Origin of the sequence: Clostridium aciditolerans, from assembly GCF_016316925.1 — a bacterium.
Lineage (GTDB): Bacteria > Bacillota > Clostridia > Clostridiales > Clostridiaceae > Clostridium_AM > Clostridium_AM aciditolerans.
This window is the reverse complement of record NZ_JAEEGB010000009.1, coordinates 1-57,671: the sequence shown is the minus strand read 5'-3', so window position 1 is coordinate 57,671 and position 57,671 is coordinate 1. Positions and strand designations below refer to the sequence as shown.

Sequence of the window (57,671 nt, the reverse complement as noted above, 5' to 3'; positions counted from 1 at the left end):
CCATTTCTGTTATAGGATGTTCTACTTGTATACGGGTATTCATTTCCATAAAGTAATAATTTCCGTTTTTATCCAATAAAAACTCTATGGTACCTGCATTATTATAATTTACTGCCTTAGCTGCTCTTACCGCAGTTTCTCCCATAGATTTTCTAAGCTCTTCTGTCATAATAGGGCTTGGTGCTTCTTCTAAAACTTTTTGATTTCTTCTTTGCATGGAGCAATCTCGCTCTCCTAAATATACGATATTACCAAAGCTATCTCCTAAAACCTGAATTTCAACATGTCTTGGTTTCTCTATAAACTTTTCCATATATATTGTTTCGTCTCCAAAGGCTGCTTTTGCTTCCGCTCTAGCATTTTCGTAAGCCTTTATAAGTTCACTTTGTTCGTAGACTACTCTTATACCTCTTCCGCCGCCACCTGCAGATGCCTTAATCATAACAGGGTATCCAATTTCTTCTGCAAGTCTTAATAGCTCATCTTCGCCCTCAACAGCACCATTAGATCCAGGAACTACAGGTACTCCTGATTTAGTCATGATATCTCTTGCATTAGACTTGTTACCCATATTTTCAATACATTCTGGATCAGGCCCTATAAAGGTAATGTTACATTCCTTACACATCCTAGCAAATTTACTATTCTCAGATAAAAATCCAAATCCCGGATGAATAGCCTGCGCTCCTGATAACACAGTAGCACTTATTATATTTTGTATATTTAAATAGCTGTCTTTTGCAGCAGCTGGGCCGATACAGATAGCTTCGTCTGCCATTTGAGTATGCAGAGCATCTTTATCAGCTTCTGAATAAACAGCTACTGTCTCAATTCCCATCTCTCTGCATGCTCTTATTACTCTGACAGCTATTTCTCCTCTATTTGCAATTAATATTTTATTAAACACTTTTAAAAATCCACTCCCAATACTCTAGTTTTTTACTATATGGGTAGATATTTTAACAAACCCATATAGTAATTTTACCACACTTAAACTAGCCTATCATAAACATTATTTCTGCTTCTGCAGCCTTTTTATCTTCTACATAGGCTGTTGCCTTACCTATACCCGCTGGTCCTTTAATTTTTACAATTTCTACTTCTAATTTTAAAACATCTCCTGGTACTACTTTTTTTCTAAATTTAGCCTTATTTATTCCTCCAAAGAATGCTATTTTACCTTTAAAACTATCCTGACTCAAAATAGCTACTGCACCAGCCTGTGCTAACGCTTCTATAATTAGCACCCCTGGCATAACAGGCTCAGCTGGAAAATGGCCTTGAAAAAAGTATTCGTTCATAGTTACATTTTTATATGCTATAACCTTTTTTCCTGGTTCCATATATGTCACTTTATCTATTAATAAAAATGGATATCTATGAGGAATAATCTCTTGTATTTCCTTTACTCCAAGATTTACATTGAACTCTTCCTGTTCCATCATTTTTCCTCCTTTTAGTCGGAACACTGGGTGATTTTGCTTGTTTTCCTTCGGGTACTGGGTAACTTAAGATTTTCGCTTCCGCTCACAAGTTACCCGTAAAAGTTCATTTAGAACTTTTACCTAGCAAAATTACCCGTTAAAGTCCATTTAGGACTTTAACCTCCTAGCAATATATTAATCTATTTATTTACTCTTATTTTAAACATAGACTGGCCATATTCAACCATTTGAGTATTCTCAACTAGAACTTCTACCACTTCTCCATCTACTTCGCTTTGAATCTCATTCATAAGCTTCATAGCCTCTATGATACATAGTGTGTCACCCTTTTTTACTTTTGAACCAACCTTTACAAAGGATGGCTTATCTGGGCTTGGAGAACTATAGAAAGTTCCAACTATAGGTGATGCTACCTTTTCTATATTTTCATCATCGATTTTTATTTTTTCTTCCTCTTTAACTTCTTCTACAGCTACTTTAACAGGCTCTTTTACTTCTGCTACTATTTCAGCCTTATTGCTTTCTTCTACAACATTACTAACTTCTTTTTCAGTATTTTCATTTGTTATTATTGTTTTGTGGAAATCAGGTTCTCCCTGCTTTCTCATTATTATAGAAATACCTTCCCAGTTAACCTCTAAGTATCCTAACTTAGAGTTATCAACAGTTTTTATCATTTCTTCAATTGCTTTAAAATCCATATTACTCACTCCACTTTTTTAATAAAATTACTGCATTATGTCCACCAAAACCAAGGGAATTAGACATAGCATATTTAAGCTCTGCAGCTCTACCTTCATTTGGAACATAATCAAGGTCACATTCCTCATCTGGTACCTTATATCCAGCTGTTGGTGGAATAAATCCTTCTTCTAAAGCCTTAACACATGCTATAGCCTCTATAGCACCCGCTGCACCTAATAAGTGTCCTGTCATAGACTTAGTAGAACTTATAGGTATATTTTTAGCATCTTCTCCAAATACTCTCTTTATTGCATTAGTTTCAAATTTATCATTAACTGGAGTACTAGTTCCATGAGCATTTATATAAGATACTTCTTCTTTATTTATTCCTGCCTCATTGATAGCAATCTCCATAGCTCTTGCAGCACCTTCTCCTTCTGGATCTGGAGAAGTTATATGATAAGCATCACAAGTTGATCCATATCCAACTACTTCAGCATATATAGTTGCCCCTCTTTTTTGAGCATGTTCTAGAGATTCTAGTATTAATATCCCAGCACCTTCACCCATTATAAAACCATCTCTCTCCTTATCAAAAGGAATAGATGCTCTTTTAGGGTCATCACTTTTTGATAAAGCAGTTAAAGATGTAAATCCTGCTACTGATAACGGCGTAATTGAAGCTTCTGTTCCTCCAGCTATCATTACATCAGCTAAATCATTTTTTATAGCATGGAACGCTTCACCTACACAATTTGTTCCTGTAGCACAAGCTGTTACTACGTTAGTACATATTCCCTTTGCACCAAATCTAATTGCTATATTTCCAGCTGCCATATTACTTATAATCATAGGTATGAACAATGGTTGAACTCTACCAGGGCCTTTTTCTAAAAGCTTTGTTTGTTCTTTTTCTATAATTCCTATACCACCAATTCCTGAACCAACAATAACTCCGAATCTTTCTTTCGGCATATTTTCTATATCTAACTTAGAATCTTCTACTGCCTGAACTGCTGAAGCTATTGCAAATTGGCAAAATACATCCATTCTTTTGGCTTCTTTTTTATCAAGATATTTTAATGGATCAAAGTCCTTAACTTCTGCTGCTAATTTTACTTTAAAATTTTCTGTATCAAATGCTTTTATAAAATCTATGCCTGGCACTCCATTTTTTATATTGTTCCAGAATGCTTCAGTATCATTTCCTACTGGAGTTACAGCACCTAGTCCCGTTATTACAACTCTTTTTGTCATTATAAGTTCACCAACCTTTAACTTAATTTACATAACCATTCCGCCATCTACATTTATTACCTGACCAGTAATATAATCTGCAGACGGTGAAACTAAAAATGCCACCATATTTGCTATATCTTGTGCACTACCAAATCTTTTTAAAGGTATGCTATTTAGCGTGCTTTCTTTAACCTTATCTGATAGAACTTCTGTCATATCTGTTTGAATAAATCCCGGCGCCACAGCATTTACATTAATTCCTCTTGAAGCAAGCTCTCTTGCCGCAGATTTAGTAACTCCTATTATTCCTGCTTTTGCTGCAGAGTAATTTATTTGACCTGCATTACCAGTTACACCAACCACTGAAGATATATTAACTATCTTTCCACCTTTTTGCTTTACCATCACAGGTGCAGCATGCCTTATACAGTTAAATGCTCCCTTTAAATTTACATCTATAACCTTATCGAAGTCTTCTTCTTTCATTCTAAGAACTAATCCATCTTTAGTTATTCCTGCATTATTAATAAGTATATCTAAAGATCCAAAAACTTCAACAGCCTTTTTTACTATATTTTCAGCATCTGAAAATATGCTAACATCTCCTTGAACTGCTATAGCCTTACTTCCTTTACTTTCAATTTCTTTAATTACATCTTCAACAGATTTAGAATCACTTCTATAATTAAGTACTAAATTTGCACCAAGTTCTGCTAGTTTAACCGCTATAGCTTTACCAATTCCACGACTAGCTCCAGTTACTATTGCCGTTTTTCCTTTTAAACTTTCCATATGCCATTCTCCATTCTACTTTTTTAATTTCTCTATAGTACTTTCTAGAGATTTTAAATCTTGAACATTTAAAATTGTAGCTTTTCTATTTATTTTTTTTACAAAGCCACTTAATGCCTTTCCTGGACCAATTTCCACAAAAGTATCTACTCCCATATCCATCATTGTTTTTATACTCTTTTCAAAAAGTACTGTGCTCATTACTTGCTTTTTTAGATATGGTTTTATATTATCCTTATTCTCAACAATTTCCCCAGTAACATTTGTTATTACAGGAATTTTGAAATTATTTATAGAAATATCCTTAAGCTCCACTTCTAACTTTTCTGCTGCTGGTTGTAACATTGATGTATGAAAAGGACCGCTAACAGCTAACATTACAGTTTTTAATGCTCCCTTTTCCTTTAATTTTTCACAAGCAGCTTCAACAGCTTTTACTTCTCCTGCAATTACTATTTGACCTGGGCAATTTAAATTTGCAGGTTCAACTACACCTATATTAGAACATTCATCACATACTTCTCTTATACTCTCTTCATCTAATCCAATAATAGCAGCCATAGTACCAATACCTTGTGGTACCGCCTCCTGCATATACTTTCCTCTCTTTTTAACTAACTTTATTGCTTCTTCAAATTCTAATGCTCCACTATAAACTAAAGCAGAGTATTCACCCAAGCTTAAACCTGCAGTAACATCAGCATGTATGCCATGGCTTTCTAATGCCTTAAGTGCTGCAATACTTACAGTTAAAATAGCAGGCTGAGTATTTTCTGTACTATTTAACTCATCCTCTGGTCCCTCAAAGCACATTTTACTTATAGGAAGTCCTAAGGCTTTATCAGCACTTTCAAAAACTTCTCTGCACCCTTCTATATTATCATATAATTCTTTTCCCATGCCTACATATTGTGCTCCCTGACCTGAGAATAAAAATGCTATTTTACTCATATAGCCCTCCTAAGTTATTTAGCTCCAAAAATTTGGCTAACATTTTTTAATTGTGTTTCTGCTTCAGTAAATATTTCTTCTATTATTTCATTACAACTTTGCTCTTTACAAACAAGTCCTGCTATCTGTCCAGCCATTACAGACCCATTGTCAATATCACCTTCACGTACAGCTTTGGAAAGAGCTCCTCTACCAAGTTCCTCAAACTTTTCTAATTCAGCTCCCTCTTTTTCAAGTATTTGGAACTGTCTAGTTAATTTATTTCTCAAAACACGCACTGGGTGACCTGTAGGTCTACCTGTAACCTGTGTATCAATATCTTTTGCGCCTAGTACCTTATTCTTGTAGTTTTGATGAACAGTACATTCATGTGCAACTAAAAATCTTGTGCCAACTTGTATTCCTGCTGCTCCAAGCATAAAAGCTGCAGCCGCTCCTCTTCCGTCACCTATTCCTCCTGCAGCTATTACAGGAATATTTACAGCATCTACTACCTGTGGAACTAATGCCATAGTTGTAAGTTCGCCAACGTGTCCTCCTGACTCGCAGCCTTCAGCAATAACTGCATCTACACCAGCTCTTTCCATTCTCTTTGCTAGTGCCACTGATGCCACTACAGGAATAACCTTTATACCGTGCTGTTTCCACATATCAATATATTTACCTGGGTTGCCTGCTCCAGTTGTAACTACTTTAACTCCTTCTTCACAAACCATTTTAGCTACGGCCTCTGCAGTCTCACCTAAAAGCATTATATTTACTCCAAAAGGCTTATCTGTCATTTGCTTAGCCTTTCTTATTTCATCTCTTACCCATTCTAACGGAGCATTTCCGGTTATAATACCGATACCTCCTGCATTAGATACTGCTGCAGCTAAAGAACTATCTGCAATCCAAGCCATACCTCCTTGGATAATAGGGTACTTTATACCAACCATTTGGGCAAATGCGGAATTGATCATATTTTTTCCTCCTGATCATATATAAATTTATTATTTAACATTAGTCTACTTTTATATTTTTTTCTCAACAAAGCTTACTGCTTCCTCTACAGTTTTAATTGACTCTGCATCTTCTATTTGAACTCCAAATTCTTCTTCTATTTCAATTATTATTTGAAATAGGTCTAACGAATCTATACCTAATTCTTTAAATGAAGTGTCTATTGTTATATCCTCTTCATTTAATCCTAGTTGTTCTGCCATTATTCTTCTTATTTTCTCAAATACCATTTTGTCCTCCATAGTTTAAATAAATTTTCTTACCATTCTATTATTAATCCACCGTAGGTAAGTCCTGCTCCAAAACCTATAAGTAAAATCTTATCACCTGTTTTTAGCATATTTTTTTGTACCATCTCATCTAGCGCAATAGCAATGCTAGCTCCAGATGTATTGCCATATCTGTCTAAATTAATATAAAATTTTTCTTCACTTATACTTAATTTTTTGATTGCAGATTCAATTATTCTATGATTTGCTTGATGAGGAATTATATATTTTATATCTTCAATTGAACACTTTGCATCCTCTAAAAGTTTTTCCACTCCCTTAGTCATAGTTCTAACTGCAAATTTAAATACTTCTCTTCCATCCATCTGTATTTTATAATTTTCAGGGATATAATCAGTTTTCTCTCGTACGTATGGATTGATAACTGGCATAGCTCCACAAGTTAGTGCATTTCCTTTACTTCCTTCTGAACCAGTATATATAGCCAATACCCCACCCTTATCAGAAGCTCTGAGTACAGCTGCCCCTGCACCATCACCAAATAGGACACATGTATTTCTATCCTCCCAATTAAGGGCTTTTGACATTGTCTCAGCTCCTACTACTAATATAGTTCTAGCAGCTCCAGTAGTTATAAATTGAGTAGCTACAGTTATTCCATAAATAAATCCTGAACAAGCAGCTGATAAATCAAAACATGTAGCATTCACAGCATTTATATTACCTTGTACCATGCAAGCTACTGAAGGAGTAAAGCTATCTGGTGTAATTGTAGCTACAATTAGTAAATCAATATCTTCAGGTTTAATATTGGCCATTTCAATAGCCTTTAGTGCTGCTTTTGTAGCCATATCAGATGTATTTTCGCCTTCAGATATTCTTCTTTCTCTTATACCAGTTCTACTGCTTATCCATTCATCACTGGTATCCATAATACAGGATAAGTCTTCATTAGTAACAATTTTTTCTGGTACATAACTACCTGTACCTATTACCTGTACTTTATTCATTGCCTTTCTCCTTTAAGTTAGTATTTAAGTTATATTTGGATATAAAAAATTTATTAATTTTATCTAGAGCTTTCACTAAAGTTTCCTCTTCCTCTTTTGTAAGTTCTTCAATGGTTCCCTTTACCATATCAGAATGAAACTTTCGATGAACTCTATAAGCAAGCTTTCCTCGTTTTGTCAGTTCAATATATACTATTCTTCTATCTTCTTCACTTCTTTTTCTTTCTACATAGCCTTTTCTGACTAGATGACCTATCGCTTTAGTCAGCGTTCCTAAAGTAATATGCAGCTGACATGCAACTTCTGTCATAGTTCTTGGCTTATACATTCCTATTGCTTCAATAGTATGTATTTCTGTAACGGATAAATCACTAAAAGAACCAGATTGAAGAGCGTTTTGTTCAATTTCTAGTATATCATTAAAAATGCCTACTAAAAGCTCATTTAAAACGCTAATACACTTAGTCACATAATCACCACTTCTAAAATTTAAATTAAATAAGACACATGAAAATAAACCTGCTACTATGCAAGTAGCAGTACTATTATTTACAATCAACTAAACTTTTTTCAGCATCAACAACAAGTTCATTAATTAACTCTTTTACAGTAACAATCCTATCTATTCTATACGCGCTGCTTCCTGCAAAAATAAGACCATCTTCAATATTGCCTTTAACTGCTTGTATTAAAGCTTTTGAAATACAATAAGGTGTATCTTTTGGATTACACTTTTTCAAACAATTATAGCATTTCTTAGGGCTAATTCTTTCTATTTCTACTTGATTGATGAATTCATTTTTAATGGCTCTTCCAGGAAGGCCTACAGGACTTTGTATAATTTTAATATCTTCCTTGCTTGAATTTACATATGCTTTTTTATATTCTAAATGAGCATCGCATTCTTCAGTTGCTACAAATCTTGTTGCCATTTGAACACCTGAAGCACCTAATTTTATAAATTTAGCAATATCTTCTCCAGTGTAAATACCACCTGCAGCCACTACAGGGATCTTTGATCCATATTCTTCTTCAAAAGGTTTTAACGCTTCAATTACTTCAACTACAATTTCCTCTAAAGTTAGTTTTCCTTCTCTAACATCATCAGCATGAAATCCTAAGTGTCCGCCAGCCTCCGGTCCTTCAACTACAACCATGTCAGGAATTTTATTATATTTTTTAATCCAATGCTTTGTAATAACTGAAGCTGATTTTCCTGAAGAGGCAATCGGTGCTATCTTAACATTACTTCCCTCAACTAATTTTGGCAATGTCAAAGGAAGTCCTGCGCCAGAAATTATTATATCTACTTGTTCCTCTACGCAAGCCTTTACCATTTCATCATAATTAGTAATGGCCACCATAAGGTTAACTCCTACTATTCCTTTAGGGCTTAATTCTTTTGCCCTTCTCACCTCGTTTTTTAGTGCTCTAACATTAGCTTCTTTAGTATTAGTTTCAAAATCTGGTTCTCTATATCCTATTTGGACTCCAGATATTATACCAATACCTCCTTCATTTGCTACCGCTGATGAGAGCCTATAACCGGATACCCCTACACCCATACCACCTTGGATAATAGGTACCTCCGCTTTTAAGTCTCCTATAATTAATGGAGGTAATTTCATTTGATCGTCCCCTTTAAAGTTATTTTTATCATCAAATATTTTGATAGTCAAAGTATATATTAAAAAAGAGTATATGTCAATAATTTTTCCATAAAAAGTAAATCAGGCGCTACTATTCCTTTATACAAAATAATTTTTATTAGAGGACAGTGAAGGAGGACTTTTCGACCTTACACTTCGGAAAATCCTCCTTCACTGTCCTCTGTCAATTATCCTCTGAAAAATAATACAACCTATTATTTTTATTTGCAAATTACAGTTTCAATATCTTATATTATTTTAAATACTTTAAAGGGTCTTGAGGCGCCCCATCAACTCTAACCTCAAAATGTACATGAGGTCCAGTGCTATTACCTGTACTTCCTACTTTTCCTATATTTTCACCTTTTTTAACTTGCTGACCTTCATTTACATCTATATTGCTGCAATGTCCATACACTGTTTGTACTCCTACTCCATGATCTATCTTAATAACCTTTCCATATCCATCTTCCCATTTTGCATAAACTACTTTTCCATCCATAGCAGCATGAATAGGATCTCCCATAGGTGCCCCTATATCTATACCATTGTGCATTTTCCCCCATCTCATACCAAAAGGTGATGTTATAGTTCCTTTAGATGGGAAACTTACAAAGCTAGTTACACTTAATGACCTTGAGAGGCTTACATTTTGCACTCCATTAGTTTCCTTTTCTTTTGAAAAACATATAAGAGGGTTGCTAGGATTTTCTTTCGCTATTTTTATTGTTTCTTCTATTGTACTTATATCTTTAATGTTGGTATCTTGTTTTACATAGGTTATACGGTTATTTAATTTAAATGTTCCATCTTTATCTTTTTCTTTATACTCATTTTTAATTATATCCAACACTTTAATCATTTCACTTTCATTAGCAAGCACTCCAACTTCTCTGCCATCTGATTTCATTAAAACCGTTGGTATACTCGTTCTACTATTTTTTATAATTGAGTTTTTAATTACGCTGCTATCTGCTATATTTTCATTTTTAATTGAAACCTCTTTAAAAGTTATATCATCCTTTAATGTAATTTTTCCGAACCTCTTTTCTAAATCTTTTTCTATATTTTTCTCCACATTATAAAAATCTTCTTTGTTTTTTACATAGGCTAACGGCTTACCATTCATATATACTTGATAAGCATTAAATTTATTGTAGTATATGTATTGGCCAGATACTATAATAGTAATTACTATAGACAAACTAGCTAATATTGCCTTAGCCCTATTACTAAGTGACAAACTGATCATCCTTTCATTATGATATTTTTGCTCTCACTTCTTTATTTTGCCTTATTTTTAAGAAATTATTACATGTTTTGTAATTTTTTTTAATTGTTATACTACTTCTATTTTGTTATAATGATTTATTAGAAACTATTTTTAACACTAAACATAGATAAAGGTAGGTCATGAAATTATGAGCACTTTCGTATTCAAAAGTGGTAATTCAAACTATACTCCGGTGAGTAATATTTTTATAGATAGATTTATGCCAAAGGCCCGAGGAGAGTTCGTTAAAGTATATCTTCTAGGGCTAAAATATTGTGTTTCTGGTGAACTTGGTGTAAGCTCTCAAATAATGGCTAGCGCCCTTCATCTCCTAGAAACTGATCTTTTAAATGCATGGAATTACTGGAGTGATGAAAATGTGGTTAAAATAATTCCTATAGATAACATGGGAAATTACAGTATTGAGTTTTTAGATCTAACAAATTCACCTAGTGAGAATCAAGAAGATATAAACTTACTTGAAGAATTAAATAAGAATTCTACAAAAGATATGCTTCAAGATATAGAGAGACTTTTGGGGAGACCCCTTTCATCAAAGGAAATGACTATGTACATAAGCTGGCTAAAAGATTTTAGCTTTAGCCCTGAAATCATACTACTTCTAATTCAATATTGTGCTTCAAAAGGTAAAACAGATTGTAGATATATAGAAAAGATAGCAATTGCGTGGTTTGATGCAAAAATTAAAAACATAGACGATGCTCAAAGCTTTATAAAAAAGCATGAAGATAAGTGGATTAAGATAAGAAAGATATTAGGTTACTTAGGTATAAAAGATGCAGAAATAATGAAACCACAAGAAGATATGCTGCATAAATGGATAAATACATATAACTTTCCATTAGATGTAATATACAAAGCCTGTGATGTATGCTTTCAGAGAATTAATAAAGCTGATTTTAAGTATATTGATGGGATTTTGGGCAGCTGGAACAAAGAAGGCCTTAAAACTGTAGAAGCCATAGATTCAAAAGATACTAAAAAAACTTATTACCCAAATAACTTTAATAAAAATAACAATGTGAATAAAGCTACAAACAGCACATTTAATAACTTTAAGCAGCGTAGTTACAATTTTAAAGATTTAGAAAAAAAATTATTAGGATGGGATAACAAAGATGATTAAAGGATATCACTCCAATATAATGAAGATATACGAAAATATAAGAAATGCCGAAGAAAAAGCGATTAAAGATAGACGAAAAGAAATTGAAGAGAAAGTACCAGATGTTTTAAATATAGAACGTGAAATCGGTAAACTTTGTGTTAAATTATCAATAAGTATACTTAATAATTCGGAAAACAGAGATGAATATCTTAATGAATTAAAAGAAAAAATAACTGATCTTAGAATAAAAAAGTCTGAATTACTAGTTAGAAACAATTATCCCTTAGACTATCTGGAACCTCAATATAGGTGTATTAAATGTAAAGATACAGGTTTTATTGAAACAAAAAAATGCACTTGTTATAAACAAAAGCTGGTAGAGTTATATTATGAAAATTCCGATTTGAAAACTATACTCGCAAAGAATAATTTCGAAAATTTTAATATTGAGCTTTATCCTTCTAGAAGAAACATAAATGAACCAATTAGTCCAAGAAAGAATATTGAAGAAATTGTATCTAAGTCATGGAATTTCATTGAGAATTTTTCTTCATCTCCTGAAAACTTATTGTTTTATGGAACTCCTGGCACTGGAAAAACTTTTTTATCAGATTGTATTGCTAAAGAGCTCTTAGACAGAGGGTACTTGGTAGTTTATAGAACCTCAGAGTCTCTAATACAAAATTTAAAACATATAAGATTTAATAATGATGAAAACCTAGAAGATTTGCTTATAAATTGTGATCTATTGATACTAGATGATTTAGGCTCTGAACAGATAACTGACTTTTCTAAAACGGAGCTGTTTAATCTGTTAAACAGAAAGCTATTAAATAGAAAAAAAATGCTAATATCTACAAATCATGATTTGGAAGAACTTCTAAAAATATATTCAGAAAGAATCTCTTCAAGATTACTTGGTGACTTTACTTTATGTAAGTTTTTTGGAGAGGATATAAGAATAGGTCAAAATATAAAAGGCAAAAGATTTTAAAACAACAATAGTTACAAAGGCACTATTAAATTATAGTGCCTTTTTTTGTGTAAATTTAAGCACTTACATAAAAAAACAAGCTACATATAAAATATGCAGCTTGTTTTTGGTGCTGGTTGCAAGAATCGAACTCGCGACCTACTGATTACAAGTCAGTTGCTCTACCTGCTGAGCTAAACCAGCGAATTAAATATGGCGACCCAGAAGGGACTCGAACCCTCGACCTCCGGCGTGACAGGCCGGCACTCTAACCAACTGAGCCACTGGGCCATAAATATGTGGTGGGCACAACAGGGCTCGAACCTGTGACCCTCTGCTTGTAAGGCAGATGCTCTCCCAGCTGAGCTATGCGCCCACATATTAAAATGGTGACCCCTAGGGGAATCGAACCCCTGTTACCACCGTGAAAGGGTGGTGTCTTGACCGCTTGACCAAGGGGCCATGCTAATTAAAAAGCAATTTTATTTAATGGTGCTGGTTGCAAGAATCGAACTCGCGACCTACTGATTACAAGTCAGTTGCTCTACCTGCTGAGCTAAACCAGCGAATTAAATATGGCGACCCAGAAGGGACTCGAACCCTCGACCTCCGGCGTGACAGGCCGGCACTCTAACCAACTGAGCCACTGGGCCATAATATATGGTGGGCACAACAGGGCTCGAACCTGTGACCCTCTGCTTGTAAGGCAGATGCTCTCCCAGCTGAGCTATGCGCCCATATATTATAATGGTGACCCTTAGGGGAATCGAACCCCTGTTACCACCGTGAAAGGGTGGTGTCTTGACCGCTTGACCAAAGGGCCATATTAGATTTTCATGTTATAAATTTAGACTTACAATATCATCATAATTATTTAATATAAATAATTATGGCGACCCAGAAGGGACTCGAACCCTCGACCTCCGGCGTGACAGGCCGGCACTCTAACCAACTGAGCCACTGGGCCATAATATATGGTGGGCACAACAGGGCTCGAACCTGTGACCCTCTGCTTGTAAGGCAGATGCTCTCCCAGCTGAGCTATGCGCCCATATATTATAATGGTGACCCCTAGGGGAATCGAACCCCTGTTACCACCGTGAAAGGGTGGTGTCTTGACCGCTTGACCAAGGGGCCATATTTATCTTTTCAGTTCACTTGCAGCGACCCGACATAGACTATAATACAAGATATTTATCAAAGTGTCAACATTTTTTTTATATTTTTTTATACTATATTATAGTTTTTGTCTAAAGTCCTTCAAAATCAGTGCTTTAGACAAAGTTTTGTATCATCTTTTTATATTTTAGTATTGCTTTAATCCCATATAATCTATGTGTTCCATTATTATTAATGCAGTATCTTCTATAGCTCTTTTTGTGACATCTATAATTTTACAATTAAGCTTTCTCATAAGTCTATCTGCAAATTCCAACTCATCTAAAACTCTTTCTGCATTTGCATATTGTATCTCTGTAGATAACTTAGAAAATTTATCTATTCTATGTCTTCTTATTTCAATAAGATGCATTGGGTCTATTGTTAACCCTATTATTTTCTTTCTATCAACTTCAAACAGTTCATTAGGTACTGGTACTTCCGGCATTATAGGTATGTTTAATGCCTTAATTCCTTTGTTAGCTAAATACATACAAAGTGGTGTTTTGGATGTTCTTGAAAGCCCTACTAAAATTACATCCGCATTTTTAATACCTGAATGATCTTTGCTATCATCATACTGAATAGCAAATTCCATAGCTTCTATTTTTTTATAGTATTCCGAGTCCATCTCCCAAACTGCACCTGGCTTATAATCAGGAAGCTTGTTCAAAATTCTAGAAGCAACGCTGATACAAGGACCTAGTACATTCATTATGTGTATACCAGTTTCTATACATCTTTGGATTAAAAACTCTCTAACATCAACTAAAACTATTGTTGATATAATCATAGTATTTTCTCTGTCTTCAATTTTGTTTATAAATTCATTTACATCTTCAAAGCTTTTTATGTATGGTACTCTCTGAACTTTTATATTATCATAGAACTGACAAGCAGTTGCTCTTGCAACTTGCTCAGCAGTCTCTCCTATAGAATCTGATACAGCATATATCGTAAACATTAATGACTCCCCCTTAAAAACTTATAACCTAGAAAGTTCTACAAGCGCACACCCTTCTATAGCTATAATACCCTTATTTCTACATAAACTCAATATTTCTTCACTTTCTGCTCCAGGTTGTATTAGCACTTTATCTATATTAAGGTTAGCAGCACTCTCAATTATCTTTAATCCCTGTATAGGATTTATGCATAAATCTATAACATCTATTTTATACTTCACCTCTTCTAGTGTTTTATATACCTTACCAGTAGTATCTCTAGGATTTACCCCCTCTACATTAAAATTAGAATCTCTCAAGCTACTTAATATTCTGAATGCATATTTACTTTCATTTAGCACATCACCAACAACTACCCAATTTTTGTAATTTAATAATTCTGAAGCTTCCATATAGCACTTTTCCCCTTTCAATAGAAAATTTTAATTAAGGCATCTGAAAGAAAATAAAAAGTAAAAGATGCCTAACCCTATTATGAATATTATATACAAAATAGAATTAAATATAAAAAAACTATCTTACTAATTATTTAGTAAGATAGACTCATTATTGATTATACTATTATTAATGACATTTTTTAACGTTTCTTCATATTTATTTTTTAGAATTTGCCTTTCTTTAATTTCCTCTTCTAAAGCTTTAATCTTTAATTCATATTCTTTCAAGAAATTACTTAAATTAATTTCCTTTATAGTAAAGCTAAAGTTATCTCCATATTTTTGACCTATTGCACTAATTTTAAATGTTCTTAAATTATTTATAACTATGAGTAAATTTTTTTCCCAAATTCCTTTTTTAATAAACTTAAACTCGTCTTCTAATACATCTATTTGCTCAACTTTCCTTCCAACGATATCTTCTATAAAGTTTATAAGTGTAGGATAAAAAGCAAATGTCATACCTTTGTTTAGTTTTATCTTTAATATATCTTCATACTGATCCAAAATCTTCTCAGAATCGTTCTCGAATATAAGCTCTACTTCATCCCTTCTAATAACCTTTTTATCATCATTTATTTGGACTGCAACGAAATCGTAGTTTATGCTTAGAACTTTCAACTCTTCTTTAGTACTATCTATAGATTTATTTAATATTTTAGCTCTCATAAAAAAATTCCTCCTCACTAAATATATTTTCAAGTGCGAGCAGGTCTAACATGTGATTATTTTTAGAATTACTGTACTATAATTATAACAACTATACTTTCTTCATTACAAATGTAATTTAAGCCCTGGTTTCTACATAGTGGATTATACCTATAAAAATTCTATTACCAAAACTATATTTTTACGATAAAATAATATAGAATAATTCGATTACAAGGAGTTGTTGTCTTTGTTTCATGAAATAATAATAGTAGGCGGCGGTGCTGCTGGTATAATAGCAGCAATTACCGCTAAAGATTCTGGAAAAGATGTTGCAATATTAGAGGGAAACAGCAGAATAGGAACTAAAATTCTTTCAACTGGAAATGGTAGGTGCAATATAACAAATAGCAATATTTCTTATTCAAGGTATCATAGTCAAAACCCTGAATTTTTTAAGTTTGCTTTAGACAGTTTTAAATTAGATGATACCACTAATTTTTTCTATTCCTTAGGTCTTCCCTTAGCTACTTTAGAAGATGGAAAAATGTATCCCTTATCACTTCAAGCATCTTCAGTACTTGATATATTTAGGTTAGCTATAGAAGACCGTAATATTCCTATATATCTAAATTCTAAAGTTAACGACATAAAAAAGAGCTCTAAGTCTTTTAAGCTATTTACTGAATCCAATGATGTATATGAGTGCAAAAAACTCATACTGTGTTGTGGTGGCAAATCAGCCCCTAATACAGGCTCTGATGGATCAGGTTTTAAGATAGCTAAATCATTAAACCATAATATAATAACTCCAATACCAGCCCTAGTACAGCTTAAATTAAGTTATAAAAATCTTAAGGCTTTGTCTGGAGTAAAATTCAATGGCTTTGCTGAAATATTTGTAGATGGCATTTCTAAAAGACGAGAATTTGGAGAAATATTATTTACAGATTACGGAATATCCGGTCCCCCTATACTTCAACTGAGTCGTACTGCTTCTGCCGCTTTATCTGAGGGCAAATCTGTGAATTTAACTATAGATATGATGTCTGATTTGGATAAAGAAAATCTAATAGAGTTTTTAGAAAATCACTGGGGAACATTTAGTTACAGAAGTGTCTACAATTCCTTTATCGGAATTATAAATAAAAAAGTTATTCCTATACTTTTAAAAGAGGCTTCAATAGATAATATACATAAACTATGCTGTGAATTAGATTGGAAGGAAAAACAACAGTTACTAAATCTACTTAAAGAATGGACTTTTTCAGTGTGCGATACTAACTCATTCAAAAACTCTCAAGTAACTGCTGGTGGTGTAGATACAAATGATATAAACCCTAAAACTCTTGAATCAAAAATAATTAAAAATTTATATTTTGCAGGTGAATTACTTGATGTTGACGGGGATTGTGGAGGTTTCAATTTACAATGGGCATGGAGTTCTGGATTTATAGCTGGAAAAAATGCTGCTGAAAAGTAAGGTCAGCAGCATTTTTCTTATTTCTCCCATTTAGTTTGAACTAAGCACAACTGTTTATCTTCTCCATCAACAACTCTATGGAAGCATGTTATATTATTTTCATTTGTCTCTATTTCTACTAAGACCTTTACTGTATCTCCATATGTAGTTTCTTTTTCATAGACCGTATTTACACTTGTAATTACATAGTTATTTACTATATCTAATGGTACAGCCTCTATAGCCCATTCTACATATTTCACATTATTAACATGTCTATTTGTATCTATGTCACTATACCTTACTTGAAAGACTTTTTCGCTATGTATTTCTAATGGCTCACTTATTTTTTCTATATCAAGAATATCATTTTTATCCTTCGGAACTCCATATGCATTATACATTTCTTCTGTCACTCTTATGGCTCTTCTTTTTTCAGTATCAATTAAGAACCATATAGATTTAGCCTTTCCTATAGTGTTTCCCTTTGAATCTACTATTTCAAAGACCCTATATGCATAAAACTTTTTAAAAGAATAAGGTTTAGTTATTATTTTAATCTTTTCTCCATATACAGGATATCTATACATATCTATATGCCATTTATGAAGAACCCACGCTATACCATGTTGTGTTAGGTAGTCTATTCCAACACCTATGTCTTCAGATTGCCTTATAGCAATATCCTGAAGATAATTCATTAAATTTGTTATAAGTAATCTTTTTTTACAGTCTATTTCGTAATATTGAACTTCATATTCTCTTTCTGTCACTATCTCACACATAGAACTACACCTCTCTATATATCATAAATTTATTTTATAATATATTCCTAAACTTTTCCATAATTTTTCATGAAAATAAAAAATTCAGGGTATAATTCTATTATACACCTGAATTTTTTTAAGTTATATTTCTGTCACTTCAATAGTTTGATCTCTTCTTGGTCCTACTGATACTATAGATATTTTTGTACCAGTAAATTCTTCTATTTTCTTTAGATATATCTTAGCGTTTTCTGGAAGATCATTATAACTTCTAGCATCTTCTATACTTTTATCCCATCCATCAAACTCTTCATATATTGGTTCACACTTAGCTAAATCTTCAAGACTTGCTGGAACGTAATCAATAACTTTTCCATCAAACTTGTAACCTGTACATACCTTTACCTTTTCCATTCCTGCTAGAGTATCTATCTTAGTTACAGCAAAACTTGTAAGACCAGAAATTCTTGCTGTAGTCTTAAGTATAACTAAATCTAACCATCCACATCTTCTTGCTCTTCCTGTAGTTACGCCATATTCATGTCCTTTTTCTCTTATCCAGTCACCAGTTTCATCAAATAGCTCTGTTGGGAAAGGTCCTTTACCAACTCTTGTTGTATATGCTTTAGCTATTCCTACTGCACTAGTTATCGCTGTAGGACCAACTCCTGCCCCTGTACATACACCACCAGCTATAGTATTAGATGATGTTACATATGGATATGTACCATAATCTATATCAAGCAATGTACCTTGTGCACCCTCAAATAATACTTTTTTACCTGCTTTTATGTTGTTAAATACTTCAACTGATATATCTTTTACAAAAGGTCTCATTCTCTCAGCATATTCCAAGTATTCATTATATATAGCACTAAAGTCTAAACTGTCCCCTCCGTAAATTTTTGTTATAATATCATTTTTAGCATCTACGTTATCCTTTAGTTTTTCTTCAAAAACTTCCTTGTGCATTAAATCGCAAACTCTTATACCGCTTCTTTCCATCTTATCAGTATAGCATGGTCCTATTCCTTTTCCTGTTGTTCCTATATCCTTTTTTCCTCTAGCCTTTTCTTTTATACCATCAAGTACCTTATGATATGGCATTATAAGTTGTGCTCTATCACTTATCATTAGTTTTTCTGGAGTTACATCTACTCCAACACCTTTTAAATAATCTATTTCTTCAAATAAAGCTTTTGGGTCTACAACTACTCCATTACCTATTACATTTAATTTAGTATCATAAAGTATTCCTGAAGGTATTAAATGAAGTTTATATTGTTTATCTCCAACCTCAACGGTATGTCCTGCATTGTTTCCACCTTGAAATCTAACTACAACATCTGCACTTTCTGCAAGATAATCTGTCATCTTACCTTTTCCTTCATCTCCCCATTGGGCTCCTAAAACAATAAATGCTGACATAAAAATTTCCTCCTCTTTTATTAAGTTAGCTATACTTAAGCATTGACGAATATTTATTGGCTTACTATATCTCTTGTCATATCAACTTCGGTAACATAATATTTATGATATATCTGTACCATAGTTTATATATCTTTATTGACACTTTTTTATTATATATTTCTTCCCTTATATACTACTAATATGCCAACTTAACATTAGTATATGCAGTTTATAAGTCTGTAAAAATTATTACTAATCCTTTATCGATTATCTTATAATTCTTTACATAGACACATGCATCCTATTTAATCCTATCAAAAGTGAATAGTTCAGTCAATATAAATACGAATATTAATTAATAAATTTAAATTAAGATTCGTAAATGTTTTCAATTTAGCTTTTTTATATTCATAATCTTATAAATATCTTTCATTTTTCAGTTAAAAGAATTAAAATATATTTATCTACTATTTAATACAAGCAACTCATTATTATTCATAGCATACACTAAAACAAAAATATAATTACTTTTATTTTGGAGTGATATTATGAATTTACCAAACATTCTCACTCTCTTTAGATTACTTTTAATTCCTGTTTTTATTTTATTATTTTTCTCAAATGTGCCTGATAACCTATTTTACTCTATAATGGTGTTTCTAATTGCTGGATTGACAGATATATTAGATGGCTATTTAGCACGAAAATACTCTCTAATAACTAAACTAGGCATAGTATTAGATCCATTAGCTGATAAACTTATGATATTAACTGTTTTAAGCTGTCTAGTAATAAAAAATTATATATCTTTGTGGATTCTTATAATAATTTCTATAAAAGAACTCTCTATGATATTCTTTGGCATAATATTATATAATAAAAATACCATAATTCCATCTAACAAGTTAGGAAAGCTTACAACTATATTATTTTACTTATCTATATTTACCTTAACTATCAATATAAAGTTAGGTACTTATCTTATATATTTGTCTGTTATAAGTGCGTTAATTGCTTTTGTTAATTACTTTATTTTGTATTATAAGAATAAACAATTATTAGGTAACAATGATAAGAGTGTACAAAAATAAAAGGCTAGAATAAAACCTTCTCAGTTTCACTCTAGCCTTTGCCACCTATTTCCACATATCTTTAGATAATTTCTCTATTGCATTTTTTCTTTTTTTAGTTTCTTCATGATCTATTGTTATGTGTTCTCCTATACTAAGAACATCACCTTCTCTAGCTTCTTTTGGTATTTTGCTTACTTCAATGTTTATTATCTGGCTATCATATAGTTCTACTATTGCAAAACTACCTTCAAATCTATCAAGTATACCAAACACGACAACACCTTCCTTTTTATAAATGTAAAAAGCAGTTATATAATATTATAATTATAAAAGATATAAAAATAATGAATCTCCATCCATACTATTTTGCTTATTCATAAAATAAGAGGTATTTCCAGTATCTGTTTTTACTGTACTGTAAACCATTTTTAAAAGTTCATCAATATTAAAAGGCTTAGAAATATAGTTGTCCATACCTGCATTCAAAAACTTCTCTTTATCTTCTTTTAAAGCATATGCTGTTAGAGCTATAATAGGTGTACGACTATCATTATTTTCTTCAGATTTCCTAATTATTTTTGTAGTTTGAATTCCATCTAGTATAGGCATTTGTATATCCATAAGTATTAAGTCATATTTCTTATTTTCAATAAGCTTTAAAGCCTCTTCTCCATTATTGGCAATATCACTTGTGTGTCCATTTTTCTTGAATAAATTGTATATTACCATTTGGCTTGCCTTATCATCTTCAACAATAAGAATATTCAACCTTCTACCAACTAAATTATTTGTTTGAACCTTTGCTTTTTTATCACTTATATTTGTACTACTGTATTTCTTACCTTTTTCTAAATATATATTAAATGAAAACACAGACCCTACATCTTTTCTACTTTTTACTTCAATTTTACCATCCATCATTTCTACAAGTCCCTTACAAATGCTAAGACCTAGGCCAGGACCAAAATTCTTTCTGGTATATTCTTTATTATCAATCTGACTAAAACCTGTAAATAATTTAGGTATGTCTTTTCTATCTATACCTATACCTGTGTCTCTTACCAAAAATTTCAAATTAACTTTTTTGTCAGCAGACTCTATCTTTTCAATTATGAGGGAAATAGTTCCATACTTAGTGAATTTTATAGAGTTAGCTATTAAATTATCCAAAATTTGCTTTATTCTTATAGGGTCACCAATTAATGTATCAGGTATTGATTCATCTATTTTTGCTTTAAACTCCAATTTGCTTTCAAGGGCCTTAATTGCAGTTAACCTTACAATCTCGTCTATGAGTTCTTTAAAATTAAATTCAACACTATCTAGTTTTATATTTCCAGATTGAATTTTAGAAAAGTCCAAAATACTATTAGTCATATCTAACAAACTTAATGCACTTGACTTCACTAAATTTAAGTTTTCTTTTTGTTCGGAGTTTAAATTAGTCATTAAAGTTAAATCTGTCATACCTATAATACCGTTAACAGAGGTTCTTATTTCATGACTTATATTAGCTAAAAATTCATTTTTAATTTTACTACCTGTTTCTGCATCTTCTTTTTCTTTTTTTAGCTCCCAAACTTTTATTTTGTAGTCAGTAATGTCATTTAATATTATTATTTTACCTTCAAATTCATTTCCAGCATCAATTATAGGTACTATTTTAATATTAAAATACTTTGCTCCTTTATTAGTCAAAATTTCTCTTTCCATTGAAAGTTCTGTATTTTCACTGTCAAGCTTCACTAACCTATCTTCAATTTGGCATACTAATTTATTTATCTCATTTTCAAACTCTATATTATAAAATGTGTCATGCGCTTTAGGGTTTAACTTAATAACTTTGTTGTTTTTATCTAATAAAATGGCTTCAAAAGGTAGTATCTGAAATATACTCAAATATCCTCCTTTATTAAAATCTATGTCAGTTTTATTATCTTTTTCACTTTCGTATTTATTTAACAACTATAATACCCCCCAAAATTTCACAAAATCCACATTGTTAAAACGATAACACTAAATTTTAATAAAATAACATATTCTCACCACTTAAAATCTAATATTAACAGTAATTTTTCATATTTCAATATATCAAAATATAAAACAAACCTTTTAGAGGTAAATTTAAAATATTCTGTATTCTGCATTCGCTCTAAATCTTCAAAATTACATTTAACAAAATTTAGCCTTTTGGTTTTAATTATAAATACAGAGAAAAAAAAATTCAACCCATTTTTATTAGAAATTAATATGGTGCTCCTAGCAGGAGTCGAACCTGTGACCTGCTGATTACGAATCAGCTGCTCTACCAACTGAGCTATAGGAGCATATACTATAATTAGTTTAACTTAATTTTACATAAAAGTAAAGTTTTCATGCAAATTCTACTGTGCATATTACTATAAATAAGGTAAAGGCTTTTACCTTATTTATAGTAAAAGCCCTTACCTTATTCTTGATGTATAACATCTAAATTTCCAAACTTACTAAATTGTCCTAACCAAGCTAATTTAACAGTACCAGTTGGACCATTTCTTTGCTTTGCTATTATACACTCACCTATATTTTTATCTTCGGTTTCCTTATCATAGTATTCATCTCTATATAAGAACATAACTAAGTCAGCATCCTGTTCGATAGAACCGGACTCTCTTAAATCCGATAGCATAGGTCTATGGTCTGTTCTTTGTTCAGGCGCACGAGATAACTGAGATAGTGCAATAACTGGACACTGCATTTCCTTTGCCAGTGCCTTAATTGATCTTGATATTTCTGAAACTTCCTGTTGTCTACTCTCAGAACCACCCTTACTACCTGACATAAGCTGAAGGTAGTCTATAAGTACTAGATCTATTCCCTGCTCTATTTTCAACCTTCTGCACTTTGACCTCATTTCCATTACTGACATACCAGCGGTATCATCAATAAATATTTTAGCACTAGCAAGCGGACCTGATGCTTTAGCAATATTTTCCCAATCCTTATCATCTAGGTTACCGGTTCTAAGCTTTAGCATATCTACATGAGCTTGCGAACATAAAAGCTTATATGCCAATTGTTCCTTAGACATTTCCAGGGAAAATATAGCTACACTTTTTCCTGCTCTAAGCGCTGCATGCTCTGCTAAGTTTAATGCAAAGGTGGTTTTTCCCATAGAAGGTCTTGCAGCTATCAACACCATATCACCCTTTTGAAAACCAGATGTTTTCATATCAAGGTCTCTAAATCCTGATGGAACTCCTGTAGTCTCGCCTTTATTATTAAAAAGCCTTTCTATTTCTAAAAATCCTCTTTCTAAAACTACACTCATAGGTTCAAAATCAGATGTACTTTTGCCATTAGATAAATTAAATATCTCTTTTTCGGCTAAATCCATAGTCCTCAATACATCATCTTGATTGTTATAACTCTCTTCTATAATTTTTGTAGAAGCTCTAATAAGTTTTCTTAAAATGGACTTGTCACTTACAATCTTTATGTATGACTGTACATTAGCCGTAGAAATCACAGATCCACTTAATTCGCTTATATAAGTTATTCCACCTGCTGCCTCTAACTTGTCTGTAGACTTTAAGTGCTCTGTAAGAGTTATTATATCCACGGCTATATCTTTTTGATAAAGATCCAAAATAGCATTAAATATGGCCTTATGTGAATCCTTATAAAAATCTTCAGTTTTTAAAACTTCCATAGCTTCAGCTATGGAAGTTTTATCTACAATCATAGAACCTATTACGCTTTGTTCAGCCTCAATACTATGAGGCATACTTCTAAGAGGTGCATCCATTTATCATCACTCCTTAGAATTTAATTTAAAATACTAGTTCAATAAGTTGTTCAATATTACTTACTGCCTTAACTTCTATATCTTCAAGTCCTTGAGGAACTTCTTTGAAATTGTCTTCTGGAACAATTACAAGTTTTATTCCTTTTCTTCTTGCTCCATAAATTTTTTCAAAAATTCCTCCAACAGGCTTTATATTACCTCTAAGCGATATTTCTCCTGTTATAGCTATATCCTGTCTTAATGGCTTGTTTAAAAGTGCGCTAATAATACACACTGTAATAGCAGCTCCTGCTGAAGGTCCATCAATTTTTCCTCCACCTATTACATTTACATGTATATCATAGTCACTTATATCCTTATCAGTTATTTTTCTGATAACTGACGCTGCATTAAACACAGAATCTTTAGCCATGCTTCCAGCTGTATCATTAAATCTTACTATCCCTTTTCCTTTTTCTTTTGCTTCAAAAACCGCTGTTTCTATTTCTATAGTAGACCCTATATATCCACTTACGCCTAACCCATATATATGTCCAACATCATATTTTGATTCTACTTTAACTTCCTCAAAAGGAACTAATCTACTTATAGATATTACTTCCTTTAAATTTTCAACTGTTATCTTTACCTTGTCTTTTAAGTTAGTATCCTGATCGTTGTAAAGTACATAACCATAAACATCTGATAGTATGTTTACTGCTTTTCTTCCTTCAATTGTGTATCTGCTTATAAGCTCAGACACGCCTTCTTCCAATTGTATATTTAACTTATCAGCAGCATTTTCTACTATTTGTTGTATATTTATTGATGTTAAAGGTTCAAAATATACTTCTGTACACCTTGACCTTAAAGCTGGATTTATTTCACTAGGCTCTCTTGTGGTTGCTCCTATAAGTACAAAATCTGCTGGTGCTCCATTTTCAAAAAGATATTTTATATATTTAGGTGTGTTTTCATCTTCTGGATCATAATATGAAGACGAAAATTCAACCCTCTTATCTTCTAATACCTTCAACAGCTTATTTTGAAGCATTTCATCTAATTCGCCAATTTCATCTATAAAAAGCACGCCGCCATGAGCTTCCGTAACAAGTCCAAGCTTTGGTTCAGGAATTCCTGTTTCAGCTAAATCTCTTTTAGTTCCCTGGTAAATTGGATCATGTACAGATCCAAGCAAAGGATTAGTAATTTCTCTTGGATCCCATCTTAATGTAGTGCCATCTACCTCTACAAATTTAGCATCTTTCTTAAAGGGAGTATATTTTAGCTTTTTTACTTCTTCTAGCGCAAGTCTAGCTGCAGTTGTTTTTCCAACCCCTGGAGGACCATATAGTATAATATGTTGAGGATATGGAGATGCTATCTTTGATAAAATAGCTTTTATTGCTGTTTCCTGTCCAACAATTTCACTAAAAGCTTCTGGTCTTAGAATACCTTGAATGCTTTTGCTTAATTTTTTAGAGTCTAGTACTTCAAGCTGAGCATATTTTTTAAGAGTTTTTGCATTTTCTGGACCTTTTTGCTTTTTTATTATACTTAATCTAACCTCATCCATATACTTATCTTGTTTTTCCATGAGGTTTTTTTCTACTTCGTTCTCTATTTTATTTTTCACATAATTTTTTGCTAATGCTTCTGAAATCCAAACATTTGTATCTTCAAGAGCTTCGTACATATTAGATTCATCTGGTATAGAATTTAATCCTTTACCATCACTTACTATTTTATTTAATGCATAAATTCTCTTAAATATATCTTTACTTTTTATATAGTTTTGCAGCTTATATTTTACTACTCTAGCCCTTACAGTACCTTCGTCTATTACTTTATTCAAAATATCATATAGAACATTTACCTGGGTATCAACTGGTATAGTATTAGCCAATTCCTGTTCCAACCCATCAACAAATTGTGATTTCACAAATTTTCCCCCTTATTTTTCTGCAATAACCACTTTAACCTTTGTGGAGATTTCAGGATACAATTTTATTTCTACATCATAAGTTCCAAGCTGTTTTATAGTATCTACCACAACCTTTTTCTTATCTATATTAATGTTAAATTTCTTATTTATTTCGTCTGCTATATCTTTTCCTGTTATTGCTCCAAACAATCTTCCATTTTCACCTGATTTAACACAAAGATTTACTTCTTTGCCTTTAAGGCTTTCAGCTAACTTTTGAGCGGCCTCTATTTCAGCTAGTTTTTGTCTTCTCTCAGCTTCCTTCTTATTATTTAAAATATGAAGATTTGAATCTGTAGCTTCTTGTGCAAGTCCTCTTGGAAATAAATAGTTTCTTGCATATCCATCTGAAGCATTTATTATGTCTCCCTTCTTCCCTAGTGATTTAACATCCTTTACTAATATAACTTTCATTACTCTTCACCTTCCCTAATGTATTTATCTATGGCATTTTTGAGCTTTTCAAAAGCTTCATTTATATCAACAGATTTAAATTTTGCTCCAGCCATAGTCATATGTCCTCCTCCACCTAGGGATTCAAGTATTAATTGCACATTTATATCTCCAAGTGATCTTCCACTGATAAATATCTCATCTTTTATTTTAACAAAAACAAAAGATGCTTGAATACCTGTAATATTTAGCAGCTCATCCGCTGCCTGTGCAGCTAATACAGTATCTTCTATTTCATTAGGACATATCGCTATCGCTATGTTTTTAAATATCTTCGCTGATTTAATAATCTCAGCTCTTTTTAAATAAGTTTCTAGGTCATCAGCAAAAAACCTTTTTACATCTATTGTATCCGCTCCTAATCTTCTTAGAAAAGAAGCAGCCTCAAAGGTTCTTACACCAGTTTTAAAATAAAAATTCTTTGTGTCAACACAAATTCCAGCTAGCAATGCCTCCGCTTCAATAGGCTTTAGTTTTGGTTTTTCAACCATATATTGAAGCATTTCAGTAACTAGTTCTGACGTAGATGATGCATATGGCTCTATATAACTTAAAAGAGCCCCTTCTATAAAGTCAGTAGACTTTCTATGATGATCTATTATAACTAATTTATTAAAGTAATCAACAACATTCATATTCTGTACATACCCTTTGCTATGCACATCAACAAGTATAAGAAGACTATTTGTATCTGCTTCCTCAATACATTGTTTACTACTTATAAATGCATTTTCGTAGTCTTCCTCTTCCTTAATTTTCTCTAATATTGGTCTTATGCTATTATTCTCATTGTCTAATATTATAAAGCAGCTCTTTCCTAGTAATGTAACTGCTTTGTAAATTCCAATAGCTGCTCCTAAACAGTCTATATCAGGAGTCATATGACCCATTATGAATACTTTATTGCTTTCATTTATCAAATCTACTAGTGCATGTGCTATAACTCTTGCTCTAACTTTTGTTCTTTTCTCTACCTCTTTCGTCTTTCCTCCATAAAATGAAAGCTTTTCACCATTCTTTACTATGGCCTGGTCTCCACCACGACCAAGTGCTAATTCCTTAGCTGACACAGCATAGTTTTCATTTATCATAGGAGTTTCTCCGCCACGACCTACCCCTATACTTAGAGTTACAGCTAATTTGTTTCCCATGTTTATTTCTCTTACAGTATCTAATATATCGAACTTTTTTTCCATCTCTTTTTCAATATATTTATTTTGAACTGATAGCACATACTTGTTTCCGTCATATTTTCTTAGCATTGCATTTAAACTTTGAGCATAGGTATTTATTGTTCTTTCTATTTCTGCAATTATTAAGGGCCTTTTATCTTCATCAATAGTTTTTATTACATCATCAAAGTTATCAACTTCTATGAGCATAACTATTTCTTTTTCTGAATCCACAGACTCTACAATTTGAAATAAGTCTGTAACATCATAAAAATACAAAAGTAGTATCCTGTCTTTTGTATTTTCAGATGTATCTACAACATTCGTATATATATCATAATATCTATCCTTTATCTTAATATATCTAAGTACATTTTCTTTTCCATCTAGCGCTTGCCTCAAGTTAAATTCCTTAACTATACTTTTAATGTTTTTTCCCAGTATATCCTCATCTTGAATTATAGGAAAGAATTTCTGATTATACCATAACATCTCTCCCTCTTTTCCAATAATAACCAACGGAAAAGGAAGTCTTACAAGAGTGTTTCTAGTAGCATTATCCAACTTAGAAGAAAAGTCTTCAATAAATCTTTTCCACTCATCTTTTTTCACTTTTGTATTTTTAATATTATAAATTACAAGCAAACCATATAAACTTATAGCTACTATACCTGCCAAAATATGACCATAAGCTATGAGCGCTAAAATAAGAATAGCAATTATTATCATATACATTTTATTACTTGTTATAAAATAATTATACTTTTTATCCATTTAGTAACCTCCAGTTACTCTGTTCTTGGCCTCCTATAAGGATCAAGCTTTCTAAAATCAAATAACATATCTGCCAAACCTGCATATACATAGATTACAGACATTTGTGAAAAAACAGTAAAGAATAATATTAAAGCTGTAATCGGCTTCGATATGTTAAACCTATTTCTTAAGTAATATGCTGCCACGGATATTCCGTCTATTACAAATATAAATTGAAGTAAATATTCTGCTGAGTTTATAATATAATCCGCACCTTGTACTTTACTTCTACCAAGCAACAATCCTATCAAAAGAGTTACACCAACTAAAGTTCCTATTCGTGTATTAATATATATTTGACTAAATGGAACCATTGGTTTCATATTATATCTTAGCTTTTTTAATATTGATGAAGTCAAAATGTAATTTATATATGCAGAAAAAAATGACATAAGAATAACTATGGCAGGTATAAGTTTCAATATAAAATCTGGAGTAAAAAGTTCAAAAGATTTTTCAATTGTTGCAAACTGTTCACTGCTTACTCCCATTTTACCATATAGTTCCTTAGATAAATTAAGAGATTCTTTCATTATTCTTATATTATCACTAATAAACCCAGCCATTCCTCTTTTATCTAACAAATTTACATAAATACTGAAGTTTATAACAATACCTATAGCTGATGCTAATGCCAATAATAGTATTGTGGTGCTTAATTTTTTATCATTTTTTATACAATATCCAAAGGTCATCCCTGTAATACCAAATAATATAGAAGATGTTAATGCTGATATGGGACTGTACAGCATGGCAATGAGTATTGCACTTATCACTACTGCACCTAATGTAACTTTATAATTATGTCTAATATATAGTACTGTTACAGGAATAGGTAAAATAAACATACCAAACATTGAAAATATAGGTACATATACTGTTATCATCATAATTACTACTATGAGAGCTGTAATTAGTCCTGCTTCTACCATAGCTCTAGTATTATAAATTCTATTGTGCATTTTATCCTCCGTTATTCTCTTTCTTTTAAATGATTATACAACTTACTTAAATCTTTACCTTCCTTTTCTATTTTGTCCTCCTCAATAATTCCTAATTTTAACTTTTTTTTCATGTTTTCATCTACTGCAGCATGGGAATATCCTAATCTCTCTGATAGTAAATATAGCAATATCATTGCCCCAGAAATACAATCAAGTATTGCCTCCTGTGCCACATTACTTCCCTTAGTGAGTAGCTTAAAAAAATCACTAATTACACATAAAAGATCTGCCTTCAACTCCTCAATCATTTTAACATTATACATTATATTGAAATCATCTTTTTTCATTAAACCCATCCCCTCTAAATCTATAATTATATTTTAGTTATTTTTACATGTTTGTGCAACAAACTATTATTTATTTTTAACTTTACTTAATATATAATCTTATTGTAAACCAAGTATTATTTAATATTAAAGTTACATAATCTAATTTTACATAAGGAGATGTATGATGACCATAAAATTAGCATTAATAATAATTTTATTTATATTTATAATTATTGCCATATGTTTCTATTTTTCAAACATAGTTTTGAAACCCAAAACATGGAATTATGATAAAAGTTATGATTATGAATTGGAATGTGGAAGAATATTAAAAGATTCTTTCGAAAAATTAGAAAAACAAGAAATTTATATTGATTCACCTTATGGATACAAGCTACACGGTTTATTTTTTCCCGGGAAAAATCCTAAAAAAACCGTAATATTATGCCATGGAATTACATGTACACTTTATACATCAGTAAAATATATGGATATATTTTTTAAAAGGAACTTTAACATTTTTATATATGATCATAGAAACCATGGTAAAAGCGGTGGAAAACATACTACTTATGGTTTTTATGAAAAGTTCGATTTAAAAGCTTGTGTAGATTGGATTTTTAATAAATGTGGCAGTGATTGTATAGTAGGAATTCATGGTGAATCCATGGGAGCTGCCACTATTTTGCAGCATGCAGCTATTGATCCAAGAATAAGCTTTTATATTGCAGACTGCCCTTACTCTGACTTAGTTTCATTATTTAAGTTTAGATTAAAAGAAGATTATCATCTGCCTTATTTTCCGATAATAACTATATCAAGTTTTATAAGTAAGTTAAGATCAGGTGTGTTTTATAATCAAGTCTCACCTATTGAAAACATAGAAGACATTAACACGCCTATATTTTTTATTCATGGTAAAGAGGATAAATATATACTTCCTAAGATGAGCATAGACATGTATAATAAAAAAACAGGAATAAAAAAGTTATATCTTGCACCTAATGCAGGCCATGCTCAAGCTTATATAAAGAATAAGCATGAATATGATAAACTAGTAGGAGACTTTCTTAATCAGATAAATTTAAGTTAACCAAAACGCACTGTAGTTAAATTTACAGTGCGTTTTAAATCTTTAATTTTTTATAAAATATACTAACTAATAAAATTGTTGAAATCATAATACATATCAATGCACCTCACCGTAATTTATGGTCTATAATTGAATATTTTAGCTACATCAAAAAATTGTCCTGATTTTTCGCTATCTCCTTTTATCTTATAAATATTACCCATTAAATAGTATGCTTCCCCACACTGTGGATTTATTGATATGGATTTCTTTAAAAGCCTTATAGCGTCATCTAGCTCTCCATTTGATATTAATTTTTGGGCTGATACAATAATATTATCAATATTATTCTCATCTAAATCTTGTATTTGTTTTAATATACTTTTAATTTTTTCAGTGGTGAAGGGCTTTTGTAAATAGACTACCGCCCCTAGTCTTGTACAATCTATAGCATTTTTAACTGTGGCAAAAGCAGTCATAATAATTACAGGAGTATTAATTCCTATACTTCTTATCTTTCTTAATACCTCTGTACCACTCAACTCCGGCATTTTTATATCTAAAAATATTATATCTATATTAGTATTTTGAATTATTTCTAAAGCTTCATATCCATTAGCTGCTGTAATTATTTCATAACCTTCTATTTCAAGACAAGTTGTTAATAACATCCTTATATTTTTAGTGTCATCTACAACTAATACTTTTTTCACGAATATACCTCCATAGTGTAAATAGTTATCATTGTAATATTCTAAGTATAGAGTCAGTGTATATTATTGTCAATTTTCCTTATCATTGATTCCTAAAGATAACGCTAAATATCATGTGGCTTTAAGAGATAAACCATTTCCATTGACTTTAATAAGGCTGAAAAGCCTAGATATGCTCCTAAATTAAATTGGATTAGAAAATTTAAAAATTTATAATAAAAAAAGCGAAGAATTTCTTCTTCGCTTTTCACAACTATTCTGTTGTGAATGGTAATAATGCTATGTTTCTTGCTCTCTTTATAGCATCAGTAAGTTCTCTTTGGTGCTTAGCACAGTTTCCAGAAATTCTTCTTGGAAGAATCTTTCCTCTTTCTGTAACGTACTTTCTAAGCTTATTTATATCTTTATAATCTATAAATTCAGATTTATCCATACAAAAAGCACAAACTTTTCTCTTAGCTCTTCTCATTTTAGCTGAGTTTCTTCTAGCGCCTTCTCTATTTGCCATAATCTTTCCTCCTTACCTTATAGTTAGATTGAGTGAGTTAGAATGGAATATCTCCATCATCTACTGGAGTAATATCTGCTCCATAAGCTCCTTCATCAAAGGATTGAGATCTTCCAAAACCTTCTGAAGGACCCTCATTAAATGATGGCATTGCATTTTTATTTCCACTTCCCCATTCAAGGAATTGTACTTCCTCTGCAATGACCTCGGTAACGTACCTTTTAGTACCGTCCTTGGCATCATAACTTCTTGTTTGAATTCTACCGCAAATACCGATAAGTTTTCCTTTTGCCATATAATTTGCTGTAGATTCAGCTTGTTTTCCCCATACAACTACAGGGATAAAATCAGCTTCTCTTTGGCCATCTTTAGAAAACTTCCTATCAACAGCTACAGTAAAGGTGGCAACAGCTGTACCAGTTCCTGGAGTAAATTTCAACTCAGGATCTTTGGTTAATCTTCCAATTAAAACAACTTTATTCAATTAAAAACACCACCTATTATTTTTCGTTATTAACTATTATGTGTCTTATAACACTATCATTAATTCTGAATACTCTATCTAACTCTTTTGGTAATTCAGGATCAGCGCTGAAGTTTATTAGAGTGTAGTGACCTTCGCCGATTTTGTTTATTTCGTAAGCAAGCTTTCTCTTACCCCACGCATCAACGTTATCTACTACTCCTCCACCATTTTCTATTACGCCCTTAAACTTTTCAACGTTAGCTTTAACAGCTTCTTCGTCTAATGATGGGTGTAATATGAATATAGTTTCATACTTTCTCATTAGATTCCACCTCCTCCCCTTGGACTAACGGCTGTGTTTACACAGCAGGGATTACATCTAATTATTCTATCACTTACTTAAATAGAAATCAATATTTTTTTGATTATTATTCTGGAGAATTTTGTCTAACTACTTTTTTTACATCTTTTTCAAACTTACTTCTTGGTAACATAACAATTCTTCCACATCCACAGCATTTTATTTTTATATCAGCTCCAAGCCTAGTTATCTCCCATTCCTTACTACCACAGGGATGATCCTTCTTCATCTCAACTATATCACCAAGGTAAAAGACTTTAACCATAGTTATCACTCCTTTACAATTTTTACTTTAGGATAGTTTATGTTTATACCTGCTCCTTTTAGAGCTTCCCTTATTTCTTTTCGTAATTTCATTTCTGTATCCCACTGTTTCATTGGTTTTGTTTTTCCTGCTGCCCTAATACTTACGCCACCTTCCTTAAAAGCAGATACTCCTAAAACAGAAGGCCCTTCTGTAACACACTCTTTGTTTTCTTCCTTAAACTTTTCGCATAAATCCGATATTACTTGAATAGCCTTATCAACATCTTCATCATAAGCAATGTCTACGTCTACCATAATTCTCATATTGCCTCTTGAATGGTTAGTGACTTTTGTTATAAGTCCATTGGGAATTATATGCAAATCTCCGTTAAAGTCTCTTATTTTAGTTACTCTTAACTCTAAACTTTCTACTATTCCGCCTTTATCATCAATATTTATATAATCCCCTACAGTAAATTGATCCTCAAATAATATAAAAAATCCATTTATTATATCCTTTATTAAGCTTTGTGCTCCAAATCCAACAGCAACTCCACCTATTCCTGCAAATGTGAGGCTTGTAATTCCTATCTTCGGGGATATAATTGAGATTATACTAAAGATACCAAAAAAGTATACAGAATATCTAAGTATACTCTTTAAAATTGCGCCAACAGTTTTTGCTTTTCTATCATCTAATGAAAATTTGAAATCTTTTTGTTTATGTATATACCTATTTATTATTCCATTTCCTATCTTAATGACTAAATACATAGCAGCTAGTACCATTGCAATTTTTATTATAATTGCAACTAAATAATATATATTTTCTTTTTGTATACTAAAATTTCCCACCTGTACTATGCCTCTATCTAAGTCGATACTAAACTTAAAAAAAGAAGATAGATTTTTCATTACATCCCTCCAAATATATAATTGTCCTCTTTACGAATTCCTCAAAATATTAACCTAAAATTTCTTTAACATTTTATATTTCGAATGCTTTATAATCGGAGCCTTCCTTTACGTATGCATTCTTTATATTTATACTTTCATCCTTTACTAAATCCTTAATTTTCTCTATGTACTCTTCACTAAATTTTATGCTTATACCACAACTTTTAGTTATGCCTGTAGGTGTAGGCATAATTTCTATCTTAATATTCTTTTCCTTTAAAATGCTTTCTGCACTAATTGCCCCATGAGTGTTTTTAAAAGTTAAAACATAATATTTATCCATTAATTTAATCCAGTCCTATGTGTTAGAACTGTTCCTCCCTCCTAATATTTACTTTACATTTGTATACAATTAATATAGTTTAGTTTATAATTATATATGTAATATTTTTAATATTAAATTAAAGTAAAGGAATTATCAATAATAACTAATCATATAATTGTAACTTATAACATTTGTCTTATACAGACCTACAATCTATTATATCAAAATTAGTAGATAGATAATATTGATAATCATTAATTTATAAAAAATTTAAAACTATATTATTAAAATATTATGTAAACTATTATTTAACATATAAACTTGGAGGAATTTAACTATGAAGATTTACTTAGATAATTCAGCAACAACTTATCCAAAACCAGAAGAAGTATATACTTCTGTATTTAATTATATGAAAAACATTGGAGCAAACCCTGGAAGAGGTGGCTATGCTAACGCATTAGAAGGCGATAGAATCATATATAATTGCAGAGAAGCTTTAATGAAACTTTTTAATTTTGATAAGTTAGAAAATGTAATTTTTACTGCAAATATAACTCAATCACTTAATATAGTATTAAAAAATGTAATAAAAGATGGTTGGCATGTTATAACTTCCTCAATGGAACATAATTCAGTATTAAGACCACTTTCTACTTTAAAAGAGACTAAAAATATTGATCTTGACATAATTGAGTGTTCAGCTGATGGAGTAATTAATGTTGAGGATTTTAGAAATGCTATAAAGCCTAATACTAAGCTGGTAGCTTTAACTCACGCTTCAAATGTAATAGGAAGCATTCAACCACTTGAAGAAATCGGAAAAATTTGTAGAGAAAAGAACATTTATTTTGTAATTGACTCAGCACAAAGTGCTGGAGCAATACCTGTAGATTTTTATAAAATTGGGTGTAACGCATTAACATTTACAGGTCATAAAAGTCTTTTAGGACCTCAGGGAATTGGTGGCTTTTTAATTGATGACGCTTTAAACAAAGAGGCTCTACCTTTTATAGAAGGAGGAACTGGAAGTCTTTCACAAAGCATTGTTCAACCTGATTTTCTTCCTGATAAATTCGAAAGTGGAACATTAAATGCTCCTGGAATAGCAGGATTACTATCCGGTATTAACTATATAATGAAGGAAGGAATTACAGCTATTCAAGAAAAAGAACAAGAACTTTGTCAACACTTTATTAATGAGCTTTTGAATATTCCTTCTATTAAAGTTTATGGTTTCAAGGATGCTGCCTTAAGAACTCCAACTATATCTATTAATTCAAGCAAGATTAATAATGCTGAACTAGGATTTATTTTAGATAGAGAATATGGAATAATGTCTAGAACAGGCTTGCACTGTGCACCTTTAGCTCATAAAACTATGGGAACATTCCCAGAGGGAACTTTAAGATTTAGTATAGGACCTTTCAATGATAAAAAAGATATAAATTATGCTTTACATGCTTTAAACTCAATTATAAAAGGATGTGATTAGATCTAATGGAGAAGCTATTAAACAAAATTGATGGGATAATTTTGTTTTTTGTAATATACACAGTAGTTTTTCTAGTTTTCTTCAGCACATTAAACTACACGCTTCCTTTTGTACTTGCACTGATATGTGCCCTATTAATAAAGCGCCCTACTGAGTACTTAATTAAAAAATTTAATATAAAAAGTTCTGTAGCTTCATTAATTACTACTATTACATTTTTTACTTTGATTATATTCATTTTATCTTATGGAATAGCAAATATAACTCAAGAGGCTATTCAACTTGGAAAAAATACTCAACTATATATAACAAAGAATTCTCCTAATATATATGAATCTTTTGATAAACTTAAAAAGTATTATGATAATCTTGATCCATATATAGTTAACGCCATAGAAAACAATCTCTCCGCATTTATTACTAAGGCATCTAATATCACTGTAAGTATTACTGGAAAATTAGTATCATCATTAATAGGATTTCTAACTATTGTCCCTTATGTAATAATGGTTATACTTTTCACACTACTTACTACATACTTTTTTACTAAGGATATTGTATTAAATAAAAATAAGCTACTAAGTGTTATTCCGTCAACTAAATCAGATAAAATAATGAATGTATATATTGAGGCAAAACGGATGCTTGGAAACTATATTTTATCTTATCTACTGATTATAGGTATTACTTTTTTAGAAACGATAATCGTATTTTTAGTTTTCAAAGTAAAATATGTACTTATCCTAAGTATCGTATGTGCCATAGCAGATATTCTACCTATACTAGGAATAGGGGCGGTTTATATTCCTCTTGCTATCTTTTATTTCTTCTTTATAAAGAACTATATTACGGCATTTGGAATTTTGATTTCATATATTATTATTTCAATTATAAGACAAATAATTGAACCAAAAATAGTATCTTCTTCTCTTGGCATTCACCCTGTAGCCGTACTTGCGGCCTTATTTATAGGACTTAAAGCTAGGGGACTTTCTGGTGTTATTTTTTGTGTATTTCTTGTAGTATTTTACAATATACTTAGAAGAGTTGATATAATTTAATAAACGTTTCTATATTTTGAGATTCCCGATTGTAATATATCGGGAATTTTTTCTATGTAAATAAATATATCACGTATAAATAACTTCTATATGGTTAGAATTCGTAATATAGGAGGTTTGTATATATGGTAGATAAATTAGTAATTGATCCATCATCCAAAAAATCAATTTTTATTTTGAGAGACATATTAAGTGATGAACTGTGTCCTATAGTAAAAAATAAAAGACCTATAATTGTGCTATGTATTGGTACTGATCGATCAACAGGTGATAGCTTAGGACCATTAGTAGGCGATAAGCTAAAGTTTTTAGTTAGAGATAAGGTATATTTATATGGAAATTTGCAGTATCCTGTTCATGCTAAGAATCTTTCTAATATTATAGATGAAATTAACATTAAATATGAAAACCCATTTATAATTGCTATAGATGCATGTTTAGGAAGTTTACAGAATGTAGGTAAGATAATTGTTGACGGTAAACCTCTATGTCCTGGGTCTGCCATGAATAAGGACCTACCTAAGGTAGGTAACTTAAGTATAACAGGTATTGTTAATATATCTGGGGCAATGGAATTTATGGTATTACAAAACACAAGATTATTTACTGTAATGCAGCTTGCTGAAGTAATATCTAAAGGCATATATCATTCTATATTAAAAACTATTGGTGGTAGGAAGCCTAACCAATTACTTGAAAATAATAGTATTTCTGAAAACATAGAGGCTTAATTATAAAGCACTTATATTTTAAGGTATATAAGTAATATTAAAATAGATTGCTATAAACTCTATTATTAAGTATGTATTCTATTTCTTCTATAGTTTTGCTGCCTGAATCAATTATTAATGTACCTTCTCTTCTTATGCTATTATTCATATTTAAGGTTGTTAATCCTCCATTTTTTAAGTTACATATTATCGCATCACACAATGTGTTATTTTGATCATTAGTAATATCATATCCTCTTTTTTTTAATTCTTCTCTTATATATTGTAAATCATTAGCTACACATATTTTCATAAAAAAACCTCCTTTATGGAATAATATTCCCTTAAAGGAGGTTTTTTATTCTTTATATACAATTATTTTAAGGTTTTATTTATACACTCTTGTAAAACCTGATCTTCTTCCTGTGATAACTCATATCTGGATATCCCTCTATCTATAGGCTTCGCATAAGTTGTACTTTCATTTCTACCATAAATACCTGTGATTATAACACCACTATTACTTTCATCCAGTAAAGCAATGGAAAAACTTAAATCACTTCCAACATCTTCAAATGCTCTGTATCTTACTATTGAAACTTTTTGAACACATTCTTTTAACTTTAGATTTAATTCATTATATAATTCCTTCATATGTTCAGTTTCTAGCTTTACTTCATCTATTTTATCTAAATAACCTGTTACCAATCCTTCTAGATTTTTATTGTCTACTCCTCTCATAAATTTTCTGTACTTACCCTCTAACTTGTTTAAAGACCTTAATGTAACCATAAGCATAATAAACAATATTATTACTAATACTGCAAGTGCTATTATGATATAAGCTTGGAAACTATTTATTATTCCTATGATGTTCTGCATATGTTTTCTCCTTCCGCTAATGTTTCACGTGAAACATATAAACTTAATTTAGTATTTTTATTATATTTTTAATATATCGAGTATTCTCTGCAAATCTTCTTGTGAATAGTATTCAATTTCAATTTTACCTTTATTCTTTTTATCCATAAGCAAAACTTTTGTACCAAATAATGTCTCAAGTTTTTCCTTTACATCTAAATAATAAGGATTTTGGTTGCTAATCTTATTACTTTCATCTTTCTTTTTTACATTTAGACTTTTAATTAGTTTTTCTGTCTCTCTTACACTTAGTTTTTCGTCTATTATCCCCTGAGCTAATTCATACTGAAGATCTTTATTCTCTACCCCTAACAACACTCTGCCATGTCCTTCTGATATTACTCCATCAATTAAATATTCTTGCACTCTTTTATCAAGATTTAATAATCTTAAACAATTCGTAACTGCAGTTCTGGATTTACCAATTCTATTACTTAACTCTTCCTGGGTTATATTAAAATCTTCAATCAATTTCTTATATGCAATGGCTTCTTCTATTGGATTTAAATCCTGTCTTTGGATATTTTCAATTAAAGATATTTCTAAAATCTCTTTATCAGTTAAATCCATAACAATAGCGGGAATTTCTTTAATTCCAGCAAGCTTTGATGCCCTCCATCGTCTTTCCCCAGCAACTATGGTATATGTTTCATTGTCTTTCTTTAATATTATTGGCTGAATTACGCCATGCTCTTTTATAGATTGAGAAAGTTGTATTATTTTCTCTTCATCAAAGCTCTTTCTTGGTTGTCCTTCATTAGCCTTTATTAAATTAATATCTATAAGATTTACATTGTCTTTTTTATTAGTTTCCTTATCCTGAATTTTATCTTCAGGTATTAAAGCTCCCAAGCCTTTTCCTAATCCAAACTTCTTATTCAAACATTCTTCACTCCTTTTGTCTGCTTAAAAACTCCTTTGTTAAATTTTCATATGCTTCTGCTCCTCTACACTTATCATCATAAAGCATTATTGGTAGCCCAAAGCTAGGTGCTTCTGCTAATCTAATATTTCTCGGTATTGTTGTTTCATAGACATTGTCTTTAAAATAGCTTTTTACTTCCGATACAACCTCATTGGAAAGTTTTGTTCTTCCATCATACATACTCATTATAACTCCTTCAACCTCTAAATCCTTATTCAAAGATTTTTTTACAAGTTGAATAGTATTAATAAGTTGACCAACTCCTTCTAAAGCATAAAACTCGCATTGAATTGGAATAAGGACACTATCTGATGCAGTAAGTGCATTAATTGTTAGCAACCCTAATGAAGGTGGACAATCTATAAATATATAATCAAATTTTGATTTCATATTTGAAATCTTATTTTTCAATATATTTTCCCTATTATCCTTACTTATTAGTTCTACTTCTGCACCTGCTAGCTCCATAGTTGAAGGAATTAAATAAAAATTGTCTATAAGCTCGCTTTTTTTAGCAATCTCATCTATAGTTGCGTCAGAAGTTAAAATATCATACATAGATTCAGTTAAACTTCTCTTATCGAAACCAAGGCCACTAGTTGTATTGCCTTGAGGATCTATATCTATATTAAGAATTTTATATCCTTGCATTGCTAAATATGAACTTAGGTTTATACTAGTAGTAGTTTTTCCTACTCCACCTTTTTGATTAAATATTGATATAACTTTCATAAACTCCACCACCCCTCTCTTAAGCAAATACCTTAATTCAATTATATATTTTTATATAAGATAATAAAAGTATTTTATATTAAAATTATCGATGAATTAACTTTTATTTTAATATTAATATAAAACCAGACAAAAAAAGTTCTTGAGCAATTGCCCAAGAACAAATATTAAAACAAACTCTAATTTTTTTGAAATTAATTATAGGTAAATGTTTCACGTGAAACATTTATTTTTTCGGAATAGTAATGGTTATTTCAATTTTATCATCCAGATCTTTTGATGCATATTGAGCATTTAATCCAAACTTATCAAATACTTGTCTTACAGTATTGATATACACCTTGGATGAAAATATACCTTTTATTTTCTTTTTTACAGAAGTAGCTTTCCCATGTTCAATTTTACTTAGCTCTTTTTCAATAAGATCTTCAGTCTTCTTAACATTCAGCACTTTTTTTACAACTATTTTTAATATTTTTTTCTGCAACTGTACATCAGGTAACTTAAGTAAAGCCCTTGCATGTCTTTCAGTTAAATTATTTTCTAATAGGATACTTCTTACTTCAGGTTCTAGTCTAAGTAATCTAATCTTATTAGCAATAGTTGATTGCTTTTTCCCAATTGCTTCAGCTAATTTTTCTTGAGTATAGGAATGATCCTTTATTAAATTGTAGTAAGCTTCAGCTTCTTCTAAAAAATTTAAATTCTCTCTCTGCAAATTCTCCAATAGTGCAATAGCTGCAGATTCTCTATCGCTAATATCTACTATTATAACCGGTACTTCAGTTAACCCAGCTTTTTTGGCTGCTCTAAGTCTTCTCTCACCTGCTACAAGTTCATACTTATCATCAGGAAGCCTTCTCACAGATAAAGGTTGAATTATACCATATGCATTTATAGATTGAGCTAATTCTTCAAGACTTTCTTCATCAAAATATTTTCTTGGTTGATATAAATTAGGTAAAATTGAATCAACACATATATAATTGATATTATTTTGCATATTAACCATCCCTCTTACTCTTTCCTATTTATTAACATTTCTTCATTCTTTTATAATTTCCTTCTTTTTTATTTAATTTTTTTACGACAAATTAATACACTTTATTTTAAAGGTTTTTTCGCAGCTGTTCCAGCCTTTCTTGGATACACTTTTGGAGTTTCTTTTACCTTTTTTATTATAACTAAATTATGATTTAAGTCGCTATTTTCTATCTCTATCTTAACTATATCTTCAATTTTTCCTCCGAGAATGGATACTGCATTTTTCCCTTCCTTAATTTCATCATCCACAGATGGTCCCTTCATAGCAACAAAATATCCTCCAACCCTTACATATGGAATACATAGTTCACTTAACACTGCAAGGTTAGCAACTGCTCTTGATACTGCTGCATCACATTTTTCTCTATATTCACTTTTTCTTGAAAAATCCTCTGCCCTTCCATGAATAGTTGTTATATTTTTTAAATCTATTTTATTTATCACTTCATTTAAAAAATTAATTCTCTTATTTAAGGAATCTAAAAGTATCATATTTACATCTGGTTTAACAATTTTTATAGGTATACCAGGAAAACCAGCACCAGTTCCCACATCTATAATACTTTTTGCTTCCTTTAGAGGAGAAAATTTAAATATTTTTATACAATCTATAAAGTGTTTTTTTATTATTTGTTCATCATCTATTATAGCTGTAAGGTTAACCTTTTCATTCCAAAACTTTATTAATTCTTTATAATCAATAAACTTTTCATAAATTTTATTATCCATTGATAATCCCACATCTGAACATGCAGAATTCATTATGTCAAAATATTCCATATAGCAACTCTCCATTCTTGATATTTTATGTAATTCGGTTAAATTTACTTGTATCAATTATTACCCGAAATATATCTACTAGCTAAATATGTATATAATATTTAAAAATAGGATTCTTAGCTTAAGTTAAAATTTCTCAAAATAATAAATAAGCTATGAGTCCCAACTTTAATGAAACTATGAAAACTTTCTTCAGATGAATATTGAAAATTCCACCTAAAGCCTAAGTAAATACAAATATATTATAGTATAATGTTAATTGATTATGTAGTATAAAAATCAACATTATACTATAATAAAAACTACTATTATTAATTACATTATTTCATTATTTGAACTTTCACTTTTAGCTCTATATTCACGTTCTAAGTATATCAATAATACAGAAACATCAGCTGGAGAAACTCCTGAAATTCTTGATGCCTGACCTATGCTAATAGGTCTTATTTTATCAAGCTTTTGAGTTGCTTCCAGTCTCAATCCTTTAATATTACCATAATCTATATCTTTTGGTATGAGTTTACTTTCGAATTTCTTAAACTGCTCAACCTGATCTAATTGCTTGCTTATATATCCTTCATATTTAGATATAATGTTTACTTGATCTGTTATATCATCGTCAAGTTCTGGCCTATCTTTATCGATTGGTGCAAGTTTGCCATAATCAAGCTCAGGTCGCTTTATAAGCTCATATAAACTTATATTCTTTTTAAGTTCTGTGGAATCCAATGTGTTTAAAAACTCAACAACTTCTTTTTTAGGTGTTATTTGAAGGTTTTTTATTCTCTCTACTTCTAATTCTATTGCTTTTTTTCTATTTATAAATCTTTCATATCTATCTTCGCTAACAAGCCCAACTTCATAGCCTATCTCCGTTAACCTCAAATCTGCATTGTCTTGTCTTAATAAAAGTCTATACTCCGAACGTGATGTCATCATTCTATATGGTTCCTCAGTTCCTTTAGTAACTAAATCATCAATTAGAACTCCTATATATCCATCTGATCTTCTTAAGATTAATGGTTCTCTTCCCTTAACTTCAAGTGAAGCATTTATTCCTGCAATTATGCCTTGAGCTGCTGCTTCTTCATATCCAGAACTTCCATTCACCTGTCCTGCACCAAAAAGCCCTTCTACATTTTTGAATTCTAATGAAGGTTTTAATTGAAGTGGATTTATACAGTCATATTCTATAGCATAACCACTTCTTACTATCTCTGCATTTTCCAGCCCTGTAATAGTTCTGTACATAGCAATTTGCACATCTTCTGGTAGTGATGTAGAAGCTCCTCCTATATAAAGTTCTTCTGTATTTTCTCCTTCAGGCTCTACAAATATCTGATGCTTTTCCTTATCAGGAAATCTTACAACTTTATCTTCAATAGAAGGACAGTATCTTGGTCCAACGGATTTAATAGTACCATTGTATAAAGGAGACCTATATATATTATCTCTTATAACCTTAAGGGTATCATCCGTTGTATAAGTTAAATAGCATGGTATTTGTTTTCTCTCTAACTTGCCACTCATAAATGAAAATGGAACTATTTTTTCATCACCATTTTGTATTATCATTTTTGTAAAATCTACACTTCTTCTATTTATTCTTGCAGGTGTACCAGTTTTAAATCTTCTAATTTCTATGCCTAAATCTAATAAACTTTGTGACAAATCATTAGCGGGCATAAAACCATTTGGACCTGAGTTATAACTGACATCACCTATAATAACCTTTCCCTTTAAGTAAGTACCCGTAGCAAGAATTACTGTTTTAGTTTTAAAATATGCACCATTCTTAGTTAATACACCGCATACTTTTCCTTCTTCTGTTTTTATAGATATTACCTCTAGCTGCCTTAAGTCAAGATTAGATTCCTTTTCAAGAATATGCTTCATCTTATCTGCATATCTTTTTTTATCCGCTTGAGCTCTTAATGAATGCACTGCAGGTCCTTTAGATGTATTTAACATTCTCGATTGTATAAAAGTATGATCAATATTGATTCCCATTTCTCCGCCTAAAGCATCTATTTCCCTAACTAAGTGTCCTTTTGCTGTTCCACCAATGTTAGGATTACAAGGCATAAAAGCTACACTATCTAAGTTCATTGTACATAGTAAGGTCTTGCAACCAATTCTAGCTGCAGCAAGACTAGCCTCACATCCAGCATGCCCTGCTCCAACAACAACTACATCATATTCTCCTCCAAAATACTCCATATATTTAACCTACTTTCCTAAACAAAATTCTGCAAATATCTTATCTATTATATCTTCCTCTAATGTATCTCCAGTTATTTCTCCTAGGTTGCTCCAAGCGTTTCTTATGTCTATAGACGCCAAATCTATCGCTAATGTATTTTCTAAGGCATCTATTGCTTGAATACAGTTTTCCTTTGCCTTAATTAGTGCCTCTTTATGTCTTGTGCTAGTTATAAGTATATCCTTTGACTTTACTTCACCCCTGAAAAATAACTCTCTTATACATTCTTTTAACCTATCCAAGCCTCGACCTGTCTTTGCTGAAGTTTCTATTATATATTTTGAATTCAGATTACTAATACTTTCCCTATTTATTTTACCATCTAAATCAGATTTATTTAATAAAATAATGTATTTTTTATCCTTTATATATTCTATAATTTCCTTATCTTCCTCATCTAGCTCTCTACTTAAATCAAGCATCAATATAATTAAATCGGCTTCATTTATCTTTTCTTTAGATTTTTCAACGCCTATTTTTTCAACAACATCTTCTGTCTCTCTTATCCCTGCTGTATCTATAATTTTTACAGGCACTCCATCTATATTTATATATTCCTCAATTACATCTCTTGTAGTTCCTGGCACATCTGTAACTATAGCTCTCTTTTCCATTAATAGCGAATTTAAAAGAGATGATTTGCCTACATTAGGTTTACCAACAATAACAGTATTAAGTCCTTCTCGGATTATTTTTCCCTCATCTGCAGTACTTAATATTTCTTTTATTTTATTTAAAATAGATGTAAGATCATATGTTACTTTATCTGCAGTCATTTCCTCTAAATCTTCTTCTGGATAGTCTACCGTAGCCTCAATATGCGCAATTATCTCTAATAGTTTTCCTCTAATATTATTTATCTCTCTAGAAACTCTACCATTAGATTGCTGAACTGCTGATTTCATAGAAAGTTCAGTTTTTGCTCTAATTATATCTATAACAGCCTCTGCCTGACTTAAATCAATTCTTCCGTTTAAAAATGCTCGTTTTGTAAATTCACCTGGTTCAGCAAGTCTTGCACCATTTTTTATTACTTCTTCTAATATTTTTTGCGTTGAAATTACACCGCCATGACAATTTATTTCAACAGTATCTTCTGCTGTAAAGCTTCTTGGAGCTTTCATATAGCTTACTAAAACCTCGTCTAAAGTATCTCCTGTTTCTTTTTCTATTATAAATCCATATCTCATAGTATATGGTTTTATATCTTCTAGCCCTTTTTCTCTTTTTCCTTTAAATATACCAGCTACAATATCTAACGCTTTAGATCCTGAGACTCTTATTATCGATATTCCTCCCTCTCCTAAAACAGTTGCAATTGCCGCTATTGTATCAAATTCTTTCATCATATCACTCCTTTTATTATATAACTGAAACTCCTTCTCCTTACGTCGAATGAGCAAGCGATTCACTTAAAATCAGCACTCTGTGTAAGTGACTATCACCAAATCAGCACTCTGTGTAAGCGATCATCTCAAAATCATAGATTTTGGATGCCTGCTTAAGATTTGGGATATCTACTTAAGATTTTGGTTCTCTGCTTAAAGCAAAAAGAAAGCCATTAGGCTTTCTTTAAATCTACTACAACTTTTCTAAAAGGCTCTTCACCTTCACTATAAGTATTAACATAAAAATCATTTTGAAGTGCAGAGTGAATTATTCTTCTTTCATATGGATTCATTGGTTCTAGTTTAACAGGTCGTCCTGTTCTCCTAACCTTCTCTGCTATTCTTCTTGCTAATCTTTTTAATGTTTCTTCTCTTTTTATTCTATAGTTCTCAGTATCTAAAATAACTCTCTTATATTCCATTTCATGGCCTTTATTTACAACCAAGCTTATAAGATACTGAAGTGAATCTAAAGTTTCGCCTCTATACCCTATAAGTATTCCCATATCTGGTCCTGTTAAAGATACTTTTACAACATTATTTTCTTCTTTTACCCTTATTTCAGCTTTAACACCCATGCGATCTAAAACATCCCTAATAAATGTTTTAGCTTCATACATGTAATCTCTTTTTACTTTTACTCTTATTTTAGCAGGTCTTGCGCCTATTAAATTGAAGAAACCTTTATTTCCTGCATCTAAAACTTCTACTTCTATTTTATCTTCTGTAACCTTGAGTTCATTTAGAGCATTTTTCAAAGCTTCTTCAACAGTTCTTCCGGTCATTTCTATAACCTTCATACCATAGTCCCCCCTAAGCTTTACTAGTGCTTTTATTTATACCAAGTCTTTTCATAACTAATGTTTGTGTTATTTGAATTAAATTATTTACTACCCAATATAGTACTAACGCTGACTTTAAGCTCCAGCTTATGAAAATCATGAATATAGACATACCTATGTTCATAGTTGCTGATTGCTTGGCTTGAGCACTATCTCCAGTAGGCATCATTAGTGATCCTGAATAGTATGTAGTTATACCTGAAAGAACAGCTAGAACAACATCTCTTTTAGCTAAGTCTTGTATCCATAAAAAGTGAACACCGTTTATACCAGTTAAATTGTTAAATACATAATAAAGCGCTATAAAAATAGGCCACTGAATAAGCATTGGCAAACATCCACTAAGAGGATTTGCTCCTTTTTCTTTATAAAGCTTCATCATTTCTTGTTGTGCTCTCTGAGGGTCATTTTTATATTTTTCCTGTATTTTCTTAGTTTCTGGTTGTAATTCACTCATTGCTATAGAAGATTTAGTTTGTTTAATATTCAATGGTAACAATATTAATCTAATTATTAAAGTCATCAAAATTATAGCCAAACCATAAGAAATATTCTTATTAGGGATTGCTATAGTCACCCATTGATGAACCAATTCAAAAAACTGAACAAACGCACTGTTTAAGTACTGCAAATTGTAAACCTCCTGATAATTTATTTGACTGGATCATATCCACCTTCATTTAAAGGATTGCACCTTAATATTCTTTTTATAGCCATAAATCCACCTTTTAATACACCATATTTCTCCAGAGCATCTAATGCATACTGGGAACAAGTTGGATAAAATCTACAACATGGCTGTTTTAAAGGTGACAAATATTTTCTATAAATTTTAATAAAAAAGACTAAAAATTCTTTCATTTAATCGTAGAGACCTGCCTTTTTAAAAATATTTTTAACAGCTTCATCTATTTCAATATAACTTTTTCCATTGGCAGCATTTCTAGCTATAAATACAAAATCATATCCGACGTGTAATTTACTGCAATTTAATCTGTAACTCTCTTTAATTAATCGTTTAACTCTATTTCGTATTACACTTTTACCTACTTTTTTGCTTACTGATATACCTAATCTATTTATATTTTTTCTATTCTTATATATATATAATACCAATAAAGCATTTGAAAATGATTTTCCTCTTCTATATATAGCTCTAAACTCTACATTCTTTCTTATTTTATTGACTTTCATTATTCAATTAGCTCCTTTTTTCTGCAGTTGCAGAAAAAGGCCACAAAAGCGGCCCTTATGCTGTTAATCTTTTTCTACCTTTTTGTCTTCTTCTCTTAAGAACATTTCTTCCTGATAAAGTACTCATTCTTTTTCTGAAACCATGCTCTTTTTTTCTTTGTTTCTTTTTTGGTTGATAAGTCATAAACATGTTCTTACACCCCCTTTTAGGCAAGTTATATTACCCTCTTAACTATATATTAAGCTCACGAGGATTATTTGCTACTATTCAACTCATAAGTGTACTTCCTTAAAGTTTCACTATTAAATTATATATTCCTAATGTTCCGATGTCAACATAAATTCTTGAAGTACCAAATGCTTCAAAAACTGACTTGTTAATATTTTTTATTACTTTTTTGTGGATAACTTATTGAATAGGTTGTCAGCTTTTGATATTATTAATAGAGAGTTGTGTATAACTTTTGTGGCACGTAAGTTATCCACACCTGTGAATAAAATTGTGTATAACTTGTTTAATATTCTATAAAATTATACTTACTTTTCATATTTTTGACTAATTTCTTAGCATTATTCAGTGTTGATAATGTTAATATTTATTTTTTGTACCTTTGTTGATAATTTTTTTTGAATTATATTATCAACAACTTTTATAACATGTGAATATTTTAATAAACATTTGTCAAGAAAATATAATAATGTTTATAATTATGTTTATTTAATGTGAATTTTATTTTTTATTCGAGACTGGAGGATATAGAATGAATGCCCATTTAAAAGAAACATGGGAAAAAACTCTAAACATAATTAAAGGAGAACTTACTGAAGTAAGTTTTAATACTTGGATTAAAAGCATAATCCCCTTATCTATTGAAAAAGATGTACTTAAATTAAGTGTTCCAAATGATTTTACTAAAGGAATTCTTGACAGTAGATACAAGGAGCTAATTGTGAATGCTCTTAAGCTTATTACTTCAAAAAAATACAATGTAGAGTTTTTTATACTATCTGAAGAAGCAGTTGATTCTGAAGAGCCCAAACCCAAAATAATTAATGATAAACCTGCTATTACAGTAAATGATGAAATGTCTGCAATGCTTAACCCTAAATATACTTTTGATTCTTTTGTCATAGGAAACAGCAATAGATTTGCTCATGCAGCATCGCTAGCTGTAGCAGAAGCTCCAGCTAAAGCATACAATCCTTTATTTATCTATGGAGGAGTTGGACTTGGAAAAACTCACTTAATGCATGCCATAGGCCATTATATACTTAAAAATAATTCAAAATCAAAAGTAGTTTACGTTTCTTCTGAAAAGTTTACTAATGAACTTATAAACTCTATTAAAGATGATAAAAATGAAGACTTTAGAAATAAATATAGAAACATTGATGTTCTTTTAATAGATGATGTTCAATTTATTGCAGGAAAAGAGAGAACTCAAGAAGAGTTTTTCCATACCTTTAATGCATTACATGAGGCTAATAAACAAATTATTCTTTCAAGTGATAGGCCTCCAAAGGAAATACCTACACTTGAAGATAGACTTCGTTCTAGATTTGAATGGGGACTTATAGCAGATATACAGGCACCTGATTTTGAAACAAGAATGGCTATCCTTAAGAAAAAAGCAGATGTAGAGAACTTAAATATTCCAAATGAAGTTATGGTATATATAGCTACTAAGATTAAATCAAATATAAGAGAATTAGAAGGTGCGTTAATAAGAATTGTTGCATTTTCTTCATTAACAAATAAAGAAATAAGCGTAGATTTAGCTACTGAAGCCTTAAAAGATATTATATCAAGCAAACAATCTAAGCAGGTAACAATAGATTTAATTCAGGATGTAGTTTCAAATTACTTTAGTCTTAAGATAGAAGATTTAAAATCATCTAGACGAACTAGAAATGTAGCATTTCCACGACAAATAGCTATGTATCTTTCTAGAAAACTTACAGACATGTCCCTTCCAAAGATAGGAGAGGAATTTGGTGGTAGAGATCATACTACAGTAATACATGCATATGAAAAAATATCAAGTAATTTAAAATCTGATGAGGGACTTCAAAATGTTATTAATGACCTTACAAAAAAAATAGATCAAAAATAGGTTATTAACATCTGTTTATATTAAATGTAGGATACTATGTTGATAACTAAATATTATCATTTATGCATTTAATAATGTGGATAAAGTTAATTATATTAGATTTACTTATCCACACTTATTTTTTCTCTATTTTTAAGTGTTTTCAACAGGTCTATGGGTTATCAACATACTCACAGCCCCTACTACTATTACTACTAGAAATTATTTAATTATCTACTCTATATATAGCGAAAATATATTGTGAATAAGGAGGGTTTTTAATGAGATTCACATGCGAAAAATCTATTCTACAAGAAGGTATATCCACAGCTCAAAAAGCTGTTACTGGTAAGTCAACTATGCCTGTTCTAAATGGCATATTAATTAAAACTTTTAACAATGAAATAATTTTAACAGGTTCAGATATAGATCTAAGTATAGAAACTAGAGTAAAAGCTGAAATATTAGAAGAGGGAAGCATAGTAATAGATGCTAAAATTTTTGGTGAAATAATAAGAAAACTTCCAAATGACGTAATACACATTAATACAATAGATAATAATTCTATCGAGATTTTATGCCAAAAGTCCAGATTTACTCTTATTCATATGAACGCAGATGATTTTCCTGAACTTCCTAATATAAACGAAAATATGATATTTTCTATACCCCAAAAGATACTAAAAAATATGATAAAAAGTACTATTTTTGCTACAGCACAAGACGATACTAGACCTATACTTACAGGTGTTTTATTTGAAATAAATAATAAAAATTTGAATCTTGTCGCTTTAGATGGTTATAGATTAGCATTAAGATCTGAGATTTTAGAAACAGATAATACTATAAATGCTGTAATTCCAGGTAAAACTTTAAATGAAGTATCTAAAATACTAGAAGAAGAGGATGAAAATGTTAATATAACATTTACACCTAATCATATATTATTTAGTTTAGGTGAAACTAAGATTATATCTAGGTTACTAGAAGGTGATTTCATAAAATATAATTCCATAATTCCAAGTGAATATAACTTAAAAGCTATCGCTAAGAGAGCGGATTTATTGAATTGTATTGAGAGAGCATCATTAATGGCTAAAGAAGGGAATACAAATCTTGTAAAACTTAGTATTGAAGATGAAAATATGGTTATAACCTCTAATTCTCAATTGGGAATGGTAAGGGAAGAACTTAATATTATTTTGCAAGGAGAGCCTCTGCAAATTGCATTTAATTCGAAATATCTTATAGATGTGTTGAAAATAATGGATGAAGATGAAATTGTAATGGAATTCTCTAGTAGCGTAAGCCCTTGTTTACTGAAAAATAAAGAAGTGAATAATTGTACTTATTTAGTACTTCCTGTAAGATTATTAAATCATTAAAGAAATAGAAATGGAGATACTAAAAATGAAGGATATAAAAATAAATACTGAATTTATTAAACTTGACTCTTTTTTAAAGTGGGTCGGAGCTGTTTCTCTAGGATCTGAAGCTAAAATGGTTATACAAGATGGAATGGTTATTGTAAATGGTGAGGTAGAGACAAGAAGAGGAAAAAAGATTATTAAAGGAGATACAATAGAATTTAATGGAGAAACTTACACAATAATATAATTTACAATTATTATTTAAATGAATTATAATTATAATTTATGAAAGTAATATAGTTAATTGTGTATTAACTATATTATGGTATAATTATACTAGGTGTTTTTATGTATGTTAAATATTTACAACTTATTAATTATAGGAATTATAAAGAGCTTAACATAGAATTAAGCAAAAGTGTTAATGTATTCATCGGAAATAATGCTCAAGGAAAAACAAATATTTTGGAAAGCATATACTATTGCAGTATTGGTAAATCCCCTAGAACAAGTAGAGATAAGGAGCTTATCAACTGGAATGGTGAGGAGGCCTATATAAAATTATATGTGTCTAAGGAAAGATTAGACAAAAAGATAGAAATAAAAATATTCAAAGAAGGGAAAAAGGGCATAAATGTAAACTCAATAAAGGTAAATAAGATATCTGAGTTGATAGGAGTTTTAAATGTTGTCATTTTCTCTCCAGAAGATTTGAAAATAGTCAAAGAATCTCCGTCTTTTAGAAGGAAATTTTTAGATATTGAATTATGCAAATTAAGCAAAAAATACTATTTTAATTTAGTTCAATATAATAAGTCATTAAATGAACGAAATATAATTTTAAAGAAGTATAATGAAAAGCAAGAATATATGTTAGAAGTATACGATGAACAGCTCTCTAAATATGGAGGAGCAATAGTAAAGGCAAGGGATAAATATATAAAGAGCTTGAATGATAAAGGCAAATCAATACACAGTGATATAACATCAAAAGCTGAGAATATCGATTTTAATTATATAACATCTGTTAAAAATGTAGACAATGCAGAACATGAACTTCTAGATATGTTGAAGATTAATAGAATAAAAGATTTCGAAAAAAGAGCAACTTCAATAGGTCCACATAGAGATGATTTTAATATAAGAATAAATGGAATAGACACAAAAGTTTTTGGTTCTCAGGGACAACAAAGAACTTCAGTTTTAACTATTAAATTTGCTTCTTTAGAGATAGTAAAAGAAGTTACAGGGGAATACCCTGTGCTTTTACTCGATGATGTACTATCTGAACTTGATGCAAATAGGCAAAAATTTATATTAAATTCAATTAGTAATATACAGACATTTATAACTTGCACTGGTATTGGAGATATAGAAAAATACCTAAAAAATGAGGCTCAACTGTTTAAAGTTAAGAATGGTACTGTAGAGATAGTTTAAAATTTGAAAGGGGATTAGCTTATGTTTCTGCATTTAGGAGAAAATGTAGTAGTACCAATAAAAGATATAATTGGAATATTTGACATGGAAACTTCAATGTATAGTTCTGATACAATCCAATTTTTAAGAATGGCTGAGGAAGATGGTTTTGTTCAAAGAATAACTAAGGATAAACCAAAGTCATTTATAATAGCTGAAGTGGATAAAAAAAGTAAGGTTTATTTATCCCCTATATCTTCAGCAACTTTAACAAAAAGATCAGAACTTCTGTATTATGAGCCTTAGGATAGGAGGATAGATATGACAGAAGAAAAAAAACAAATTTATGATGAAAGTCAGATACAAGTATTAGAGGGGTTAGAAGCAGTAAGAAAAAGACCAGGAATGTATATAGGCAGCACTAGCTCTAGAGGGCTTCATCATTTGGTATATGAAATAGTAGACAATAGTATAGATGAAGCACTGGCTGGATTCTGCAAAAATATAGATATAACTATACATGAGAATAATTCTATAACCGTTATTGATGATGGTAGGGGTATGCCTGTTGGTATACATCCTAAAATGCAAAAACCAACAGTAGAAGTCATAATGACAGTACTTCATGCAGGTGGTAAATTTGGAGGCGGTGGATATAAAGTATCTGGTGGACTACACGGAGTTGGAGCATCAGTTGTAAATGCGCTTTCAGAGTTATGCGAAGTTGAAGTTAAAAGAGAAGGTCACATATGGAAACAAGTTTACAAAAGAGGTAAAGCTATAACTGGGCTAGAAATAGTAGGCGATAGTGATGATCATGGAACAAAAACACATTTTCAGCCTGATAGCGACATATTTGATGAAATAGAATATGATTATGATACCTTAGCACAAAGACTTAGAGAACTTGCATTTTTAAATAAGGGTATAAAGATAACATTAAATGATGATAGAAACAATAAAAAAGAAGTATTTCATTATGAAGGCGGTATTAAATCTTTTGTTGCTTACTTAAATAGAAATAAAGAGACAGTTCATAAAGAGCCAATATATATCGAAGGAAAGAAGGATGATTATTCAGTAGAAATAGCTATTCAATATAACGATAGCTATGCTGAAAATATCTTTTCCTTTGCCAACAACATAGATACAGTTGAAGGTGGAACACATCTAGCAGGTTTCAAATCAGCGCTTACGAGAGTTTTTAATGATTATGCTAAAAAGTTTGGTATATTAAAAGAAAATGATAAAAATTTATCCGGTGAAGATATAAGGGAAGGCTTAACAGCTGTTATATCAGTAAAATTAACAGATCCTCAATTTGAAGGTCAGACTAAGACTAAACTTGGTAATAGTGAAGTACGTGGTATAGTTGATAGTATAGTTGGGGAAGGGGTAAGTGTTTTCCTTGAAGAAAACCCACAGATATCTAAAAATGTAGTTGATAAAGCATTAATGGCAGCGCGTGCTAGAGAAGCAGCTAGAAAAGCAAGAGAACTTACTCGTCGTAAGTCTGTTCTTGAGAGTACTTCCTTACCTGGAAAGCTTGCTGATTGTTCATCTAAAGACCCTTTAGAATGTGAAATTTATTTAGTAGAGGGTGATTCAGCTGGTGGTTCTGCAAAGCAGGGAAGAAATAGAAGATTTCAAGCCATATTACCTCTTCGTGGTAAAATAATGAATGTTGAAAAACAAAGACTTGATAAAATTTTAGGATACGAAGAAATAAGAGCTATGATAACAGCTTTTGGTGGAGGAATTGGTAAAGACTTTGATATAGAAAAAATAAGATATAATAGAATAATTATAATGACAGATGCAGACGTGGATGGCGCACATATAAGAACCTTATTACTTACATTCTTCTACAGATATATGAAAGAGCTTGTAGAGCAAGGACACATATATATAGCTCAACCACCACTTTATAAAGTAACAAAAAATAAAAAGGATAGTTATGCTTATAGTGATAAAGAGTTAGAAAGATTGTTACAAGAGTTAGGTGGAAAAGACAATAATACAAATATTCAAAGATATAAAGGACTTGGAGAAATGGATGCTGCACAGCTTTGGGAGACCACTATGAACCCAGAAGAAAGAACATTGCTGCAAGTAACAGTAGAGGATGCTATGGCTGCTGATGAAATATTTACTATACTTATGGGTGACAAGGTAGAACCACGTAGAGAGTTCATAACGGAAAATGCGAAGAAAGTTATTAACTTAGACATATAGCAAAGAGGTGTAATTAATGTTGAATGAAGGAAAAGTTTTACCAGTAGACATAAGCCATGAAATGAAAAAGTGTTATATAGATTATGCTATGAGTGTTATTGTAGGTCGTGCATTACCAGACGTAAGAGACGGATTGAAGCCTGTACATAGAAGAATTTTATACTCTATGTACGAACTTGGATTAACTCCAGAGAAGGGCTATAGAAAATGTGCAAGAATTGTTGGAGATGTTTTAGGTAAATACCATCCACATGGAGATACAGCTGTATATGATGCTTTGGTTAGAATGGCCCAAGATTTTTCTATAAGATATACATTAGTTAATGGCCATGGAAACTTTGGATCTGTTGATGGTGATAGTGCGGCTGCAATGAGATATACCGAGGCAAAAATGAGTAAGATAACTCTTGAAATGCTTAGGGAAATAAATAAAAATACAGTAGATTTTATTCCAAACTTTGATGGTGAGGAACAAGAACCTTCTGTAATACCTTCAAGATTTCCTAACTTACTTGTTAATGGATCAGCAGGAATTGCAGTAGGAATGGCTACTAACATACCACCACATAACTTAACAGAAGTTATAAATGGTATAGTTATGCTTATTGATAATCCAGATTGCTCGATTTTAGATTTAATGACTGAAATTAAGGGGCCTGATTTTCCGACATCTGGAATTATACTTGGTACATCTGGAATTAGATCTGCATATGAAACAGGTAGAGGAAAGGTCATTGTAAGAGCAAAAGCTGATATAGAAGAGGAAAAAGGAAGACATAGAATTATTGTAACTGAAATACCTTATCAAGTTAACAAAGCAAAGCTTATTGAAAATATGGCAGATTTAGTTAAGGATAAGAAGATAGAAGGTATATCAGACATAAGAGATGAATCAGACAGAGATGGCATGAGAATTGTAATAGAGCTAAAAAGAGATGCTAATCCTAATATAATATTAAATCAGCTCTATAAACATACTAAAATGCAAGATACTTTTGGTATCATAATGATTGCACTAGTAAATAATGAACCACAAGTTTTGAATTTAAAACAAGTTCTTGTTCATTATTTAGATTTCCAAAAGGAAGTAATAAGAAGAAGAACTAGATTTGATCTAGATAAAGCGCTTGCTCGTGCGCATATTTTGGAAGGTTTAAAAATTGCACTTGATCATATTGATGAAGTTATTAACCTTATAAGATCTTCTAAGAACGCTGAAGAGGCGAAAAATGGACTTATGGCTAAGTTTAGTCTTTCTGAAAAGCAGGCACAGGCTATACTTGATATGAGGTTACAAAGACTTACAGGTCTTGAAAGAGAGAAAATTGAGCAAGAATATAATGAATTAATGAAGACTATTGCGTATCTAAAAGAAATACTGGAAAAAGAAGAATTAGTCTTAAAAATAATAAAAGAAGAACTTATTGAAATAAAGAATAAGTATGGCGATGAAAGAAGAACAGAAATACAAAGAAATAATGATGAAATTAACATAGAGGACTTAATACAAGAGCAAGAAGTTGTAATAACCCTTACCCACGCAGGATATATAAAGAGAATATTAGCTGATACTTATTCTGCTCAGAAAAGAGGGGGAAAGGGAATACAGGCAATGGCTACAAAAGAAGATGATTTTGTAGAACATATGTTTATAACTTCTACCCATAATAACATTCTATTCTTTACAAACAAAGGAAGAGTTCATAAATTAAAGGGATATGAAATACCTGAGGCAGGAAGAACTGCTAAGGGAACTAATCTTATAAATTTGATACCTATAGACACTGATGAAAAAATACAGGCAGTTATAACCTTTAAAGAGTTTAATGAGAATAATTATTTCATAATGGGAACCAAAGAAGGTTTAATTAAAAAAACACAGATGAGTCAATACTCTTCTATTAGAAAAAATGGTTTAAATGCTATAAACCTAAAAGAGGGTGATGAGCTTATAGGTGTTAAGATGACTACAGGAGAAAGTGAGATTCTCGTATTCACTAAAAATGGTTATGCAATAAGATTTAAAGAAACAGATGTAAGGCCTATGGGGAGAACTGCCACAGGTGTAAGAGCTATAACTTTAAGGGATGGAGATATAGCTGTAGCTATGGATATTGTAGCAGAGGATCAAGATGTTTTAGTTATAAGTGAAAATGGATTTGGAAAAAGAACTCCTGTTTCTGAATATACTGCCCATAGAAGAGGTGGTAAAGGAATTATAACCTACAAGGTTAATGATAAAACAGGTTCAATAGTTGGAGCAAGAGTAGTAAAAGATGAAGATGAAATGATGCTTATCAACAGTAGTAATGTAGCTATAAGGATTAATGTATCTGGAATATCTACTACTAGTAGAAATACTAGTGGAGTTACATTAATGAGAACTGAAGAAGAACAAAAGGTAGTTGCGATTGCTAAAATAAATTATAGTGATGAAATTGAAAATATTGAAAACACTGAAGATGCGCAAAATGTTGAAGAGTAAAAAGCTATAATGAAGAGGTTAGATTATGTAATCTAACCTCTTTTTTTAGATAATTTTTATAAACTGTACCACGTGTATCAGTATAAAAAATAATGAGAAAAAACTGTCCATTATAAAGGAAATTGAAGTTAAATTACATTATTGGGTTAATAGTTGTATACAACATAATATAATTTTGATAAAATGTTTCTTGTCGCTGATTGATGCGACAAAATTCAGCTTTCATATCAGTAAAATAATATTGACAAAGCTGAATCGTAGTGATAAACTGTAAAAGTTCAATAAGTTTGTCACAAAAGTTCAATGAAAAATAACTTGAAAAAAAGTTATTGACAAGGTTGAGAAGTTGTGATAAACTACAATAG

Annotated in this window: 60 protein-coding genes and 12 tRNA genes (1 of these 72 running past the window's edge); 15 read left to right on the top strand and 57 right to left on the bottom strand. The window is 30.9% G+C overall.

The window, feature by feature from the left end; all coding sequences use genetic code 11:
* The 12 genes from I6U51_RS09190 to I6U51_RS09135 all read right to left on the bottom strand — a co-directional run.
* Nucleotides 1-907: the 5' portion of an acetyl-CoA carboxylase biotin carboxylase subunit gene (locus I6U51_RS09190; protein WP_211142367.1), read on the bottom strand. It extends 440 nt beyond the left edge of the window; the window shows 907 of its 1,347 coding nt (coding positions 1-907); it begins with the start codon at nt 905-907; the stop codon falls past the left edge of the window.
* Nucleotides 908-995: 88 nt separating this feature from the next.
* A complete protein-coding gene (fabZ, locus tag I6U51_RS09185) occupies nt 996-1,442 on the bottom strand; it encodes a 3-hydroxyacyl-ACP dehydratase FabZ (RefSeq protein WP_178907270.1) in 447 nt (148 codons plus the stop codon).
* Nucleotides 1,443-1,624: 182 nt separating this feature from the next.
* Nucleotides 1,625-2,146, bottom strand: coding sequence for an acetyl-CoA carboxylase biotin carboxyl carrier protein (gene accB, locus I6U51_RS09180; RefSeq protein ID WP_211142366.1), 522 nt, complete (start codon nt 2,144-2,146; stop codon nt 1,625-1,627).
* Nucleotide 2,147: 1 nt separating this feature from the next.
* Nucleotides 2,148-3,386: a beta-ketoacyl-ACP synthase II gene (fabF, locus tag I6U51_RS09175; RefSeq protein WP_211142365.1), complete on the bottom strand. Its 1,239-nt coding sequence runs from the start codon at nt 3,384-3,386 to the stop codon at nt 2,148-2,150.
* A 27-nt stretch (nt 3,387-3,413) separates the two neighbouring features.
* Nucleotides 3,414-4,160 (bottom strand): 3-oxoacyl-[acyl-carrier-protein] reductase, encoded by a 747-nt coding sequence (gene fabG, locus I6U51_RS09170; RefSeq protein WP_211142364.1) that lies wholly within the window; start codon nt 4,158-4,160, stop codon nt 3,414-3,416.
* Nucleotides 4,161-4,175: 15 nt separating this feature from the next.
* Nucleotides 4,176-5,111 carry an ACP S-malonyltransferase gene (gene fabD / locus I6U51_RS09165; RefSeq protein WP_211142363.1) on the bottom strand — a complete coding sequence of 312 codons (936 nt, stop codon included), beginning with the start codon at nt 5,109-5,111 and terminating at the stop codon, nt 4,176-4,178.
* A gap of 14 nt (nt 5,112-5,125) precedes the next feature.
* Nucleotides 5,126-6,073: an enoyl-[acyl-carrier-protein] reductase FabK gene (gene fabK, locus I6U51_RS09160; protein WP_211142362.1), complete on the bottom strand. Its 948-nt coding sequence runs from the start codon at nt 6,071-6,073 to the stop codon at nt 5,126-5,128.
* A 51-nt stretch (nt 6,074-6,124) separates the two neighbouring features.
* On the bottom strand, nt 6,125-6,343 hold the full coding sequence (locus I6U51_RS09155; RefSeq protein ID WP_211142361.1) for an acyl carrier protein: 219 nt from the start codon (nt 6,341-6,343) through the stop codon (nt 6,125-6,127).
* A gap of 29 nt (nt 6,344-6,372) precedes the next feature.
* Nucleotides 6,373-7,353 (bottom strand): beta-ketoacyl-ACP synthase III, encoded by a 981-nt coding sequence (locus I6U51_RS09150; RefSeq protein WP_211142360.1) that lies wholly within the window; start codon nt 7,351-7,353, stop codon nt 6,373-6,375.
* Nucleotides 7,346-7,822, bottom strand: a complete 477-nt coding sequence (locus tag I6U51_RS09145; protein ID WP_211142359.1) for a MarR family transcriptional regulator — start codon at nt 7,820-7,822, stop codon at nt 7,346-7,348. Before I6U51_RS09145 ends, I6U51_RS09150 begins: the two co-directional genes overlap by 8 nt.
* 76 nt (nt 7,823-7,898) lie before the next feature.
* A complete protein-coding gene (locus I6U51_RS09140; RefSeq protein ID WP_211142358.1) occupies nt 7,899-8,981 on the bottom strand; it encodes an NAD(P)H-dependent flavin oxidoreductase in 1,083 nt (360 codons plus the stop codon).
* A gap of 274 nt (nt 8,982-9,255) precedes the next feature.
* Nucleotides 9,256-10,245, bottom strand: a complete 990-nt coding sequence (locus I6U51_RS09135; RefSeq protein WP_211142357.1) for a M23 family metallopeptidase — start codon at nt 10,243-10,245, stop codon at nt 9,256-9,258.
* A 178-nt stretch (nt 10,246-10,423) separates the two neighbouring features.
* On the opposite strand from I6U51_RS09135, the gene I6U51_RS09130 reads away from it, so the two are divergent.
* Both I6U51_RS09130 and I6U51_RS09125 read left to right on the top strand, forming a co-directional pair.
* Nucleotides 10,424-11,422, top strand: coding sequence for a DnaD domain protein (locus I6U51_RS09130; RefSeq protein ID WP_211142356.1), 999 nt, complete (start codon nt 10,424-10,426; stop codon nt 11,420-11,422).
* On the top strand, nt 11,415-12,398 hold the full coding sequence (locus I6U51_RS09125; protein ID WP_211142355.1) for an ATP-binding protein: 984 nt from the start codon (nt 11,415-11,417) through the stop codon (nt 12,396-12,398). Before I6U51_RS09130 ends, I6U51_RS09125 begins: the two co-directional genes overlap by 8 nt.
* Nucleotides 12,399-12,505: 107 nt before the next feature.
* Here I6U51_RS09125 and I6U51_RS09120 read toward each other — a convergent pair.
* The 14 genes from I6U51_RS09120 to I6U51_RS09055 form a co-directional block, all read right to left on the bottom strand.
* Nucleotides 12,506-12,581, bottom strand: a tRNA-Thr gene (locus I6U51_RS09120).
* A 10-nt stretch (nt 12,582-12,591) separates the two neighbouring features.
* Nucleotides 12,592-12,668: transfer RNA gene (locus I6U51_RS09115), tRNA-Asp, on the bottom strand.
* Nucleotides 12,669-12,677: 9 nt separating this feature from the next.
* A tRNA-Val gene (locus I6U51_RS09110) sits at nt 12,678-12,753 on the bottom strand.
* Nucleotides 12,754-12,764: 11 nt separating this feature from the next.
* Nucleotides 12,765-12,839 (bottom strand) — tRNA-Glu (locus tag I6U51_RS09105).
* Between the two features lie 28 nt (nt 12,840-12,867).
* A tRNA-Thr gene (locus I6U51_RS09100) sits at nt 12,868-12,943 on the bottom strand.
* Nucleotides 12,944-12,953: 10 nt separating this feature from the next.
* Nucleotides 12,954-13,030: transfer RNA gene (locus I6U51_RS09095), tRNA-Asp, on the bottom strand.
* Nucleotides 13,031-13,038: 8 nt separating this feature from the next.
* Nucleotides 13,039-13,114: transfer RNA gene (locus I6U51_RS09090), tRNA-Val, on the bottom strand.
* An 11-nt stretch (nt 13,115-13,125) separates the two neighbouring features.
* Nucleotides 13,126-13,200 (bottom strand) — tRNA-Glu (locus tag I6U51_RS09085).
* Nucleotides 13,201-13,267: 67 nt separating this feature from the next.
* Nucleotides 13,268-13,344 (bottom strand) — tRNA-Asp (locus I6U51_RS09080).
* Between the two features lie 8 nt (nt 13,345-13,352).
* A tRNA-Val gene (locus I6U51_RS09075) sits at nt 13,353-13,428 on the bottom strand.
* Nucleotides 13,429-13,439: 11 nt separating this feature from the next.
* Nucleotides 13,440-13,514 (bottom strand) — tRNA-Glu (locus I6U51_RS09070).
* A 169-nt stretch (nt 13,515-13,683) separates the two neighbouring features.
* Nucleotides 13,684-14,499: a pyruvate, water dikinase regulatory protein gene (locus I6U51_RS09065; RefSeq protein ID WP_211142354.1), complete on the bottom strand. Its 816-nt coding sequence runs from the start codon at nt 14,497-14,499 to the stop codon at nt 13,684-13,686.
* Nucleotides 14,500-14,520: 21 nt separating this feature from the next.
* Nucleotides 14,521-14,892 carry a CoA-binding protein gene (locus I6U51_RS09060; RefSeq protein ID WP_211142353.1) on the bottom strand — a complete coding sequence of 124 codons (372 nt, stop codon included), beginning with the start codon at nt 14,890-14,892 and terminating at the stop codon, nt 14,521-14,523.
* 129 nt (nt 14,893-15,021) lie between these two features.
* Nucleotides 15,022-15,606, bottom strand: a complete 585-nt coding sequence (locus I6U51_RS09055) for a hypothetical protein (RefSeq protein WP_211142352.1) — start codon at nt 15,604-15,606, stop codon at nt 15,022-15,024.
* Between the two features lie 229 nt (nt 15,607-15,835).
* On the opposite strand from I6U51_RS09055, the gene I6U51_RS09050 reads away from it, so the two are divergent.
* Nucleotides 15,836-17,068: a BaiN/RdsA family NAD(P)/FAD-dependent oxidoreductase gene (locus I6U51_RS09050; RefSeq protein ID WP_211142351.1), complete on the top strand. Its 1,233-nt coding sequence runs from the start codon at nt 15,836-15,838 to the stop codon at nt 17,066-17,068.
* Between the two features lie 17 nt (nt 17,069-17,085).
* Here the strand turns inward: I6U51_RS09050 and I6U51_RS09045 are convergent, their stop codons facing one another.
* Entirely contained in the window at nt 17,086-17,832 is a 747-nt protein-coding gene (locus tag I6U51_RS09045; RefSeq protein WP_211142350.1) for an acyl-[acyl-carrier-protein] thioesterase, read from the bottom strand.
* A 123-nt stretch (nt 17,833-17,955) separates the two neighbouring features.
* Entirely contained in the window at nt 17,956-19,242 is a 1,287-nt protein-coding gene (locus tag I6U51_RS09040) for an adenylosuccinate synthase (protein ID WP_211142349.1), read from the bottom strand.
* A gap of 530 nt (nt 19,243-19,772) precedes the next feature.
* Between I6U51_RS09040 and pgsA the strand changes: the two genes are divergently transcribed.
* A complete protein-coding gene (gene pgsA, locus I6U51_RS09035) occupies nt 19,773-20,315 on the top strand; it encodes a CDP-diacylglycerol--glycerol-3-phosphate 3-phosphatidyltransferase (RefSeq protein ID WP_211142348.1) in 543 nt (180 codons plus the stop codon).
* A 45-nt stretch (nt 20,316-20,360) separates the two neighbouring features.
* Here the strand turns inward: pgsA and I6U51_RS09030 are convergent, their stop codons facing one another.
* The 9 genes from I6U51_RS09030 to I6U51_RS08990 form a co-directional block, all read right to left on the bottom strand.
* A complete protein-coding gene (locus I6U51_RS09030) occupies nt 20,361-20,570 on the bottom strand; it encodes a DUF3006 family protein (protein ID WP_211142347.1) in 210 nt (69 codons plus the stop codon).
* A gap of 51 nt (nt 20,571-20,621) precedes the next feature.
* Entirely contained in the window at nt 20,622-22,262 is a 1,641-nt protein-coding gene (locus I6U51_RS09025; protein ID WP_246517204.1) for a response regulator, read from the bottom strand.
* A gap of 286 nt (nt 22,263-22,548) precedes the next feature.
* Nucleotides 22,549-22,624, bottom strand: a tRNA-Thr gene (locus tag I6U51_RS09020).
* A gap of 122 nt (nt 22,625-22,746) precedes the next feature.
* A complete protein-coding gene (locus tag I6U51_RS09015) occupies nt 22,747-24,084 on the bottom strand; it encodes a replicative DNA helicase (RefSeq protein ID WP_211142346.1) in 1,338 nt (445 codons plus the stop codon).
* A gap of 25 nt (nt 24,085-24,109) precedes the next feature.
* Nucleotides 24,110-26,005 (bottom strand): Lon family ATP-dependent protease, encoded by a 1,896-nt coding sequence (gene lonC, locus I6U51_RS09010; RefSeq protein ID WP_211142345.1) that lies wholly within the window; start codon nt 26,003-26,005, stop codon nt 24,110-24,112.
* A gap of 12 nt (nt 26,006-26,017) precedes the next feature.
* Nucleotides 26,018-26,461, bottom strand: a complete 444-nt coding sequence (gene rplI / locus I6U51_RS09005; RefSeq protein WP_211142344.1) for a 50S ribosomal protein L9 — start codon at nt 26,459-26,461, stop codon at nt 26,018-26,020.
* Complete coding sequence (locus tag I6U51_RS09000; protein ID WP_211142343.1) at nt 26,461-28,446, bottom strand: DHH family phosphoesterase; 1,986 nt, start codon at nt 28,444-28,446, stop codon at nt 26,461-26,463. Before I6U51_RS09000 ends, rplI begins: the two co-directional genes overlap by 1 nt.
* Before the next feature lie 14 nt (nt 28,447-28,460).
* A complete protein-coding gene (locus I6U51_RS08995) occupies nt 28,461-29,450 on the bottom strand; it encodes a YybS family protein (RefSeq protein WP_211142342.1) in 990 nt (329 codons plus the stop codon).
* 11 nt (nt 29,451-29,461) lie between these two features.
* Nucleotides 29,462-29,779, bottom strand: a complete 318-nt coding sequence (locus tag I6U51_RS08990; RefSeq protein ID WP_211142341.1) for a MazG-like family protein — start codon at nt 29,777-29,779, stop codon at nt 29,462-29,464.
* Between the two features lie 166 nt (nt 29,780-29,945).
* Between I6U51_RS08990 and I6U51_RS08985 the strand changes: the two genes are divergently transcribed.
* On the top strand, nt 29,946-30,854 hold the full coding sequence (locus I6U51_RS08985) for an alpha/beta hydrolase (protein WP_211142340.1): 909 nt from the start codon (nt 29,946-29,948) through the stop codon (nt 30,852-30,854).
* 116 nt (nt 30,855-30,970) lie between these two features.
* Here the strand turns inward: I6U51_RS08985 and I6U51_RS08980 are convergent, their stop codons facing one another.
* The 7 genes from I6U51_RS08980 to I6U51_RS08950 form a co-directional block, all read right to left on the bottom strand.
* Nucleotides 30,971-31,546: a response regulator gene (locus I6U51_RS08980; RefSeq protein WP_211142339.1), complete on the bottom strand. Its 576-nt coding sequence runs from the start codon at nt 31,544-31,546 to the stop codon at nt 30,971-30,973.
* Nucleotides 31,547-31,799: 253 nt separating this feature from the next.
* Nucleotides 31,800-32,054: a 30S ribosomal protein S18 gene (gene rpsR, locus I6U51_RS08975; protein ID WP_211142338.1), complete on the bottom strand. Its 255-nt coding sequence runs from the start codon at nt 32,052-32,054 to the stop codon at nt 31,800-31,802.
* Between the two features lie 37 nt (nt 32,055-32,091).
* Nucleotides 32,092-32,538 carry a single-stranded DNA-binding protein gene (locus I6U51_RS08970; RefSeq protein ID WP_211142337.1) on the bottom strand — a complete coding sequence of 149 codons (447 nt, stop codon included), beginning with the start codon at nt 32,536-32,538 and terminating at the stop codon, nt 32,092-32,094.
* Between the two features lie 16 nt (nt 32,539-32,554).
* The gene (gene rpsF / locus I6U51_RS08965; protein ID WP_178910583.1) at nt 32,555-32,842 is read right to left on the bottom strand and encodes a 30S ribosomal protein S6; all 288 of its coding nucleotides are present in this window, start codon (nt 32,840-32,842) and stop codon (nt 32,555-32,557) included.
* A 106-nt stretch (nt 32,843-32,948) separates the two neighbouring features.
* Nucleotides 32,949-33,146 carry a DUF951 domain-containing protein gene (locus I6U51_RS08960; protein ID WP_211142336.1) on the bottom strand — a complete coding sequence of 66 codons (198 nt, stop codon included), beginning with the start codon at nt 33,144-33,146 and terminating at the stop codon, nt 32,949-32,951.
* Nucleotides 33,147-33,151: 5 nt separating this feature from the next.
* Nucleotides 33,152-34,042 carry a mechanosensitive ion channel family protein gene (locus I6U51_RS08955; RefSeq protein WP_211142335.1) on the bottom strand — a complete coding sequence of 297 codons (891 nt, stop codon included), beginning with the start codon at nt 34,040-34,042 and terminating at the stop codon, nt 33,152-33,154.
* 73 nt (nt 34,043-34,115) lie between these two features.
* Nucleotides 34,116-34,367, bottom strand: coding sequence for a putative Se/S carrier protein (locus I6U51_RS08950; RefSeq protein ID WP_211142334.1), 252 nt, complete (start codon nt 34,365-34,367; stop codon nt 34,116-34,118).
* Nucleotides 34,368-34,686: 319 nt separating this feature from the next.
* On the opposite strand from I6U51_RS08950, the gene I6U51_RS08945 reads away from it, so the two are divergent.
* The 3 genes from I6U51_RS08945 (at nt 34,687) to yyaC (ending at nt 37,636) form a co-directional block, all read left to right on the top strand.
* Nucleotides 34,687-35,844 (top strand): aminotransferase class V-fold PLP-dependent enzyme, encoded by a 1,158-nt coding sequence (locus tag I6U51_RS08945; protein ID WP_211142333.1) that lies wholly within the window; start codon nt 34,687-34,689, stop codon nt 35,842-35,844.
* Between the two features lie 5 nt (nt 35,845-35,849).
* A complete protein-coding gene (gene ytvI / locus I6U51_RS08940; RefSeq protein ID WP_211142332.1) occupies nt 35,850-36,905 on the top strand; it encodes a sporulation integral membrane protein YtvI in 1,056 nt (351 codons plus the stop codon).
* Nucleotides 36,906-37,030: 125 nt separating this feature from the next.
* A complete protein-coding gene (gene yyaC, locus I6U51_RS08935) occupies nt 37,031-37,636 on the top strand; it encodes a spore protease YyaC (RefSeq protein ID WP_178906176.1) in 606 nt (201 codons plus the stop codon).
* A 37-nt stretch (nt 37,637-37,673) separates the two neighbouring features.
* Here the strand turns inward: yyaC and I6U51_RS08930 are convergent, their stop codons facing one another.
* From I6U51_RS08930 to rpmH, 13 genes are all read right to left on the bottom strand, one after another.
* Entirely contained in the window at nt 37,674-37,928 is a 255-nt protein-coding gene (locus I6U51_RS08930; RefSeq protein WP_178906175.1) for a YkuS family protein, read from the bottom strand.
* Between the two features lie 62 nt (nt 37,929-37,990).
* Nucleotides 37,991-38,497, bottom strand: a complete 507-nt coding sequence (locus tag I6U51_RS08925; protein WP_211142331.1) for a DUF4446 family protein — start codon at nt 38,495-38,497, stop codon at nt 37,991-37,993.
* A gap of 60 nt (nt 38,498-38,557) precedes the next feature.
* Complete coding sequence (locus I6U51_RS08920; protein WP_211142330.1) at nt 38,558-39,418, bottom strand: ParB/RepB/Spo0J family partition protein; 861 nt, start codon at nt 39,416-39,418, stop codon at nt 38,558-38,560.
* A gap of 7 nt (nt 39,419-39,425) precedes the next feature.
* A complete protein-coding gene (locus I6U51_RS08915) occupies nt 39,426-40,193 on the bottom strand; it encodes a ParA family protein (protein WP_178906172.1) in 768 nt (255 codons plus the stop codon).
* 226 nt (nt 40,194-40,419) lie between these two features.
* Nucleotides 40,420-41,196 carry a nucleoid occlusion protein gene (gene noc / locus I6U51_RS08910; RefSeq protein WP_211142329.1) on the bottom strand — a complete coding sequence of 259 codons (777 nt, stop codon included), beginning with the start codon at nt 41,194-41,196 and terminating at the stop codon, nt 40,420-40,422.
* A gap of 101 nt (nt 41,197-41,297) precedes the next feature.
* Nucleotides 41,298-42,017 carry a 16S rRNA (guanine(527)-N(7))-methyltransferase RsmG gene (gene rsmG / locus I6U51_RS08905; RefSeq protein WP_211142328.1) on the bottom strand — a complete coding sequence of 240 codons (720 nt, stop codon included), beginning with the start codon at nt 42,015-42,017 and terminating at the stop codon, nt 41,298-41,300.
* Between the two features lie 315 nt (nt 42,018-42,332).
* A complete protein-coding gene (gene mnmG / locus I6U51_RS08900) occupies nt 42,333-44,237 on the bottom strand; it encodes a tRNA uridine-5-carboxymethylaminomethyl(34) synthesis enzyme MnmG (RefSeq protein ID WP_211142327.1) in 1,905 nt (634 codons plus the stop codon).
* A gap of 9 nt (nt 44,238-44,246) precedes the next feature.
* Nucleotides 44,247-45,626: a tRNA uridine-5-carboxymethylaminomethyl(34) synthesis GTPase MnmE gene (gene mnmE, locus I6U51_RS08895; RefSeq protein WP_211142451.1), complete on the bottom strand. Its 1,380-nt coding sequence runs from the start codon at nt 45,624-45,626 to the stop codon at nt 44,247-44,249.
* Nucleotides 45,627-45,841: 215 nt separating this feature from the next.
* Complete coding sequence (gene jag, locus I6U51_RS08890) at nt 45,842-46,468, bottom strand: RNA-binding cell elongation regulator Jag/EloR (protein WP_211142326.1); 627 nt, start codon at nt 46,466-46,468, stop codon at nt 45,842-45,844.
* A gap of 13 nt (nt 46,469-46,481) precedes the next feature.
* Nucleotides 46,482-47,141, bottom strand: coding sequence for a membrane protein insertase YidC (yidC, locus tag I6U51_RS08885; RefSeq protein ID WP_211142325.1), 660 nt, complete (start codon nt 47,139-47,141; stop codon nt 46,482-46,484).
* A 20-nt stretch (nt 47,142-47,161) separates the two neighbouring features.
* Nucleotides 47,162-47,371 (bottom strand): membrane protein insertion efficiency factor YidD, encoded by a 210-nt coding sequence (yidD, locus tag I6U51_RS08880; RefSeq protein ID WP_211142324.1) that lies wholly within the window; start codon nt 47,369-47,371, stop codon nt 47,162-47,164.
* Nucleotides 47,372-47,704, bottom strand: coding sequence for a ribonuclease P protein component (gene rnpA / locus I6U51_RS08875; protein ID WP_211142323.1), 333 nt, complete (start codon nt 47,702-47,704; stop codon nt 47,372-47,374).
* Between the two features lie 55 nt (nt 47,705-47,759).
* Nucleotides 47,760-47,894 carry a 50S ribosomal protein L34 gene (gene rpmH, locus I6U51_RS08870; protein WP_178906164.1) on the bottom strand — a complete coding sequence of 45 codons (135 nt, stop codon included), beginning with the start codon at nt 47,892-47,894 and terminating at the stop codon, nt 47,760-47,762.
* Nucleotides 47,895-48,465: 571 nt separating this feature from the next.
* On the opposite strand from rpmH, the gene dnaA reads away from it, so the two are divergent.
* The 7 genes from dnaA to gyrA all read left to right on the top strand — a co-directional run bounded on the left by dnaA (nt 48,466) and on the right by gyrA (nt 57,306).
* The gene (dnaA, locus tag I6U51_RS08865; RefSeq protein ID WP_211142322.1) at nt 48,466-49,818 is read left to right on the top strand and encodes a chromosomal replication initiator protein DnaA; all 1,353 of its coding nucleotides are present in this window, start codon (nt 48,466-48,468) and stop codon (nt 49,816-49,818) included.
* A gap of 260 nt (nt 49,819-50,078) precedes the next feature.
* Nucleotides 50,079-51,182 (top strand): DNA polymerase III subunit beta, encoded by a 1,104-nt coding sequence (dnaN, locus tag I6U51_RS08860; RefSeq protein WP_211142321.1) that lies wholly within the window; start codon nt 50,079-50,081, stop codon nt 51,180-51,182.
* A gap of 25 nt (nt 51,183-51,207) precedes the next feature.
* Complete coding sequence (gene yaaA, locus I6U51_RS08855; RefSeq protein ID WP_178906161.1) at nt 51,208-51,414, top strand: S4 domain-containing protein YaaA; 207 nt, start codon at nt 51,208-51,210, stop codon at nt 51,412-51,414.
* A 101-nt stretch (nt 51,415-51,515) separates the two neighbouring features.
* Nucleotides 51,516-52,607 carry a DNA replication/repair protein RecF gene (gene recF, locus I6U51_RS08850; RefSeq protein ID WP_211142320.1) on the top strand — a complete coding sequence of 364 codons (1,092 nt, stop codon included), beginning with the start codon at nt 51,516-51,518 and terminating at the stop codon, nt 52,605-52,607.
* A gap of 21 nt (nt 52,608-52,628) precedes the next feature.
* A complete protein-coding gene (remB, locus tag I6U51_RS08845; RefSeq protein WP_178906159.1) occupies nt 52,629-52,892 on the top strand; it encodes an extracellular matrix regulator RemB in 264 nt (87 codons plus the stop codon).
* Nucleotides 52,893-52,907: 15 nt separating this feature from the next.
* Nucleotides 52,908-54,821, top strand: a complete 1,914-nt coding sequence (gene gyrB, locus I6U51_RS08840; protein ID WP_211142319.1) for a DNA topoisomerase (ATP-hydrolyzing) subunit B — start codon at nt 52,908-52,910, stop codon at nt 54,819-54,821.
* A gap of 16 nt (nt 54,822-54,837) precedes the next feature.
* Entirely contained in the window at nt 54,838-57,306 is a 2,469-nt protein-coding gene (gyrA, locus tag I6U51_RS08835; protein WP_211142318.1) for a DNA gyrase subunit A, read from the top strand.
* Nucleotides 57,307-57,671 lie beyond the last annotated feature (365 nt).

What these genes read in the sequence shown, in the direction of transcription:
- I6U51_RS08990 (WP_211142341.1), bottom strand. Translation starts at nt 29,779, where the DNA reads ATGAAAAAAGATGATTTCAATATAATGTATAATGTTAAAATGATTGAG.
- gyrB (WP_211142319.1), top strand. Translation starts at nt 52,908, where the DNA reads ATGACAGAAGAAAAAAAACAAATTTATGATGAAAGTCAGATACAAGTA.
- I6U51_RS08985 (WP_211142340.1), top strand. Translation starts at nt 29,946, where the DNA reads ATGACCATAAAATTAGCATTAATAATAATTTTATTTATATTTATAATT.
- I6U51_RS08960 (WP_211142336.1), bottom strand. Translation starts at nt 33,146, where the DNA reads ATGGTTAAAGTCTTTTACCTTGGTGATATAGTTGAGATGAAGAAGGAT.
- remB (WP_178906159.1), top strand. Translation starts at nt 52,629, where the DNA reads ATGTTTCTGCATTTAGGAGAAAATGTAGTAGTACCAATAAAAGATATA.
- I6U51_RS09045 (WP_211142350.1), bottom strand. Translation starts at nt 17,832, where the DNA reads ATGTGTGAGATAGTGACAGAAAGAGAATATGAAGTTCAATATTACGAA.
- I6U51_RS08995 (WP_211142342.1), bottom strand. Translation starts at nt 29,450, where the DNA reads ATGCACAATAGAATTTATAATACTAGAGCTATGGTAGAAGCAGGACTA.
- yyaC (WP_178906176.1), top strand. Translation starts at nt 37,031, where the DNA reads ATGGTAGATAAATTAGTAATTGATCCATCATCCAAAAAATCAATTTTT.
- I6U51_RS08930 (WP_178906175.1), bottom strand. Translation starts at nt 37,928, where the DNA reads ATGAAAATATGTGTAGCTAATGATTTACAATATATAAGAGAAGAATTA.
- I6U51_RS08915 (WP_178906172.1), bottom strand. Translation starts at nt 40,193, where the DNA reads ATGAAAGTTATATCAATATTTAATCAAAAAGGTGGAGTAGGAAAAACT.
- I6U51_RS08950 (WP_211142334.1), bottom strand. Translation starts at nt 34,367, where the DNA reads ATGGATAAATATTATGTTTTAACTTTTAAAAACACTCATGGGGCAATT.
- I6U51_RS09150 (WP_211142360.1), bottom strand. Translation starts at nt 7,353, where the DNA reads ATGAATAAAGTACAGGTAATAGGTACAGGTAGTTATGTACCAGAAAAA.
- I6U51_RS08945 (WP_211142333.1), top strand. Translation starts at nt 34,687, where the DNA reads ATGAAGATTTACTTAGATAATTCAGCAACAACTTATCCAAAACCAGAA.
- ytvI (WP_211142332.1), top strand. Translation starts at nt 35,850, where the DNA reads ATGGAGAAGCTATTAAACAAAATTGATGGGATAATTTTGTTTTTTGTA.
- I6U51_RS09060 (WP_211142353.1), bottom strand. Translation starts at nt 14,892, where the DNA reads ATGGAAGCTTCAGAATTATTAAATTACAAAAATTGGGTAGTTGTTGGT.
- accB (WP_211142366.1), bottom strand. Translation starts at nt 2,146, where the DNA reads ATGGATTTTAAAGCAATTGAAGAAATGATAAAAACTGTTGATAACTCT.
- fabK (WP_211142362.1), bottom strand. Translation starts at nt 6,073, where the DNA reads ATGATCAATTCCGCATTTGCCCAAATGGTTGGTATAAAGTACCCTATT.
- rpsF (WP_178910583.1), bottom strand. Translation starts at nt 32,842, where the DNA reads ATGAGAAAGTATGAAACTATATTCATATTACACCCATCATTAGACGAA.
- jag (WP_211142326.1), bottom strand. Translation starts at nt 46,468, where the DNA reads ATGAAGGTTATAGAAATGACCGGAAGAACTGTTGAAGAAGCTTTGAAA.
- I6U51_RS09055 (WP_211142352.1), bottom strand. Translation starts at nt 15,606, where the DNA reads ATGAGAGCTAAAATATTAAATAAATCTATAGATAGTACTAAAGAAGAG.
- I6U51_RS09000 (WP_211142343.1), bottom strand. Translation starts at nt 28,446, where the DNA reads ATGGATAAAAAGTATAATTATTTTATAACAAGTAATAAAATGTATATG.
- mnmE (WP_211142451.1), bottom strand. Translation starts at nt 45,626, where the DNA reads ATGAAAGAATTTGATACAATAGCGGCAATTGCAACTGTTTTAGGAGAG.
- I6U51_RS09155 (WP_211142361.1), bottom strand. Translation starts at nt 6,343, where the DNA reads ATGGTATTTGAGAAAATAAGAAGAATAATGGCAGAACAACTAGGATTA.
- fabD (WP_211142363.1), bottom strand. Translation starts at nt 5,111, where the DNA reads ATGAGTAAAATAGCATTTTTATTCTCAGGTCAGGGAGCACAATATGTA.
- rpmH (WP_178906164.1), bottom strand. Translation starts at nt 47,894, where the DNA reads ATGTTTATGACTTATCAACCAAAAAAGAAACAAAGAAAAAAAGAGCAT.
- I6U51_RS08955 (WP_211142335.1), bottom strand. Translation starts at nt 34,042, where the DNA reads ATGAAAAATCTATCTTCTTTTTTTAAGTTTAGTATCGACTTAGATAGA.
- I6U51_RS09065 (WP_211142354.1), bottom strand. Translation starts at nt 14,499, where the DNA reads ATGTTTACGATATATGCTGTATCAGATTCTATAGGAGAGACTGCTGAG.
- fabF (WP_211142365.1), bottom strand. Translation starts at nt 3,386, where the DNA reads ATGACAAAAAGAGTTGTAATAACGGGACTAGGTGCTGTAACTCCAGTA.
- rsmG (WP_211142328.1), bottom strand. Translation starts at nt 42,017, where the DNA reads ATGGAATATTTTGACATAATGAATTCTGCATGTTCAGATGTGGGATTA.
- I6U51_RS09130 (WP_211142356.1), top strand. Translation starts at nt 10,424, where the DNA reads ATGAGCACTTTCGTATTCAAAAGTGGTAATTCAAACTATACTCCGGTG.
- mnmG (WP_211142327.1), bottom strand. Translation starts at nt 44,237, where the DNA reads ATGGAGTATTTTGGAGGAGAATATGATGTAGTTGTTGTTGGAGCAGGG.
- yaaA (WP_178906161.1), top strand. Translation starts at nt 51,208, where the DNA reads ATGAAGGATATAAAAATAAATACTGAATTTATTAAACTTGACTCTTTT.
- recF (WP_211142320.1), top strand. Translation starts at nt 51,516, where the DNA reads ATGTATGTTAAATATTTACAACTTATTAATTATAGGAATTATAAAGAG.
- I6U51_RS09140 (WP_211142358.1), bottom strand. Translation starts at nt 8,981, where the DNA reads ATGAAATTACCTCCATTAATTATAGGAGACTTAAAAGCGGAGGTACCT.
- gyrA (WP_211142318.1), top strand. Translation starts at nt 54,838, where the DNA reads ATGTTGAATGAAGGAAAAGTTTTACCAGTAGACATAAGCCATGAAATG.
- pgsA (WP_211142348.1), top strand. Translation starts at nt 19,773, where the DNA reads ATGAATTTACCAAACATTCTCACTCTCTTTAGATTACTTTTAATTCCT.
- yidD (WP_211142324.1), bottom strand. Translation starts at nt 47,371, where the DNA reads ATGAAAGAATTTTTAGTCTTTTTTATTAAAATTTATAGAAAATATTTG.
- dnaN (WP_211142321.1), top strand. Translation starts at nt 50,079, where the DNA reads ATGAGATTCACATGCGAAAAATCTATTCTACAAGAAGGTATATCCACA.
- I6U51_RS09125 (WP_211142355.1), top strand. Translation starts at nt 11,415, where the DNA reads ATGATTAAAGGATATCACTCCAATATAATGAAGATATACGAAAATATA.
- fabZ (WP_178907270.1), bottom strand. Translation starts at nt 1,442, where the DNA reads ATGGAACAGGAAGAGTTCAATGTAAATCTTGGAGTAAAGGAAATACAA.
- dnaA (WP_211142322.1), top strand. Translation starts at nt 48,466, where the DNA reads ATGAATGCCCATTTAAAAGAAACATGGGAAAAAACTCTAAACATAATT.
- rplI (WP_211142344.1), bottom strand. Translation starts at nt 26,461, where the DNA reads ATGAAAGTTATATTAGTAAAGGATGTTAAATCACTAGGGAAGAAGGGA.
- I6U51_RS09015 (WP_211142346.1), bottom strand. Translation starts at nt 24,084, where the DNA reads ATGGATGCACCTCTTAGAAGTATGCCTCATAGTATTGAGGCTGAACAA.
- fabG (WP_211142364.1), bottom strand. Translation starts at nt 4,160, where the DNA reads ATGGAAAGTTTAAAAGGAAAAACGGCAATAGTAACTGGAGCTAGTCGT.
- rpsR (WP_211142338.1), bottom strand. Translation starts at nt 32,054, where the DNA reads ATGGCAAATAGAGAAGGCGCTAGAAGAAACTCAGCTAAAATGAGAAGA.
- noc (WP_211142329.1), bottom strand. Translation starts at nt 41,196, where the DNA reads ATGCAAAATAATATCAATTATATATGTGTTGATTCAATTTTACCTAAT.
- I6U51_RS09040 (WP_211142349.1), bottom strand. Translation starts at nt 19,242, where the DNA reads ATGTCAGCATTTATTGTTTTAGGAGCCCAATGGGGAGATGAAGGAAAA.
- rnpA (WP_211142323.1), bottom strand. Translation starts at nt 47,704, where the DNA reads ATGAAAGTCAATAAAATAAGAAAGAATGTAGAGTTTAGAGCTATATAT.
- I6U51_RS08925 (WP_211142331.1), bottom strand. Translation starts at nt 38,497, where the DNA reads ATGCAGAACATCATAGGAATAATAAATAGTTTCCAAGCTTATATCATA.